Annotated in this window: 48 protein-coding genes and 2 pseudogenes (2 of these 50 only partly in view); 9 read left to right on the forward strand and 41 right to left on the reverse strand. The window is 62.6% G+C overall.

The features are described 5' to 3' along the window. The 15 genes from PVW51_RS06040 to PVW51_RS06110 all read right to left on the reverse strand — a co-directional run. Window positions 1-781, reverse strand: partial view of a serine hydrolase domain-containing protein gene (locus tag PVW51_RS06040; RefSeq protein ID WP_274573975.1) — the 5' portion only. 425 nt of this gene lie to the left of the window's left edge; 781 of the gene's 1206 nt are visible here — the first part of the coding sequence; the start codon lies at window positions 779-781; its stop codon lies beyond the left edge, outside the window. A gap of 3 nt (window positions 782-784) precedes the next feature. Beyond that, window positions 785-1489, reverse strand: a complete 705-nt coding sequence (locus PVW51_RS06045; protein ID WP_331284217.1) for an ABC transporter ATP-binding protein — start codon at window positions 1487-1489, stop codon at window positions 785-787. Beyond that, window positions 1486-2247 carry an ABC transporter ATP-binding protein gene (locus tag PVW51_RS06050; protein ID WP_114275309.1) on the reverse strand — a complete coding sequence of 254 codons (762 nt, stop codon included), beginning with the start codon at window positions 2245-2247 and terminating at the stop codon, window positions 1486-1488. The genes PVW51_RS06045 and PVW51_RS06050 overlap by 4 nt, the downstream gene beginning before the upstream one ends. After that, a complete protein-coding gene (locus PVW51_RS06055) occupies window positions 2244-3539 on the reverse strand; it encodes a branched-chain amino acid ABC transporter permease (RefSeq protein ID WP_274573976.1) in 1296 nt (431 codons plus the stop codon). The genes PVW51_RS06050 and PVW51_RS06055 overlap by 4 nt, the downstream gene beginning before the upstream one ends. Then, window positions 3536-4492 (reverse strand): branched-chain amino acid ABC transporter permease, encoded by a 957-nt coding sequence (locus PVW51_RS06060; protein WP_269361487.1) that lies wholly within the window; start codon window positions 4490-4492, stop codon window positions 3536-3538. The genes PVW51_RS06055 and PVW51_RS06060 overlap by 4 nt, the downstream gene beginning before the upstream one ends. A gap of 88 nt (window positions 4493-4580) precedes the next feature. Next, window positions 4581-5828 carry a branched-chain amino acid ABC transporter substrate-binding protein gene (locus tag PVW51_RS06065; protein ID WP_274573977.1) on the reverse strand — a complete coding sequence of 416 codons (1248 nt, stop codon included), beginning with the start codon at window positions 5826-5828 and terminating at the stop codon, window positions 4581-4583. A 454-nt stretch (window positions 5829-6282) separates the two neighbouring features. Continuing rightward, window positions 6283-7074 (reverse strand): IclR family transcriptional regulator, encoded by a 792-nt coding sequence (locus PVW51_RS06070; protein ID WP_274573978.1) that lies wholly within the window; start codon window positions 7072-7074, stop codon window positions 6283-6285. Between the two features lie 8 nt (window positions 7075-7082). Beyond that, a complete protein-coding gene (locus PVW51_RS06075; protein WP_274573979.1) occupies window positions 7083-8111 on the reverse strand; it encodes a phosphotransferase family protein in 1029 nt (342 codons plus the stop codon). 10 nt (window positions 8112-8121) lie between these two features. Further along, a complete protein-coding gene (locus PVW51_RS06080) occupies window positions 8122-8772 on the reverse strand; it encodes a histidine phosphatase family protein (protein ID WP_274573980.1) in 651 nt (216 codons plus the stop codon). Between the two features lie 72 nt (window positions 8773-8844). Next, the gene (locus PVW51_RS06085; protein WP_274573981.1) at window positions 8845-9837 is read right to left on the reverse strand and encodes an NAD(P)H-dependent flavin oxidoreductase; all 993 of its coding nucleotides are present in this window, start codon (window positions 9835-9837) and stop codon (window positions 8845-8847) included. A gap of 76 nt (window positions 9838-9913) precedes the next feature. Beyond that, complete coding sequence (locus PVW51_RS06090; protein ID WP_269361496.1) at window positions 9914-11110, reverse strand: acetyl-CoA C-acyltransferase; 1197 nt, start codon at window positions 11108-11110, stop codon at window positions 9914-9916. A gap of 15 nt (window positions 11111-11125) precedes the next feature. Further along, window positions 11126-12052 carry an SDR family NAD(P)-dependent oxidoreductase gene (locus PVW51_RS06095; protein WP_274573982.1) on the reverse strand — a complete coding sequence of 309 codons (927 nt, stop codon included), beginning with the start codon at window positions 12050-12052 and terminating at the stop codon, window positions 11126-11128. Next, entirely contained in the window at window positions 12052-12873 is an 822-nt protein-coding gene (locus PVW51_RS06100) for an SDR family NAD(P)-dependent oxidoreductase (RefSeq protein WP_274573983.1), read from the reverse strand. Before PVW51_RS06100 ends, PVW51_RS06095 begins: the two co-directional genes overlap by 1 nt. After that, a complete protein-coding gene (locus PVW51_RS06105) occupies window positions 12874-13989 on the reverse strand; it encodes an acyl-CoA dehydrogenase family protein (protein ID WP_274573985.1) in 1116 nt (371 codons plus the stop codon). Between the two features lie 4 nt (window positions 13990-13993). Then, complete coding sequence (locus PVW51_RS06110; protein WP_274573986.1) at window positions 13994-15166, reverse strand: acyl-CoA dehydrogenase family protein; 1173 nt, start codon at window positions 15164-15166, stop codon at window positions 13994-13996. A 141-nt stretch (window positions 15167-15307) separates the two neighbouring features. Between PVW51_RS06110 and PVW51_RS06115 the strand changes: the two genes are divergently transcribed. After that, the gene (locus tag PVW51_RS06115) at window positions 15308-16303 is read left to right on the forward strand and encodes an NADPH:quinone oxidoreductase family protein (RefSeq protein ID WP_274573987.1); all 996 of its coding nucleotides are present in this window, start codon (window positions 15308-15310) and stop codon (window positions 16301-16303) included. 53 nt (window positions 16304-16356) lie between these two features. Here PVW51_RS06115 and PVW51_RS06120 read toward each other — a convergent pair whose 3' ends face one another. Beyond that, window positions 16357-17010, reverse strand: coding sequence for a histidine phosphatase family protein (locus PVW51_RS06120; RefSeq protein ID WP_274573988.1), 654 nt, complete (start codon window positions 17008-17010; stop codon window positions 16357-16359). Window positions 17011-17050: 40 nt separating this feature from the next. Here PVW51_RS06120 and PVW51_RS06125 point away from each other — a divergent pair, with 40 nt between their 5' ends. Next, window positions 17051-18055 carry an NADP-dependent oxidoreductase gene (locus PVW51_RS06125; protein ID WP_269361509.1) on the forward strand — a complete coding sequence of 335 codons (1005 nt, stop codon included), beginning with the start codon at window positions 17051-17053 and terminating at the stop codon, window positions 18053-18055. 13 nt (window positions 18056-18068) lie between these two features. After that, window positions 18069-18539 (forward strand): MaoC family dehydratase, encoded by a 471-nt coding sequence (locus PVW51_RS06130; RefSeq protein ID WP_114275324.1) that lies wholly within the window; start codon window positions 18069-18071, stop codon window positions 18537-18539. A gap of 228 nt (window positions 18540-18767) precedes the next feature. Here PVW51_RS06130 and PVW51_RS06135 read toward each other — a convergent pair whose 3' ends face one another. The 7 genes from PVW51_RS06135 to PVW51_RS06165 are packed head-to-tail and all read right to left on the reverse strand — an operon-like array spanning window position 18768 to window position 26452. After that, on the reverse strand, window positions 18768-19913 hold the full coding sequence (locus PVW51_RS06135; protein ID WP_274573989.1) for an iron-containing alcohol dehydrogenase: 1146 nt from the start codon (window positions 19911-19913) through the stop codon (window positions 18768-18770). A 3-nt stretch (window positions 19914-19916) separates the two neighbouring features. After that, window positions 19917-21287: an aldehyde dehydrogenase family protein gene (locus PVW51_RS06140; protein ID WP_274573991.1), complete on the reverse strand. Its 1371-nt coding sequence runs from the start codon at window positions 21285-21287 to the stop codon at window positions 19917-19919. Between the two features lies 1 nt (window position 21288). After that, a complete protein-coding gene (locus PVW51_RS06145) occupies window positions 21289-22650 on the reverse strand; it encodes a glutamine synthetase family protein (RefSeq protein ID WP_274573992.1) in 1362 nt (453 codons plus the stop codon). Between the two features lie 59 nt (window positions 22651-22709). Beyond that, window positions 22710-23747 (reverse strand): TRAP transporter substrate-binding protein, encoded by a 1038-nt coding sequence (locus tag PVW51_RS06150; RefSeq protein ID WP_269361517.1) that lies wholly within the window; start codon window positions 23745-23747, stop codon window positions 22710-22712. 46 nt (window positions 23748-23793) lie between these two features. Further along, complete coding sequence (locus tag PVW51_RS06155; protein ID WP_114275329.1) at window positions 23794-25122, reverse strand: TRAP transporter large permease; 1329 nt, start codon at window positions 25120-25122, stop codon at window positions 23794-23796. Continuing rightward, entirely contained in the window at window positions 25122-25691 is a 570-nt protein-coding gene (locus PVW51_RS06160) for a TRAP transporter small permease subunit (RefSeq protein WP_269361518.1), read from the reverse strand. The genes PVW51_RS06155 and PVW51_RS06160 overlap by 1 nt, the downstream gene beginning before the upstream one ends. Next, window positions 25679-26452 carry an N-formylglutamate amidohydrolase gene (locus PVW51_RS06165; RefSeq protein WP_274573993.1) on the reverse strand — a complete coding sequence of 258 codons (774 nt, stop codon included), beginning with the start codon at window positions 26450-26452 and terminating at the stop codon, window positions 25679-25681. Before PVW51_RS06165 ends, PVW51_RS06160 begins: the two co-directional genes overlap by 13 nt. A gap of 117 nt (window positions 26453-26569) precedes the next feature. Here PVW51_RS06165 and PVW51_RS06170 point away from each other — a divergent pair, with 117 nt between their 5' ends. Beyond that, the gene (locus PVW51_RS06170; protein ID WP_269361521.1) at window positions 26570-27442 is read left to right on the forward strand and encodes a MurR/RpiR family transcriptional regulator; all 873 of its coding nucleotides are present in this window, start codon (window positions 26570-26572) and stop codon (window positions 27440-27442) included. A 339-nt stretch (window positions 27443-27781) separates the two neighbouring features. On the opposite strand, the gene ccoS is transcribed toward PVW51_RS06170, so the two are convergent. The 9 genes from ccoS to fnrL all read right to left on the reverse strand — a co-directional run bounded on the left by ccoS (window position 27782) and on the right by fnrL (window position 36904). After that, window positions 27782-27922 (reverse strand): cbb3-type cytochrome oxidase assembly protein CcoS, encoded by a 141-nt coding sequence (ccoS, locus tag PVW51_RS06175; RefSeq protein WP_114274894.1) that lies wholly within the window; start codon window positions 27920-27922, stop codon window positions 27782-27784. Then, the gene (locus PVW51_RS06180; RefSeq protein WP_274573999.1) at window positions 27919-30036 is read right to left on the reverse strand and encodes a heavy metal translocating P-type ATPase; all 2118 of its coding nucleotides are present in this window, start codon (window positions 30034-30036) and stop codon (window positions 27919-27921) included. Before PVW51_RS06180 ends, ccoS begins: the two co-directional genes overlap by 4 nt. Continuing rightward, window positions 30033-30485: a FixH family protein gene (locus PVW51_RS06185; RefSeq protein ID WP_274574000.1), complete on the reverse strand. Its 453-nt coding sequence runs from the start codon at window positions 30483-30485 to the stop codon at window positions 30033-30035. The genes PVW51_RS06180 and PVW51_RS06185 overlap by 4 nt, the downstream gene beginning before the upstream one ends. Continuing rightward, window positions 30482-32029 carry a cytochrome c oxidase accessory protein CcoG gene (gene ccoG / locus PVW51_RS06190; RefSeq protein WP_274574001.1) on the reverse strand — a complete coding sequence of 516 codons (1548 nt, stop codon included), beginning with the start codon at window positions 32027-32029 and terminating at the stop codon, window positions 30482-30484. The genes PVW51_RS06185 and ccoG overlap by 4 nt, the downstream gene beginning before the upstream one ends. Before the next feature lie 545 nt (window positions 32030-32574). Continuing rightward, complete coding sequence (gene ccoP / locus PVW51_RS06195; RefSeq protein ID WP_274574002.1) at window positions 32575-33438, reverse strand: cytochrome-c oxidase, cbb3-type subunit III; 864 nt, start codon at window positions 33436-33438, stop codon at window positions 32575-32577. After that, on the reverse strand, window positions 33431-33667 hold the full coding sequence (locus PVW51_RS06200) for a cbb3-type cytochrome c oxidase subunit 3 (protein ID WP_269361530.1): 237 nt from the start codon (window positions 33665-33667) through the stop codon (window positions 33431-33433). The genes ccoP and PVW51_RS06200 overlap by 8 nt, the downstream gene beginning before the upstream one ends. 11 nt (window positions 33668-33678) lie before the next feature. Next, on the reverse strand, window positions 33679-34404 hold the full coding sequence (gene ccoO, locus PVW51_RS06205; protein ID WP_269361532.1) for a cytochrome-c oxidase, cbb3-type subunit II: 726 nt from the start codon (window positions 34402-34404) through the stop codon (window positions 33679-33681). A gap of 10 nt (window positions 34405-34414) precedes the next feature. Further along, window positions 34415-36034: a cytochrome-c oxidase, cbb3-type subunit I gene (ccoN, locus tag PVW51_RS06210; protein WP_269361534.1), complete on the reverse strand. Its 1620-nt coding sequence runs from the start codon at window positions 36032-36034 to the stop codon at window positions 34415-34417. Window positions 36035-36172: 138 nt separating this feature from the next. Then, window positions 36173-36904 (reverse strand): transcriptional regulator FnrL, encoded by a 732-nt coding sequence (fnrL, locus tag PVW51_RS06215; RefSeq protein ID WP_269361535.1) that lies wholly within the window; start codon window positions 36902-36904, stop codon window positions 36173-36175. 54 nt (window positions 36905-36958) lie between these two features. Here fnrL and hemN point away from each other — a divergent pair, with 54 nt between their 5' ends. Further along, a complete protein-coding gene (gene hemN, locus PVW51_RS06220) occupies window positions 36959-38314 on the forward strand; it encodes an oxygen-independent coproporphyrinogen III oxidase (protein ID WP_274574003.1) in 1356 nt (451 codons plus the stop codon). Between the two features lie 580 nt (window positions 38315-38894). Here the strand turns inward: hemN and PVW51_RS06225 are convergent. Next, window positions 38895-39716 carry a hypothetical protein gene (locus PVW51_RS06225; protein ID WP_274574004.1) on the reverse strand — a complete coding sequence of 274 codons (822 nt, stop codon included), beginning with the start codon at window positions 39714-39716 and terminating at the stop codon, window positions 38895-38897. Window positions 39717-39738: 22 nt separating this feature from the next. Next, a pseudogene (locus PVW51_RS06230) lies at window positions 39739-40008 on the reverse strand (integrase core domain-containing protein); the annotation flags it as partial. A 252-nt stretch (window positions 40009-40260) separates the two neighbouring features. Between PVW51_RS06230 and PVW51_RS06235 the strand changes: the two are divergent. Next, window positions 40261-41238 carry a response regulator gene (locus PVW51_RS06235; RefSeq protein ID WP_274574005.1) on the forward strand — a complete coding sequence of 326 codons (978 nt, stop codon included), beginning with the start codon at window positions 40261-40263 and terminating at the stop codon, window positions 41236-41238. On the opposite strand, the gene PVW51_RS06240 is transcribed toward PVW51_RS06235, so the two are convergent. The 3 genes from PVW51_RS06240 to PVW51_RS06250 all read right to left on the reverse strand — a co-directional run bounded on the left by PVW51_RS06240 (window position 41208) and on the right by PVW51_RS06250 (window position 47799). Continuing rightward, window positions 41208-41594 carry a hypothetical protein gene (locus PVW51_RS06240; RefSeq protein WP_269361542.1) on the reverse strand — a complete coding sequence of 129 codons (387 nt, stop codon included), beginning with the start codon at window positions 41592-41594 and terminating at the stop codon, window positions 41208-41210. The two genes, PVW51_RS06235 and PVW51_RS06240, sit on opposite strands and share 31 nt — an antisense overlap. A gap of 240 nt (window positions 41595-41834) precedes the next feature. Then, window positions 41835-45119 (reverse strand): BapA/Bap/LapF family prefix-like domain-containing protein, encoded by a 3285-nt coding sequence (locus PVW51_RS06245; protein WP_274574006.1) that lies wholly within the window; start codon window positions 45117-45119, stop codon window positions 41835-41837. Window positions 45120-45402: 283 nt separating this feature from the next. Beyond that, window positions 45403-47799 (reverse strand): BapA prefix-like domain-containing protein, encoded by a 2397-nt coding sequence (locus tag PVW51_RS06250; RefSeq protein ID WP_274574007.1) that lies wholly within the window; start codon window positions 47797-47799, stop codon window positions 45403-45405. A gap of 286 nt (window positions 47800-48085) precedes the next feature. On the opposite strand from PVW51_RS06250, the gene PVW51_RS06255 reads away from it, so the two are divergent. From PVW51_RS06255 to PVW51_RS06265, 3 genes are all read left to right on the forward strand, one after another. After that, entirely contained in the window at window positions 48086-50071 is a 1986-nt protein-coding gene (locus PVW51_RS06255; protein WP_274574008.1) for an ATP-binding response regulator, read from the forward strand. Between the two features lie 157 nt (window positions 50072-50228). Continuing rightward, entirely contained in the window at window positions 50229-50870 is a 642-nt protein-coding gene (locus PVW51_RS06260) for a response regulator transcription factor (RefSeq protein ID WP_274574009.1), read from the forward strand. 126 nt (window positions 50871-50996) lie between these two features. Beyond that, complete coding sequence (locus PVW51_RS06265; protein WP_274574010.1) at window positions 50997-52277, forward strand: glycosyltransferase; 1281 nt, start codon at window positions 50997-50999, stop codon at window positions 52275-52277. Between the two features lie 202 nt (window positions 52278-52479). Here PVW51_RS06265 and PVW51_RS06270 read toward each other — a convergent pair whose 3' ends face one another. The 4 genes and pseudogenes from PVW51_RS06270 to PVW51_RS06290 all read right to left on the reverse strand — a co-directional run. Then, window positions 52480-53733 (reverse strand): BamA/TamA family outer membrane protein, encoded by a 1254-nt coding sequence (locus PVW51_RS06270; protein ID WP_274574011.1) that lies wholly within the window; start codon window positions 53731-53733, stop codon window positions 52480-52482. 153 nt (window positions 53734-53886) lie between these two features. Then, the gene (locus tag PVW51_RS06275; RefSeq protein ID WP_274574013.1) at window positions 53887-55059 is read right to left on the reverse strand and encodes an HlyD family efflux transporter periplasmic adaptor subunit; all 1173 of its coding nucleotides are present in this window, start codon (window positions 55057-55059) and stop codon (window positions 53887-53889) included. After that, a pseudogene (locus PVW51_RS06285) lies at window positions 55056-57188 on the reverse strand (type I secretion system permease/ATPase). Before PVW51_RS06285 ends, PVW51_RS06275 begins: the two are co-directional and overlap by 4 nt. 31 nt (window positions 57189-57219) lie before the next feature. Continuing rightward, window positions 57220-57671: the 3' end of a TolC family protein gene (locus PVW51_RS06290; RefSeq protein ID WP_274574018.1), read on the reverse strand. 835 nt of this gene lie beyond the right edge of the window; only the last 452 of its 1287 coding nucleotides appear in the window; the start codon falls outside the window, past its right edge — the gene reads right to left on this strand; the stop codon is at window positions 57220-57222.

Below are 57671 nucleotides of genomic sequence, written 5' to 3' on the forward strand. Positions count from 1 at the left end.
ATTTGTCCGCGCCGTCGATCAGGCGCAGGGTATCGCCGCCCTTTTCGATCTTGCCCACGGTAAAGCCCCCCTCCGCCATCGGGGTGTAGCAGGCGGCAAAGCGGTCGCGGGCGGCGGCAGGCACGGAAAACCGGGTTTCATCCATGCCGAGCGGGTCAAAGATACGCTCGACAAAAACCTCTTCCAGGGTCTGGCCGGTGACCACTTCGATCACCCTGCCGATCACGTCAATGCCCACCGAATATTCCCAGCGGCTGCCGGGCTGAAAGGCCAGGGGCAATTCCGCCAGCATGTCACACATCGGGGCAAGCCCCGACTGATTGGGTCGGAATTCCACCTTGTGCTCACCCATCAGCCCGCCCAGCACCCCCGGATTGAACGCATAGCTCAGCCCGGAGGTATGGGTCAGCAACTGGTGCAATGTCGGCGGCGCGCAGGGTTCGACCTGATCGGCAGCGGTGGCACCCGGCACGAGGCAGGTCATGTCAGAGAAAGCGGGAATGAAGTCGGACACCGGTGCGTCGAGGTGAAACAGGCCTTCTTCGACCAGTGTCATCAGGGCAAGGCTGGTGACCGGTTTGGTCATGGAATAGATGCGCGCCACGGTATCGCGTTCCCAGGGGCGCCGGGATTCGACATCGCGGTGGCCGGCCTGATGATAACATACCTCCTGCCCGCCCTGCACGATCAGGGCAGAACATCCGGCAAGGCGGCGTTGATCCACATAGGACTGCATCCAGCCCGCGATCCGGTCCAGCCGCCCGGCATCAAATCCGCCCATGTCTCAGACCTCTAGCCATTCCTTGCGCACGTCTTCGCGGGCTTTCAACTCGGCCGGTGTCCCTTCGAACACCACCTGCCCGTGCCCCATCACATAAACACGATGCGCAATGTCCATGGCAATGGACAGTTTCTGCTCCACCAGCAGGGTCGAAATGCCCTTTTCCGCAATCGCCTTGAGCACTTCAGCGACTTTTTGCACCATCTGCGGTGAAAGCCCCTCTGTCGGTTCGTCGATCATGACGAAATCCGGGTCCCCCATCAGCGTGCGGCACATGGTCAGCATCTGCTGCTCGCCCCCCGACAGCACAGAAGCCTCGACATCGGCACGGCGATCGAGGTTCTCGAACATCTCGAACATGGCCTGCATGGACCAGCGCCCGGCACCGTCCTTCTGCCCCGGCTTCAGACCCAGCGTCAGGTTCTGCCGCGTGGTCAGACCGGGGAAAATGTCGCGGTTCTCGGGCACATAGCCAATGCCCATGTTGGCGATTTCATAGGCCTTCTTGCCCGCAATCTCCTTGCCTCTGAACTTGACGGACCCCTTCGGTTCGACCTCGCCCATGATGGCCTTGCAGGTGGTGGACCGGCCCACGCCGTTGCGGCCCAGAAGGGCCACGATCTCGCCCTCCTGCACGTTCAGGGACACGCCCTGAAGGATGTGGGACTTGCCATAATAGGCATGCATGTCGGTGACTTCGATCATCAGTGTTCTGCCTCCAATGCCGCGCCAAGATAGGCTTCCTGCACCTTGGGATCGCCGCGCACCTCTTCGGGTTTGCCTGTCGCGATGATTTCGCCGTAGACCAGCACCGAAATGCGGTCCGCGAGGCCGAATACGACACCCATGTCATGTTCCACCATGATCAGGGTCTTGCCCTCGGTCACCTTCATGATCAGGTCGGTGATGTAATCGGTTTCCGAATGGCTCATCCCGGCGGTGGGTTCATCCAGCATGATCACATCCGCACCACCGGCAATGGTGATCCCGATCTCAAGCGCACGCTGTTCGGCATAGGAAAGCGTACCGGCAGGCAGGTTGCGCCGCTCTGTCAGGTTGATCTGCTCAAGGATCGCCTCTGCCCCTTCGGTCAGGTCACGGCTGCGATTCACCAGGTTCCAGAAGCTGTACTTGTACCCCTGCGACCAAAGCAGCGCACAGCGCACGTTCTCGAAAACCGTCATCTTGGGAAAGATATTGGTGATCTGGAACGACCGCGACAGCCCCTTTCGGTTGATCTGGTAGGGTTCCAGGCCGATCAGGTCCTCGCCGTGCAGTTTCACGGTGCCTGCCGTGGGCTGGAAACGCGCGGTGATCAGGTTGAACAGCGTGGATTTCCCCGCCCCGTTCGGCCCGATGACCGCATGGCGTTCCGATTTGCCGATGGACAGGTCGATGCCACGAATGATCTCTGCTTTGCCAAAGCTCTTCTTGAGGCCGCTCAGTTCAAGTGCCGGGGTGCTCATGCGCTGCCTCCTGCCGTATTTGCTTCGTTCCAGGCATCCCGCAGCGCAGGCACATTGGCGCGGGTGATGCCAAGGGCAATGGCCGTCACCCCGAGGGCAATCACCCAGGGCAGGATGTCGTGGCTGTTGAACGTGGTCCAGAACAGCGTCATCTCATCGTCCCCATAGGCCGCGTGGCGCACATGGAATACCATTTCCACCAGCGCTGACAGACCAAGTATGCCAATCAGGGCCGGCAGCAGGGTCTTGAGGTAGGGCCATATCAGCAACCTTGCCTTGCCCAGTTTGAACACCGGCACATGCATCATCATCAGCCCGGCAAGACCGCCCGGAAAGAACATCACCGTGGCGACAAAGAGCGTGCCTGCATAAAACGCCCAAAGCTCCGTTTGCAGGCTGAGCACGGTCTGCAGCAGGGTAAAGGCGATGGCCCCGATGATCGGCCCGAAGAAGAAACCGACGCCGCCCAGGAAGGTCACCAGCAGGATGACACCCGAAGACGTGGTGTTCAGGTTTTCCTCGGTCAGGATCTCATAGTTGATGGCAAAGAGCCCGCCCGCGATCCCGGCAAAGAAACCCGAGGCGACAAAGCTGTAGAACCGAACCCAGCGCGCCGAATAGCCCAGAAACTCGGCCCGTTCCGGATTGTCGCGCACAGCATTGGACATCCGCCCCACCGGGGTGCGCGACCACAGGTACATCAGTGCGGCCGCGATCAGGACCCAGGCGGAAATCAGGTAGTACACCTCGATCTGTTGCAGGAATTCGGTGCCAAAGAAGGGCCGCGCATAGGTCCGGTCGCCCGACACGCCTTCCTCGCCACCGAAGAAGGCGACGATGATCACCGAACAGGCGGCGATCAGCTCGCCCACGCCGAGCGAGATCATGGCGAATACGGTGCCCGCGCTGCGGGTGGAGAAACTGCCGACAATCATCGCCAGCCCCATGCCGAACAGCCCGCCAAAGACCGGCAGCACCGGCAAGGGCAGCGCCGCAAAGAAGTCGGAGGCATTCATGATGTGCATGCAGGCGAACCCGCCGACCCCGGCATAGACCGCATGTCCGAAAGACAGCATGCCCCCCTGTCCCAGCAGCATGTTGTAGGCCAGCGCAAAGATCACCGTGATCCACATCTGGTTCATGATGGTGATCGAGGAATTGTTGGTGAAGATGAACGGCAGCACCGCCAGCAACACTGCCGCCACGATCCAGGGGCCGAGGGTCAGGGTCATGGAACCGGCGCGCATCCGCTCGGATGGTTTGGTCGGGTCGGTGGTGATTTGATCGGTCATGAGTGACGCTTTCCGAAAAGTCCCGAAGGCCGGAAGATGAGGATCAGCACCATCAGGATATAGGGCAGAATGTCTGCGATCTGCGGGCTTGTGATGGTCCAGAAGTCGCGAAACACGCTCTCGTCCAGGTTCTCGGGTGTGCCGATGCCGATGCCGTTCAGGATATCGGCCATCTCGATGTTGTAGGATTTGGCGAAGGTGGTGATCCATCCGATCAGCAGCGACGCGACCAATGCGCCCCACAGGGATCCAAGCCCCCCGATCACGATGGTCACAAAGACGATGGACCCCAGCACAAAGGCCATGCCCGGAAAGGTGCCCAGCACCGGCCCTGCGATGACCCCGGCAACACCGGCCAGCGCGGTGCCGACACCGAATACCCCCATGAAGATCAGCGGCACGTTATGGCCCAGCGCCTCGACCGTGCGCGGATAGCTGAGCGCGGCCTGGATGATCATGCCCACCCGCGTCCGGGTCAGGATGTAAAGCAGCCCGATAAAGATCCCGATGGAGATGAAGATCATGAAAATCTTGTAGGCGGGAATGGAGTTCCCCGCGATGGCGAAGGCCGAGAAGTTCAGCGCATCAGGCACGAAATAGGGCATCTGGTTCTTGCCCCAGATGAACTGCACCAGTTCCTCGATCAGCAGGGCAAGGCCGAAGGTAAAGATCAGCTCCGGCACGTGGCCATATTGGTGCACCCGCCTGAGCCCGTATCGTTCGACCCCGGCGCCCAGGACGCCGACAATCAGCGGCGCCAGCAGCAAGCCCATCCAGAATCCCAGCGCGATGCTGATCTGATAGGCGAAATAGGCCCCCAACATATAAAAGCTGGCATGGGCAAAGTTCAGAACGCCCATCATTGAGAAAATCAGGGTCAGACCGGCAGACAGCATGAACAGCAGCAGTCCGGTTACCAGCCCGTCGATGATATTGACGAGAATGAGGTCCATTGGCCCCTCCGGCTAGGATATGGCAAGGTCGTGTGACGCGAATGAAAAGGTCCGTCCCCGGCAGGGCCGGGAACGGACCGGCAGCACCTTATTCGGGGCGCTTCATCTCGCAGGTGGTCGGGCTGTCCATGGAGGCCATCTCGATGGTTGACTCGTTGACAATGCCAAAACCGGACTGGTCGTAGTCGAAGTCGATGTTCTCATCGGTGTGGACGCCGACATGCATGTCCTGGATCAACTGGTGGTCCTGCGGACGCATGAACAGTTTACCGCCCCACATGCTGTCATACTCCATGCCTTCCAGCTTGGAAGCGACGGCCACGACATCATCCGCTGTACCCGCTTCCTCGATGGCGGTCGCCAGCATGCCGATCACGTTGAAGATCCGGCTCTGGTCGATGTTGCCATCCGGGTATTTGGCTTCGAACGCCTCATAGGTGGCACGCGCCTCCTCGGAGCCGATCGGGTTGATGCTGCCCTGCGAAATCAGGCGGATACGATCCTTGCCGCTTTCGCCAAAGGCCGCCGTCATGCCTGAACCCGCCGCATAATAGGTATAGATCGGACCTTCGAAACCGTTGTCGATGATCCCCTTGCCCAGACCCAGCATGTCAGCGCCCCAGTTGCCGGTAATCACGGCATCCGCACCGGATGCAACGATCTTACGCGCGTAGGGGGTGAAATCCTTGACTTTGCCGATGGGGTGCAGCTCGTCGCCGACAACTTCGATGTCGGCACGCTTTTCGCCCAGCATCTTGTTTGCCGCATCAGACACGGCCTTGCCGAAGGAATAGTCCTGACCAATGATATAGACCTTCTTGATGTTCTCGTCCGCGACGATCACATCGGTCAGCGCATCCATCTTGATGTCCGCGTTGGCGTCGAAACGGAAGTGCCAGAAGTTGCATTTCTCGTTGGTCAGCGCCGGATCAACAGCAGCGTAGTTCAGGAACAGAACGCGGCTGTCGGGGTTGCGCTTGTTGTGCTTCTCGATCGCTTCGGTCAGCGCGTTCGCCACGCCGGAGCTGTTGCCCTGCACGATATAGCGAATGCCCTGGTCAATCGCGACCTGCAGCTGGATCAGGGATTCCTTGGGGCTGATCTTGTTGTCGAAACCGACAACTTCAAACGTGTCGCCATCCAGAACGCCGCCCTTCTGGTTGACCATATAGTCGGCCGCGAATTCGAACTGATGCAACCCGTTTGTACCGGTGCTTGCGAAAGGTCCGCTCAGCGGGTCGATGAAGGCGATCTTGATTGTTTCGGCAAAGGACGCAGAGGCGCCCACAATAAGTGACAGGGCCGAGACCACGCCCAGCTTGGTGATATTTTTCATATATTCCTCCCTATGGCGACCTGTTTTGCGTTCGCTTGGGACGCTTCCGGTCGCAGGCTGAGCCTTGCATACCAGAGGCCAAAGTCAAGGCTGGTGATGGCATCCGACCTAGCGTCACTTCATCCGAAAATCCGGCGCTGCCCCACAATCAGGCAGTGACCTCACTTTGCACATCGGCACGAATTTCCCGATAAGGCGCTGAAATTGAATAATAAATGGAAACAGGTGCTTGGAAAGGCATGGATCCGAAGGGGCGAAATGACTGTAAAAACAGCATTTTCCCGGTTTTTTTAACCCGTGAACACTACGCGTTTTCTCTCGCGAAAACGTGAGAAATCGGATCGAAAATCACGATTTTTTCACCGTCGCGAAATATTATGACTTTTACGCATTCCGCTGTGCGAAACAAATGTCCGCTTACTTTCAGGCGATTCTCTGCGGCCTGACGGCGCTCTCAGCCGCGCAGGCTGATCAGCTCCGCCGCCTTGATCAGGCGGGGCGCATAAACGGATTCAAGCTGCTTTTTCTTGACCCCGAACGAGGGTCCGCCAACGTTCAGCCCGTAGACGCGTTTGCCATCGGTGCCCATCACCGGCACGGCGATGCCGTTCACATCGCTGCGCCAGTCACCGTAGCTGGAACAGAACCCCTTGGCCTTGTACTCGCTCAGGCCGGCCTTGTAATTCGCCCGCCCTTCATCCTCGACATCCTGCCCCTGTTGCGCTGCAACCTGGAAGATCTGTTCGCGTTCGGCATCCGACATGCCCACCAGGATCGCCCGCCCGATGGCCGATCTGAACAGCGGCAGGCGCGAACCGATCCGCATTGTCAGGGAGACCCCTTCGAATGAATTCTGGGTGGCGATGTAAATCACGTCCAGCCGGTGCTGTTCGCCCAGCGCCACGGTGATATAGCTGTTCGGCCCGTCCCGAAGGGCGCGCATCTCCGTCTCGGCCCGGGCAGAAATATCCATTGAATTCAAGGCGCTGAACCCAAGCTGAAGCACACCGGAACTCAGCCGGTAGGTTCCGACCCGCGCATCGGCCACAAGGTAGTCCAGCGCACAGAGCGTATGGGTCAGGCGCGAGATCGTGGCCTTGGGCAGGCCCGTCCGCTCCGAAAAATCCGAATTTGTCAGCGTCACCTCATTGGGTCGGAAACAGCGCAGGATATCCAGGCCGCGTGCCAGTGCGGTCACGAAATTCCGGTCTTTGCCTTCGCCGAGGTCGGTGCCAAATTCGTCCATAAGTCTCTTTACCGCTTGAGTGAATCCACCCCGTGCTGCGCAAAAACGGGAACATATTGTCCCAGTTTCATGGCCCGCTCGGGGTTTGAGGCATTGCCGTCCAGCGCGCGCTTGTGAACGCCCTGGATGATCGCCGCCATCCGGAAAAAATTGAATGCCAGATAATAGCCGAAATGGTCGATACCTTTCAGACCGCGCCGCTGGCAATAGGCCGCGATGAATTCTTCGTCCGAGGGCAGGCCCAGCGCCGCCCGGTCAAGCCCGCCCATACCGCGCCCTTCTGCGCCCGCGGGCATCTGCCATTGCATGATGACCGCTGCCAGATCGGCAAAGGGGTGGCCAATGGTGGACAGCTCCCAATCCAGCACCGCCCGGCAATCGGTGGTCTGCGCGTCATAGATCATGTTGTCGAGCCGGTAATCCCCGTGCACCAGCCTGCGCTGGCCATCGTCTTCGGGGCATTCGGCCACCAGCGCCTCCATCAGATGGTTCATCGCCGGGATATCCTCGGTCTCGGAGGCCTTGTACTGCTTGCTCCACCGCCCCACCTGGCGTTCGAAGTAATTGCCCAACGGTCCAAAGTCGCTCAGCCCCACGGCGTCGATATCGACCTCATGCAGGGCGGCCAGCACGCGGTTCATCTCGTCGATGATCCGGCCCCGGTCCTGCACCGACACGCCGTCCATCGAGGGCTGGTTGAAATTGCGCCCCGGCACATGGTCCATGATGTAAAAGGCCGAGCCGATCACCGCGTCATCCTCGCACAGCAGGTGCATCTTCGCGACCGGCACATCGGTGTCCGCCAGCGCGCGCTGCACGCGGAATTCGCGGTCGACCGCATGGGCGGATTTCAACAGGACCCCCGGGGGCTTGCGCCGCAACACGTATTTCCGGCTGGGGGTTTCCAACAGGAAGGTCGGGTTCGACTGACCGCCCTGGAATTTGGTGACAGCCGTCAGCCCGTCAAAACCCGGAAGATTGTCACGCAGATAGGCGCTGACGGCGGCTTCGTCCAATGTCTGTGTGTCTGCGCTCATGACCAGATCCTTAACTGTAACTTAGCAGTTCCGCACCCGCAGCGTGCGAAAAATGCGGTGTGGCGTTGAACTCATGCAGGGAAAAACTGCTGCCAGAGAACATGAAACGCGTGATGGAGGAATTCTTGACCTGCAGGTTCAGGTTCATCATCTGGGCGATGGGCGCGCCAAGCGATGCAGCCGTCAATTGCCCGATGACGCCCCCCGATGAGATCACCAGCACCCGCCGGGCATCCGTATCGGTGGCAAAGACGCGGGCCGCCTCGACCCGTGCCGCGAACTCACCCCAGGTCTCTGCCGCCCCGTCAAAAGCATCCTCCTGCCACTCGAAAATGGTATCCCGCAGCGCCCGGAAATGGGTCTTGCGGTCCCCCTTGACCAGATCCGGCACCTTCCCGCGATAACGCGCATGCAGCAGGTCGTGAAAATCGTATTCGTTGAAGCCGGCGTGCTCCTCCGGGGTGGCGGTGAACCCCATGGCCGACAGCGTGTCCTTCTGCCGGGTCAGCGTGCCGGTGATCAGACGGTCCGGCACCCACTCCATGTCACGCAGCACCGCCCCCACGGCAGCCGCCTGCCGCTGGCCAAGGTCGGACAGCACGTCGTAATTGTCCTGCCCGAAGGAGGCCTGCCCATGGCGGATGACGAGCAATTCAGCCATGGCGCTCCCCTGCAGGAGGCAGGAAATCCGCGGGACACCCGTTCCCGACCCCTATCGTATCAAGCATATCCTTCACGAGAACTCCGCCGCCAGTTTCCGGCCCGCAGCGAGGTATTCGCGCGCCATCCGGTCGACGATGTCACCCGCAGGGCCCACGGATTTCACCGCGCCAATGCCCTGACCGGAGCCCCATATGGTTTTCCATGCTTTCGGCTTTTCACGGTCCTGACCAAAGTTCATCGACGATGCATCCGCCGTCGGCAGATTGTCCGGATCCATCCCTGCATTGCGGACCGAATCCTTGAGGTAATTGCCCCAGACTCCTGTGAACAAAGAGGAATAAACAATATCCTCGGCCCCGCCCGAGACGATCATCTGCTTGTAGGCGTCGTCGGCGTTGGCTTCGTCCGTGGCGATGAAGGGCGAACCGGTATAGCCCAGATCGGCCCCCGCCGCGCGGGCGGCGAGCAGCGCCTCACCCGTGGCGATGGCACCCGACAGCGCCACCGGCCCGTCGAACCATTCGCGGATTTCACGCATCAGGGCAAAGGGCGATTGCTGCCCCGCATGCCCCCCGGCACCGGCAGCCACAGCCACCAGACCATCCGCGCCCTTTTCAATCGCCTTCCTTGCGAAGGTGTTGTTGATGATGTCGTGCAGCACGATGCCGCCGCAGGAATGCGCGGCCTCGTTCACCTCTGTCCGGGCGCCCAGCGAAGTGATCCAGATCGGCACCTCGTGTTTCGCACAAATCTCCAGATCCCGCTCCAGCCTGCCGTTCGACCGATGCACGATCTGGTTCACCGCATAGGGCGCTGCCGGGTGATCGGGGTTCGACTGGTTGTGACGGTCCAGTTCCTCGCGGATTTCGGTCAGCCAGGTGTCGAGCAACGGATGCTCGCCCTCCGCCTCGCGGGCATTCAGCGCGGGAAAGGCACCGACAATGCCCGCCTTGCACTGCGCAATCACCAGTTTCGGCACCGAAATGATGAACAGGGGTGAGGCGATCATGGGCAAGCGCAACCCTTGCAGTGCCTTGGGCAGATGGGAATCGTCGCGGGGCATCGTGGCTCCTGTCAGGGTCATGTTGACGGTCAGGGGGCGGGTGAACCCGCCCCTCTTGTTGGCAAAGCGCAAGGGGTTACAGAACCTCGAACAGGCCCGCAGCCCCCATGCCGCCGCCGACACACATGGTGCAGACCACATATTTGGCACCGCGGCGCTTGCCCTCGATCAGCGCATGGCCGACCATGCGGGCGCCCGACATGCCATAGGGATGCCCGATGGAGATCGCGCCGCCGTTCACGTTCAGCAGTTCATCCGGAATCCCCAGCACATCGCGCGACTGGATCACCTGCACCGCGAAGGCTTCGTTCAGCTCCCACAGGCCGATGTCATCCATCGTCAGCCCATGCGCCTTGAGCAGCGGCGGCACGGCATAGATCGGGCCGATGCCCATCTCGTCGGGCTCGCAGCCCGCCGCCATCACGCCGACATAGCGGCCCAGCGGCTGCAGGCCCATCTGCTCGGCCTTCTTCGCCTCCATCACCACAGTGGCAGAAGCGCCATCAGACAATTGCGAGGCGTTCCCGGCGGTGATGTATTTGCCTTCCGCGATGTGGATGCCGTTCTTGTGTACCGGCTGCAGCCCTGCAAGGCTTTCCGCCGTGGTGCCGGGGCGGTTGCCCTCGTCCTTTTCCAGCGTCACCTCATGTTCGGTGATCTCCTTGGTTTCCTTGTTCTGCACCATCATCTTGCTGGGCAGCGGCACGATCTCATCGTCGAACTTGCCCGCTTCCTGCGCCAGATGGGTCAGCTCCTGCGACCGCGCAGCATATTCGTCCTGCCGCTCGCGGCTGACGTTATAGCGTTCGGCCACGGTTTCCGCCGTCTCCAGCATCGACATGTAGATTTCCGGCTTGTGCTCTTTCAGCCAGCCGTCCGCCTTGACCCGCATTTCCGGGGTCTGCACCATCGAGATGCTTTCCACCCCGCCGCCGACAACCACATCCATGCCGTCCATCACCACCTGCTTGGCCGCCGTGGCAATCGCCATCATGCCGGAGGCGCATTGGCGATCCAGCGACATGCCTGCAACTGTCACCGGCAGGCCCGCCCGGATCGCCGCCTGACGCGCGATATTGCCCGCCGAATGGCCTTGCTGCAGGGCCGCACCGATGATGCAGTCCTGAATCTCGGCGGGGTCCACCCCGGCACGCTTGACCGCATGTTCGATGGCATGGGCTGCCAGCGCCTGCGGCGTGGTGTTGTTGAACGCCCCGCGATAGGCCTTGCCGATCGGGGTGCGGGCTGTAGATACGATGACTGCGTCGCGCATGGGTAATCTCCTATGTTACCAGTCGAGCTTCAGGCCACGGGCCTGCGCTGCATTGAGGGCGTATTTCTTGGTCTGGCCGAAGGCGTCGCCCAGTTGTTCTTGGTCCTTGGGATTGCGGATGTCGTCGAACCGCGCCGCCACTTCCTCGGGGGTGTTGTCTTCGCCCATCAGGGTGATGCCGCGCGTCTCATAGACCCGCGTCTCGGCAAAGCTGCCTGCACCGGCCCCCAGAATGACCTGGCTGGGGCCATCCTCGCTGACCAGATACAGCAGACCGGGCGTGATGGTTTCAGGGGCCAGCAGCTCCTGCGCCTCGGTCGGCAGCAGATCGGCGGTCATCCGGGTGGCGGCGGTGGGGGCCAGCGTGTTCACCCGGATGTTGTCGCGCGCGCCTTCCATGTGCAGCACGTTCATCAGCCCCAGCATCGCCGCCTTGGCCGCGCCATAGTTCGACTGACCGAAGTTGCCATAAAGCCCCGAGGCGGAGGAAGTCAGCACGATACGCCCGTATTTCTGTTCGCGCATATGCGGCCAGCAGGCATGGGCCACATTGGCCGACCCGATCAGATGCACATCCACCACCTTGCGGAAGGCGGACATTTCCATCTTGGCAAAGGTCTTGTCCAGCAGGATGCCCGCATTGTTCACGCAGATGTCGATGCGGCCCCAGGCGTCCATCGCCTGCGCCACCATATCCCTGACCGCAGCCTCGTCAGACACATCGGCACCATGGCTCATCGCCTCGCCGCCCATTGCCTTGATCTCGGCCACCACGGCCTTGGCCGCCTCTGACGATGTGCCGGTACCGTCGCGGGCCACGCCCAGATCGTTCACCACAACCTTCGCGCCGCGCGCGGCAAGACCCAGCGCATGAGACCGGCCCAGGCCGACGCCCGCACCGGTGACAATCGCCACCCTTCCATCAAACCGGATATCAGCCATCAGTGCAGCGCCTGTTCAAAGATGTTGGGGCCGGACATCACGTTGATGCCGCCCGACACCGGGATCACCGCGCCGGTCACATAGGCCCCGCCCCGTCCGCAGAGGAACAGCATGCAGCCCGCGATATCCTCGTCCCGGCCCACGCGCTTCAACGGCACGTCGTCGCCGACCCTGCTGCGCATGTCCTCGTCATGGGTGGCAAAGGCGGTCATGCGGCTGACAAAAGGTCCGGGGGCCAGCGCATTCACGGTGATCGCCTCGCCCGCAAGCTCCTTGGCGAGGATCTTGCTCAGGTGGATCACGGCGGCCTTGGAGGCAGAATAGCTGTAGGCGCCATCGCCCATCTCGCGCTCGCCCATGACAGAGCCGACATTGACCACCCGCGCGGGGTCATCCACGCTGCCCGAGGCGCGCAGCATCGGCAGCAGTTTCTGCGTCAGGTCGAACAGCCCCGCCACGTTCACGTTCATCACCTTTTCCCAGGCCTTGAACGGGAAATCGCCCAAGGGCGCGCCCCAGGTGATGCCGGCATTGTTCATCAGGATGTCCAGCCGGTCGGTGTATTGCTGCACCGTCTTGACCAGCGCATCGACACCCGCTTCGGTGCCGACGTCCCCGGCAAAACCAACCGCCTTGCCGGATGCGCCCATGGCGTTCAGCTCTTTCGCGACAGCTTCGCAGGCCTCACCCTTGCGACTGGCCAGCAGCACCGTGGCCCCGGCGCGCACCAGCCCCTCCGCGGCCATCCGGCCGATGCCGGTGGCCCCGCCGGTGACCAGCGCCACTTTGCCCTCAAGACCGAATAACGTGTTGATATCCATTTAAAACCCCCTTGCCGCTGCGACCTGTTCGGCGTGATAGCTGTAGTCGCCCAGCCATTCCGCACCCACCCGCGCGCGTTTCATGTAGAACCCCATATCATAGGCATCCGTCATGCCGATGCCACCGTGCATCTGCACCCCTTCCTGCACCGCCAGCGTCGCCGTCTGGGTCGCGCGGGCCTTGGCCAGCGATACCGCCAGCGCCGCATTCTCCGGGTCCGCATCCATCATGCGGCCCGCGTTCAGGATCGCCGATGCCGTCACCTCAATCTCGCACCACAGATGCGCCGCCCGATGCTGGAGCGCCTGGAAGCGGGCGATTTCCACGCCGAACTGCTTGCGCTCCTTGATGTAGCCCACGGTCATGTCGAAGGCCCCGGCAGCCAGCCCCGTCATCTCGGCGGCAAGCGCGCCCTGGCCTGCCATCAGCGCCGGTTTCAGCACGTTCATTGCCTGATCGACCTGGCCCAGCACATCCTCGCCCGTGGCCTCCACGTCATCAAAGGTGATCCGCGCCGCATCGCGGGCGTCGATCATGTTGCTGCGGTGGCGGGTGACCCCCGCCCGGTCCGCCGGGATGTCGAACAGGGTCAGCCCGTTCTCCGTCCGCGCCAGGACCAGCAGCCGGGCGGCCATCGCGCCATCGACGACAAATTGCTTCTTTCCGCTCAGCCGGAAACCATTCCCATCCGCGCGCGCTGTCATCTGCGTGGCCTCGGGATCGAACTTGATCCCCTCATCCACCGCCAGAGCATAGGTCGCCTCACCCGCCGCGATGCGCGCCAGTGCTGCCTCCGCACGGGCATCGGCTACCTGCCGCAGGGCCGTGGCCGCGATCACGGCGCTGGAGATGAAGGGGCTGACCGTCAGCGTCTTGCCCATTTCGCGCGCCAGCACATTGGCGGCGGCGTACCCCATGTCAGAGCCACCCTGCGCCTCCGGCACCAGCACCCCGGCCCAGCCCATCTCGGCCATTTCCTTCCAGAGCGCCGCATCATGGGTCTCGTTCGCATCACGCATCTTGCGCAGCTTGGCGACCGGTGCCGCGCCATCCAGATACCCGCGCGCCATATCGGCAAGCATGGTTTCTTCTTCCGTCAGTACAAGTTTTTCCATGATCCTACCCCGGCAATCCAAGAACGCGGCGCGAGACAATCGACAGCATCACCTCGCTGGTGCCGCCCTCGATCGAATTCGCCTTGGTGCGCAGCCAGTCGCCCGCGCGGTTGCCCAGCGGGCCATCCCATTCCAGCGCATCCGATCCACCTGCCGTCATCATCAGCTCGTGCCGCCGCTTGTTCAGCTCGGTGCCCATGTATTTCAGCATGGCCGAGGCATCGCCCGCGCCCTGCCCGGCCTCTGCCTGATCCTTGTAGCGTTCCAGCGTCAGGCCGATGGCCAGCGAATCAATCTCGCAGCGCATCGCGTCGGCGCGCAGGGTCGCGTCGCTGATCCCCTCCATGGTGTCATTGATCACCGCACCCAGCGCGCGACCGCCACCCGACAGGCCCGCGCCACCACCGGAAATCATCTCGCGCTCATGGGTCAGCAGGTATTTCGCCACGTCCCAGCCGCGATTCTCTTCGCCCACGATCTGATCCTTGGGCACCTTCACATCGGTAAAGAAGGTCTCGCAAAAGGGTGAAATGCCGCTGATCATCTGGATCGGGCGCGTCTCGACTCCCGCGTCTTCCATGTTCATCAGCAGGAATGAAATGCCCTTGTGCTTGGGCGCCTCGCGGTCGGTGCGCACCAGCGCGAAAATCCAGTCGGCCTTGTCCGCGTAGGAGGTCCAGATCTTCTGCCCGTTGACCAGCCAGTGATCGCCCCTGTCCTCGCCTTTGGTCTGCACATTGGCCAGATCGGACCCGGCACCGGGTTCGGAATACCCCTGGCACCAGCGGATTTCACCGCGTGCGATTGGCGGCAGATAATGCAGCTTTTGTTCATGAGAGCCAAAGTGCAGCAGCGCCGGGCCCAGCATCCAGATGCCGAAACTCTGCAACGGCTTGCGCGCATTGATACGGTCCATCTCCTGATGGAATATCTTTTCCTGCGCCCGGTTCAGCCCTGCCCCGCCATAGTCCTTCGGCCAGGTCGGCACGGTGTATCCCCTGGCGGCGCAGCGTTCGAGCCACTGCTTTTGCGCATCTGACGTGAACTGCCAGTTCTTGCCGCCCCAGCAGATGCCGTTTTCGGTCATCTTGCCATCCCGCATTTCCTGCGGACAGTTTTCCTCAAGCCATGCGCGCAACTCTTCGCGGAACGCATCGGGCGTCGTTTCGGCACTCATATATGTCTCCCTCCCAAGGGAACGCTGCGTCACTTCCCGCCGCATCATTCCGCAGAGCAGAATGCCCTTTCGAAATTGGATTGACAAGAAGAGACGCTGCGTCCCCTACTGAGGCGCAACCGAATTCGGGAGGAATTACAGATGAAAGCGATGCTGAGCGAAGCACCGGGCGGACCGGAAACACTGGTCCTGAAAGAGATCGACACACCCGAGCCCGGCAAGGGCCAGGTGCGGCTGCGGGTGCATGCCGCCGGGCTGAACTTTCCCGACACGCTGATCATTCGTGACATGTATCAGATGAAACCGCCACGCCCCTTTGCACCGGGCGGCGAAGTCGCGGGAGAGATCGAGGCCGTCGGTGACGGCGTGGCGGACTTTGCCCTCGGCGACCGGGTGCTGGCGATGACCGGCTTTGGCGGCTTTGCCACCCATGTGGTGGCGGATGTGACCAAGGTCATCAAGATCCCCGATGACATGCCCTACGAGGAAGCCTCCTGCCTGGTGCTGACCTATGGCACATCGCATCACGCGCTCAAGGACCGCGCGGCAATCCAGCCGGGGGAAACCCTGCTGATCCTCGGTGCCGCAGGCGGCGTCGGCGCGGCGGCAATCGAGTTGGGCAAGGCGGCGGGCGCACGGGTGATCGCCGCCGTCTCCTCCGAGGAAAAGGCGCTGTTCTGCCGCGACCTCGGCGCGGACGAAACACTGATCTATCCGCGCGAGCTGGACCGCGATGCGCAAAAGGAGTTTTCCAGCCAGATCAAGAAACTGGCAGGCGGTGACGGTGTCGATGTCGTCTATGACGCCGTGGGCGGCAATTATGCCGAACCTGCCGTGCGGGCGCTGGCCTGGAAGGGGCGGTTTCTGGTGGTGGGTTTCCCGGCGGGCATTCCCAAGCTGCCGCTGAACCTGACCCTGCTCAAGGGCTGTCAGATTGTCGGCGTCTTCTGGGGCGCGCATACCGCCCGTGAACCCATGGCCCATGCGGAGAACATGCAGGACCTGTTCCGGATGTATGCGGATGGTCAGATCAAGCCGCGCATTTCCGCGCGTTTCCCGCTCGAAAAGGCGGCAGAGGCGCTGGAAATGATGCAGGACCGCAAGGTGCTGGGCAAGGTCGTGGTGACGGTGGCGTGAGAAAGATCCGGCGGGCGCTGCCGCCCCCCGGGCATCTTGTCACTCAGCGCCGTTCAGAGATGCGACACATCGTTGAAACCCCGCAGGATCATCTGGTCCCCCTGCACCACGAGGCGGCTGATCGAGCCGTTGTCGGCCCCGGTGAAGCCGAAGGGCCGGGACTCAGTGGCGAGGGCCAGCGCCGCGCCGATCACACCGCCGTGCACGACGACCGCCACCAGTTCGTCAGGATGCGCCGCCGCAATCCGCGTCAGCCCGCGCCGCACGCGGCCGAAGAAGGCATCGCGCGGCTCCGCCCCCGGAAGCGCGCCCCAGTCCTGCAATTCGCGCATGCGCAGGATGACCGGATCATTTTCGGCGGCGCGGAACCGGTATTCGCCGCCGTCCCAATCGCCCAGATGCACTTCGCGCAGGTCCGGCTCGACCCTTGGCGTCAGACCCAGCGCCCCGGCCAGCGGGGCCGCCGTCTGATGGGTGCGCTGCATGGTGGTCACATAGATCGCGCGGATCGGCTGATCCTTCAGCCGCGCCGCGACGGCCTGCGCCTGCGCCTCGCCCTCGGGGCGCAGCGCCGGGTCGCCCTGCCCGTCCACCATCGGGAAATCCTGCCCCCGGATCGCCGCCTGCGTCTCCCCATGCCGGATCAGCAACAGGTCAGCGGCCCCCGACGGGGGCTGGAACCTGTGCTGGCGCGCTTCATTGCTCATACCTCACTCCTTCTCAATTCAACCCAATAGGACATATCCCATGACAAATCGCCAGATCGTGATTGCCGAACTGCCCAGCGATGCGCTGACCCCCGACCATTTCAGGATGACGGAAACCGCCATGCCCGAACCCGGCGCGGGCGAGGTGCTGCTGCGAGTGATCCTGATGTCCATCGACGCGGCAAACCGGTCCTGGATGAAGGGCGCGACCTACCGCGCTGCCGTGCAGGCGGGCGATGCCATGCCGACCTATGCCATCTGCGAGGTCATGGCCTCCAACAGCCCCAAACTCTCCGTCGGTGATCTTGTGGCGGCGGAGGCGACATGGTCCGACTATGTCACCCTGCCCGCGCACAAGGCCCAGAAACTGCCGAAGGTGCCGCAGCTTTCGCACCTGATGTCGGTCTATGGCATTGCGGGAAAGACCGCCTATCACGGGCTCATCTCCATCGGTCAGCCGGTGGCGGGCGAAACCGTGCTGGTCTCTGCCGCTGCCGGATCGGTGGGGGCCTATGTGGGCCAGATCGCCAAGGCGCTGGGATGCCGCGTGGTCGGCATCGCCGGCGGCGCGGAGAAATGCAAATGGGTGCAGGAGGAACTGGGCTTTGACGCCTGCGTCGACTACCGCGAGGGCGGATTGTCGCGGGCACTGGCCGAGGCCTGCCCGGACGGGGCGGATGTCTATTTCGACAATGTGGGTGGCAAGGTCCTGGAATCCGCGCTGAATGTCATGAACGAAAAGGGCCGTATTGTCTGCTGCGGCGCGATCAGCCAGTATGATACCGACGCCCCCTCCGGCCCGCGCAACCTGCCCGGCGCGATTGTGGTGAAACGGCTCCGGATGGAAGGGTTCATCGTGATGGATTTCGCCCGCAACGACGCCAAATGCCTGCGCGCCCTGCAGCATTGGGTGGCCAGCGGACAGATCAAGGTCACCGAGGATATCGTCGAGGGGCTGGAAAACGCACCGGCGGCGCTGATCGGCCTGCTGGCCGGTGACAACAAGGGCAAGCGCATGGTGCGCGTTGCCGCCGACCCAAGCTGAAGGAGCAAGGACGATGTCCGCCATGCAAGAGGCCCTCGCGGCCAGCGAGAAACTGATCGGCACCGAAGTTGGTGTGTCGAACTGGATTCTGGTCGATCAGGCGATGATCGATCAATTCGCCGAAACCACCCATGACATGCAGTGGATTCACGTGGACCCGGAACGCGCCGCCGCCGAGACGCCCTTTGGCGGCGCCATCGCGCATGGGTTCCTGACCCTGTCGCTGGCCAGCCGCTTTGCCTATGATTGCTTTTCGATGCTGCCGGGGCAGGTCATGGGCGTGAACTATGGCATGAACAAGCTGCGGTTTCTCAAACCCGTGCTGGCCGGATCGCGGCTGCGGGGGCGCTTTACGCTCCAGGCCGTGCGCGCGCGGGGCAAGGAAAAGATGATGCGCGAGAACCTTCTGACGGTCGAGATCGAGGGCGAGGAAACCCCCGCCCTGATCGCGGAATGGCTGGGGCTGGCGGTGTTCAAGGATTGAGGCAGCGCCCTCCTGCAGTGCCGCACCCTGCAAGCAAAGCGACGCAGGCTCCCCACGGCTGCATCCCGCGGCACCTTGCGCCAAGTCCCCCGCAAAAGATGACATGTCATATTTGACAGGTCTTATATGACATGTCTTCGCGAGAGGCATTGCGGCCCCCGCGCGCGGCGCACCCGGGTCCCGAGGTGCCATGCGCACCCCGGCCACATACGCCCCGCTATCACCCTGTCAGAGCAGCTTTTCCAACAATGCCCGGGTATTCTCTGCGGTCATTTTCACCGGATTGCCCCCCGTGCTGGGGTCGGCCAGCGCCCCCTTGACGACACGGTCCATGTCCAGGTTTTCGATCCCCATCTCGCTCAGCGACTTCGGGATACCCATCGAGGCATTCAACGCGTCGACGAAGGCCGCGAACCCGTCAAAGCCCCCGTCGATGCCCAGATAGCGCGCCGCGCGTTCGATCACGCCCTCGATCTCGGGCCGGTTGAACTGCAGCACCGCGGGCATGCAGACCGCATTCGTGGTGCCATGATGCGTGTGGTAGATCGCCCCGATCGGATGCGACAGCGCATGGATCGCCCCCAACCCCTTCTGAAAGGCCGTTGCCCCCATCGCCGCCGCCGCCATCATCTGCGCCCGCGCCTCGATATCGCTGCCATCCGCATAGGCACGCGGCAGATAGTCCTTGACCAGCCGCATCCCTTCCAGCGCCATGCCCTGCGACATCGGATGATAATGCGGCGAGGAAAACGCCTCGACACAATGGGCAAAGGCATCCAGCCCGGTCCCGGCGGTGATGAAGGGCGGCATGCCCACCGTCAGCTCCGGGTCGCAGATCACGACACGCGGCAGCATCCTGGGGTGAAAGATGATCTTTTTCTCCGCCGTGTCGGATTTGGTGATAACGCTGGCGCGGCCCACTTCCGATCCGGTCCCGGCGGTGGTGGGCACCGCCACGATGGGCGCAATCGCCTCCGCGTCGGCCCGTGTCCACCAGTCGCCGATGTCCTCGAAATCCATCAGCGGACGCGTTTGCCCCGCCATGAAGGCGATGACCTTGCCCAGGTCCAGCCCCGAGCCGCCGCCAAAGGCGACCACCCCGTCATGCCCGCCCTCGCGGTAGACGCGGACACCTTCTTCGGCGTTCCTGTCGGTGGGATTCGGGTCCACCTCGGCAAAGATCGCGCGGCCCAGACCCGCCGCTTCCAGCAGGTCCAGCGTGCGCGTGGTGATCTCCATCGAGGCAAGCCCCCGGTCGGTGACCAGCAGCGGCTTCCGGATGCCCGCGGCAGCGCAGGCCTCCGCAATTTCCGAGATACGTCCGGCACCAAAGCGGACAGCGGTGGGATAGGACCAGTTGGCGGTAAGCGTCATGGGTCAGGCTTTCTTGAGATGGTATGATTTGGGACGTGTAAGATTGTGATAGCCGATCACCGACAGGCCCCCGCCGCGTCCGGTGTCCTTGCAGCCGGTCCAGCACAGCGCCGGGTCCAGGTAATCGGCACGGTTCAGGAAAACGGTGCCGGTTTCGATCCGGTCGCCCAGCGCCTCGGCAGCCGCCGCGTCGCCGGTCCAGATCGAGGCGGTCAGCCCATAGTCGCTGTCATTCATCAGCGCCACCGCCGCATCGTCGTCGGAAACCCGCATGATCCCCACCACGGGGCCAAAACTTTCCTCGCGCATGACCCGCATGTCATGGGTCACATCGGTCAGGATCTGCGGCATCAGATAGGCCCCGCCATCCTGGGGGAAGAGCGCAGGGTCGATCAGCGCCTTGGCACCCATTTCCACCGCCTCTGCGGTCTGGGCGCGCACAAGGTCGGCAAACCGCGGCTGCGCCATCGGGCCCAGCGTGGTCTCCGGGTCCAGCGGATTGCCCAGCTTGTAGCCCTCGACGATGGACACCGCCGTGGCGACAAAGGCGTCATAGACATCCTCGTGCACATAGATCCGCTCGATCCCGCAGCAGCATTGCCCGGCGTTGAACATGGCCCCGTCGATCAGGGTTTCCGCCGCCGCCCCGACATTGGCATCCGCCCGGACATAGCCGGGGTCCTTGCCGCCCAGTTCCAGCCCCAGACCGGTAAAGGTCCCGGCCGCCGCGCGTTCAATCGCCTGGCCGCCACTGACCGAGCCGGTGAAATTCACAAAGCCGAATGATTTCGCCGCAATCAGGTCAGAGGTGGTCTGGTGGTCCAGGAACACATTCTGAAACACCGCCTCCGGCACCCCTGCCGCGTGGAAGGCTTCGGCCAGTCGCTCGCCCACCAGCGGGGTCTGGCTGGCGTGTTTCAGCATCACCGCATTGCCCGCGATCAGCGCAGGCGCGACCGTGTTGATCGCGGTCATATAAGGATAATTCCAGGGTGCGATCACCAGCACCAGACCATGCGGCACCCGTTTGATCACCCGGCGGAAACTGTCGCTGTCCTCGATCCCGATATCCGCCAGCGCCTCCGAGGCGATACCGGCCATGTAGGTGGCGCGCTCGTTGAAGCCGCCGAATTCGCCGCCATAGCGCACCGGCCGGCCCATCTGATGTGCCAGCTCCGGCACGATGGCATCGTTCATCGCGCCCACATTGGCGACACCCGCCTGCACCCGCGCGATCCGGTCTTCCAGCGGCAGCGCCGCCCAGGTGGCCTGGGCCGCCCGCGCCTGGGCCACGGCGCCTTTCGCCTCGGCCAGCGTCAGGGTGGGCCGCTCGGCATAGACCGACCCGTCGATGGGAGAAATACAAGTGATCATGTCAGGCCCTTTCAAATCCGCGTGCGATTTCCCAATCCGTCACCGCGCGGTCAAATTCCTCCTGCTCCCATTCGGCGCAGCGGGTGTAATGGTCAATCACGTCATCGCCCATCACCTCGCGCAGGAAGGCCGAATTGCGCAGGGTTTCCGTCGCCGCCCGCAGGGTCTGCGGAATATCCGCCGCCTTGGAATCCTCATAGACATCACCCCTGGTGGGCGGGGCAAGCGCCATCTTCTCCTCGATCCCCTTGATCCCGGCGGCCAGCATCGCGGCCTGTGCCAGATAGGGGTTGAGGTCGGACCCGCCCACGCGGCATTCCACGCGCACCCCCTTTGTCCCCTCGCCACACAGGCGGAACCCGGCGGTGCGGTTGTCCACGGACCAGACGGTTTTTGTCGGCGCGAAGGTGCCCTTGGCAAAGCGTTTGTAGCTGTTCACATAAGGCGCGAGGAAGAACGTATACTCCGGCGCATAGGCAATCAGCCCCGCCATATAGTGGCGCATCAGATCGGACATGCCCAGATCGGCCTCCGGGTCAAAGAACACGGGCTTGCCGTCTTTCCACAGCGACTGGTGCACATGGCTGGAGGAGCCCACCCGGTCCGGGTGCCATTTCGGCAGGAAACTCGCCGCATGGCCCTGCTGCCAGGCAATCTCCTTGACCGCGTGTTTCGCAATGGTGTGGTGATCGGCACAATCGAGCGCCGGGGCATAGCGGATGTTCAGCTCCTCCTGCCCTGCCTCGGCCTCGCCCTTGGTGTTTTCAATCGGCAGACCGGCGGCAAAGAGGTGATTGCGCACCGGGCGCATCACATGTTCCTCCTTGGAGGTCTGGAAGATGTGGTAATCCTCGTTATAGCCGCTGATCGGGGTCAGATCCGTGAACCCGCCCTTGCGGATTTCATCCAGGGTTTTCTCGAACAGGAAGAACTCCAGCTCGGTGGCCATCTGCGCCTCGAACCCCAGGTCCGCCAGCCGCGCAATCTGCTTTTTCAACATGCCGCGCGGGTCATGGGGCACCGGTTTGTGGTGGTGATCCAGAATATCGCAAAGCACCATTGCCGTGCCTTCCAGCCAGGGCAGCGGGCGGATCGTACTCAGGTCCGGCGCCATCACGTAATCGCCATAGCCCTTTTCCCAGGAGGTCGAGGCATAGCCGGCCGGTGTCGCCATCTCAAGATCCGTGGCCAGCAGGTAATTGCAGCAATGGGTCTCCTTGAAAGAGGTCTCGACGAAATTCACCGCATGGAAGCGCTTGCCCATCAGGCGGCCCTGCATGTCCACCGCGCAGACCAGCACGGTGTCGATGGTGCCCGCCGCAACGCGGGATTTCAGATCGTCAAAACTCAGGTTGCCCGGCATCTCGTTCTCCATTCGCAAAAGGCAGGCAGGGGCGCCACAACGCCCCCGCCGATCGTGGTTCAACCGTTGGTATAGGGCGGTCCGGCCTGGTTGATGACGCTGTTGTACTCCTTGAAGATGTTGACGATCTTCTGGTGCACTTCGCCTTCCTGGGCCACTTCTTCCCAGAACGCCTTGGCCGCGTCTTCGACCTCGTTCCATTCCGCTGCCGGCACCGTGCGCAGTTCCAGCTTTTCCCCCTTGGCGCGCAGGGCCGCTTCACCACCCCAGTACCATTGGTTGCGATAGGTGTGGCCCGCTTCGGTCCCGGCCATGACGATGGCCTTGAGGTGTTCCGGCAGATCGGCCCAGCGCTGTTCGTTCACGAACCACGACCCGATCCAGGCACCGGAAATGTTGTTGGTCAGGAAGTAATCGGTCACATCCGCCCAGCCGACAGTATAATCCTCGGTGATCCCCGACCATGCCATGCCGTCCAGTTCACCGGTCTGCACCGCGACTTCGGCATCCTCGTAAGGAATGTTGACCGGCACAACACCGAACTTCGACAGGAAGCGGCCCGCCGTCGGGAAGGTATAAAGCTTCAGCCCGTCAAGATCGGCAACCGATTTGATTTCCTTCTTGGTGTTGAAGTTGCAGGGGTCCTGCCCTGCCGCCGACAACCACTTGACGCCGACCTTGGCGTATTCCTCTTCCCAGATCTCTTTCAGACCGTATTGGTTGAACAGCACCGGCACGTCGAGGATATGCTTGGTGGCAAAGGGAAAGTAGCCGCCGAACTGCTGCAGCGGCGTGGGCGAGGCCATGGAATCGTCGTCCGAATGCACCCCGTCGATGGTCCCGCGCTGCAGCGCCTGGAACAGCTCGCCCGTCGGCACGATCTGATCCGCATAGAACAATTCGATCTCAAGCTCGCCGTTTGCGGCGGTGTTGATATAGTCGATGACCGGTTTGGTCACATGTTCACCCAGCGCCGAACCGGCATAGGTCTGGAAGCGCCACTTGATCGCTTCCTGGGCACGGGCGATGGAGGGCGCAGCCAGCGTGGCGGCGCCGGCAAGGCCAGCGTGTTTGATGAAATTACGTCTCGTGGTCATGTCTTTCTCCTTGTTGAATGAGGCTCCGTTGGCGGAGTTCTTGGGGTTATTTTCCGTAAACGAGGTCGGGCAGCCACAGCGCCAGTTGCGGGAAGATCATCACCAGCGCCAGCGCCCCGGCCATCACCAGCACGAAAGGCGTGATCGAGGCATAGATGTCGCGCAGCGAAATCTCCGGCGGGGCCATGGCGCGCATCAGGAACAGGTTATAGCCGAAGGGCGGCGTCATATAGGCGATCTGGCAGGTGATCGTGTAAAGGATACCGTACCACACCAGATCAAAACCCAGCGCGCCCACCAGCGGCACATAAAGCGGGGCGACGATCACCAGCATCGCGGTATCGTCCAGAAACGTCCCCATCAGGATAAAGCTCAGCTGCATCAGGATCAGGATCACCCAGGGTGACAGGCCCAGCTTCTCGGTGAACAGGTTCTCGATCGCCTTGACCGCGCCCAGCCCGTCGAACACCGCGCCAAAGGCCAGCGCCGCAAGGATGATCCACATGAACATGCAGGTGATGCCCAGCGTGTTGCGCACCGAGTTCTCAAAGACCTGTCGCGTCATCCGCCCCTTGAGCACGGCAGCCAGAAAGGCCGCAATCGCCCCGATGGCCGAACTTTCCACCAATGAGGTCCAGCCGCGCACGAAGGGCACCATCATGACGGCAAAGATCACCAGCGGCAGGATGCCCGCCCCCAGCAGCCGCAGCTTTTCACTGCGCGGGATCGCGGCGCGTTCCTCGGCGTCAAGGACCGGACCAAGCACGGGATTGAACCGGCAGCGAATCGCGATATAGGCGATGAAAAGCCCCGCCATCATCAGCCCCGGCACCACACCCGCCAGCCAAAGCTGCCCCACCGGCTGCCGCGCGATCATCGCGTAGAGCACCAGCACCACCGAGGGCGGCACCAGGATGCCAAGGCTCGATCCCGCCTGGATCACCCCGGTCACCATGCGTTTGTCATAGCCCCGCTTGAGCAGTTCCGGCAGCGCGATGGTGGCGCCAATGGCCATGCCCGCCACGCTCAGCCCGTTCATCGCGGAAATCAGCACCATCAGCCCGATGGTGCCGATGGCCAACCCGCCGCGCAGCCCGCCCATCCAGACATGGAACATCTTGTACAGATCATCGGCGATTTTCGATTCCGACAGCACATAGCCCATGAAGATGAACATCGGCAGGGTCAGCAGCGGATACCATTTCATCAGCTTCATCGCAGCGGAGAACCCGATGTCGAACCCGCCCTGGTCGCCCCAAAGCAGCAGCGCGGCCACCACGGCGACAAAACCGATGGCCCCGAACACCCGCTGCCCGGTCAGGAGCATCAGCATCATGGTGGAAAACATCAGGGTGGCGATCAACTCATATGACATCAGATCGTTTCACCCTTCAGACGCAGCACGTCTTTGCAGAATTCAGAGAGGCATTGCACGATCATCAGGCAGAACCCCACGATCATCACCACCTTGATCGGCCACATGTAGGGCCGCCAGGCGGAGGATGATTGCTCAAGCCGCCCGATCTCTTCGCTGCCGGTCAGGACGCCGAAAAGATAAGAGATCGGCGCGTCCTGCCAATAGCCCAGCGAATAGGCGGTGGAGCTGATCGCCCCGTAAAGCAGCACGCAAAGATAGAAGATCAGCAGCACAACCGTGAACAGGTCGAACCAGGCCTTGCGGCGGACCGACCAGTTTCCATAAAGCAGGTCCATCCGCACGTTGGAGCCGAGCTGCAGCGCATAGGGCCCGCCCAGAATATAATAGCCCACCATGACGAACTGGGCCATTTCCAGCGTCCACAGGGTCGGCACAAAGAAGGTCTTGCTGATCGAGGACCACAAAAGCACCCCCATCAGCGCAAAGATCCCGTACATCGCGATGCGGCCCAGACGGTAGTTCACCGCATCGGCCACCCGAATATATCCGCGCATCACGCCACGCATGAAACACGTCCTCCCCTGCCCAGCCGCGTACAGGCATCCGCCAGCCAGCCCGCGATCATCTCGGCCGTCCGGCGCTGTGCCTCTGCCGTCGCAATCAGGTCGTTGCGCACCTCCAGCATCACGTTCAGATGGCCCTGACCGTGCAACTGCAAGGTATGGGTCACGCCGTCTTGCGGCCCATAGGGCGCATTGCGCGCCACCCGCGCCCCGGTATGCGCCCCGGCACATGCCAGCAGCGCATCGGCCAGACGGCTGTCCTCGTCATGCAAGACGCCGATTTCGACACTGCGCCGCTGGCCATGGAAAACCGGGGTGAAACTGTGGATCGTGATCAGGATCGGCTCGGCAATCCGCGCCATCTTCCGGCTGATGCAATCGTGAAACGGCCTGTAATAGCGCGCCACCCGCTCCGCACGCGCGGCATCGGACAGATCCCGGTTGCCCGGCACCACGATCAGCTCGCTCTGCGCGGGCATTGCGCCCGGCGCTTCCGGCGGGCGGTTCAGATCATAGACCAGCCGCGACACGGTGCCGGCGATCAGGACGGCATCCAGCCGGGTCGACAGATGCTCCGCCACCGCCAATGCACCCGGGTCCCAGGCCGCATGGCTGGTCCGGTCGCGCTCAGCCATCCCTAGCTCGTCAAATTCATCGGGGATCAGGTGGCTGGCATGTTCGCAGACCAGTACAATACAGGATGTGCCAGAGGGGTTCACCTCCGCCACGCTTTCTTCCGCTGCATGATCTGTCGTCTGAGCCATGGCACCCCCGTCTCGGGATAAAGTGCTTGCCAAGCGGCGCGGATGTCAACAGAATTGTGAAAAATTTATCACAAGCACGAAGGCTTTGATAATTTTCCGATCAAATCCGGAGCGACGATGGCCGAAGCGCCCCTGACCATATCCGACCGCATCCAGCAAAAGCTGGAGGGGCTGACCCGCGCCGAACGCCAGCTGGCCCATTCGATTCTCGAAAACTACCCGGCCTCCGGGCTGGGCCCGCTGACCGCGCTGGCCAAGGATGCCGAGGTTTCCGTGCCGACAGTGGCCCGGATGGTGCAGAAGCTGGGTTTCCGCGGATACCCCGAATTCCAGGCCGAACTGCGCGAGGAACTGCGCGCCAAGGTCAAGGGGCCGATTGCCAAACACGACACCTGGGCCGACGGCGCGCCCGAGGGGCATATGCTGAACCGTTTCACCGACGCGGTGATCGACAACATCCGCCACACGCTGGGCCAGATCGACCCGAAGGCCTTTGACGCCGCCTGCGCGCTGGTGGGCGACACCAAACGTCACCTTTACATCGTGGGCGGGCGTGTCACCCATACGCTGGCCGAATATCTGTTCCTGCACATGCAGGTCATCCGCCCGCGGATCACCCATATCCAGTCCACCTCCAACACCTGGCCGCATTACCTGCTGGATGTGGCGCCGGGTGATGTATTCGTGATCTATGACGTGCGCCGCTACGAGAATAACACTTTGAAACTGGCCGAGATGGCCCATGCGCAGGGGGCCAGGGTGATCCTCTTCACCGACCAGTGGCGCTCTCCCGTGCATGAGCTGGCCGACATCAGCTTCAGCAGCCGGATCGTCGTGCCTTCGGCCTGGGATTCCGCCGCCACCACCCTGCTCTTGACCGAAACGATGATTTCCGCCGTTCAGAACCTCGACTGGGACAAGACCAAGACCCGGATGGAAGCGCTGGAGGACATGTTCGACCAGACCAAGCTGTTTCGGAAATTTACCTAGGGCCTGTGGACAGTCGTGAAAATTGCAACGGCGGTCCGGAACGAGACCTTTCCGCTTTCCCAAGCGCGGAATCAAGGCCGCAGGCCGCCGCGCATCGCCGGGCCGTCCCCTGGCACGGCGATTTGGCTGCTGTCGTGTGCCACGGATAACTTGGAAGTGCTTGGCTGCCATAAAGTGCCAGTCACGACGGTCGCATCGCCGCACCACGGCCCGTCAATGCGCGGCTTGGGCTTTCGTTGCGAACGACAGAAAGGTCCCGCTCACCTGACCTTGCCCCATACCACGCCAGGAGCCTCAGTTGCGCGACATGCGACACCCGGCGTTCGGGACCCGTTCATTCTATTCGTCGTCCAGCAGGATACGCGCGGCATTGCCCTTGTCGTCGTCATACTGGTCCGACCGCACGGTCCACAGAAACGCCGCAAGGCCCACCCCGCCAAGGATCAGGGACACCGGGATCAGCACCACCAGAACATTCATTTCAGGCTCCTCATCCTTTGCGAATTCAACAGGACCGTGATGGAAGACAGCGACATCGCCAACGCCGCGGCAAGCGGCGTGGCAAACCCCGCCAGCGCCACCGGGACCGCGATGAAATTATAGGCCGCCGCGATGGCAAAGTTCTGGCGGGACAGCCGGCCCGTCGCCCGCGCCACCCGCAGCACCATGGGCAGATCGGCAAAACTGTCCCGCAGCACCACGACATCCGCCGCACTGCGCGAGGCGTCCAGCGCCTTTGCCGGCGCGATGGAGGCATGGGCAGAGGCAAGCGCCGCCGTATCGTTCAGCCCGTCGCCCACCATCAGCACCTTCTCGCCACGCGCGGCCAGCGTGTTCAGGCGGCGCAGCTTGTCTTTCGGCCGGGCATTGGCGGTCACCGGCAGGTTGATCCTTGCCGCCAGCTGCGCTGCGGGACCTTCGGCGTCACCGGTCAGCACCTCGCAGGGCAGATCGATCCCCGCCAGCGCCGCGCGCACGCCCGGACGCAACCCATCCGTCACCTCCAGCGGAATCGCCTGCGCCGTGCCGATGCGCAGGCCCAGACCGGGAAAATCAGCGCCCAGCCAGGGACCGCGCCCAAGGCGGATCATCTCGCCACCCTGGCGCAGCTCCACCCCCTGGGCCGCGACCTCGCTGATCTCTTCTGCCGCCGCCACCCCGGTGTCGCCCAGGGCGGCAACCAATGCCCGCGACAAGGGGTGATGCGAGGCTTCGGCCAGCGCCTTTGCCACGGCGCGGTCGGCGGGGCCCAGCGCTTCCGGCACCGCGACGCCCGGCATGGTCAGCGTGCCGGTCTTGTCGAATACCACATGGGTCACTTCCGCCAGACGCTCCAGCGCGGTGGCGCTGCGCACCAGAAACCCGGCAGAGAACAGGCGGCTGACAGCGGCGGTGGAAACGGCGGGCACCGCAAGGCCCAGCGCGCAGGGGCAGGTGATGATCAGTACCGCAATCGCCACATTCAGCGCATGGCGCATGTCGCCGGTCGCAATGGCCCAGCCCAGAAAGGCCGCCAGCGCCAGCAGATGCACGGCAGGCGCATAGACCTGCGCGGCGCGGTCGGCCAGCGCGGTATAGCTGTTGCGCGCATTCTCTGCCGTCTCGACCAGCGCTGCCATGCGGCGCAGCGAGGTATCTTCCCCCACCGCCGTGGCCCGCAGGCGCAGGGGCGCGGCAAGGTTGATTTCACCCGCCTGCAGGGCCTGCCCCGCCGTCACCGCCACCGCAGCGCTTTCGCCGGTCAGAAACGACCGGTCCATCAGCGCCGCATCACTTATCAGCACCCCGTCCACCGGCACCCGCGCCCCGCAGGGCACGGCGATCACATCATCCACTGCCAGCGCCGTCAGCGGCACCGTTTGCAGGCCGCGCGCGGTCACGCGGTCGGCGGTATGCACCTCCAGCGCGGTCAGTTCCCGCGCGGCGGATCGCGCGGCGCTGCGCGTGCGGTGATCCATGTAGCGCCCGATCAGCAGGAAAAAGGTCAGCGACAGCGCCGCATCGAAATAGGCATGCACCCCGCCATGCAGGGTCTCGAACAGGGACATGCCCGCCGCCAGCAGGATCGCCAGTGAAATCGGCACATCCATGTTCAGCCGCCACACCCGCAGCGCCGCCCAGGCATTGATAAAGAACGGCTGGCCGGAATAGGCCACCACCGGAAGGGCGATCAGCGCGGAGATCAGGTGAAACAGGTCGCGGGTGGCATCGCTGGCCCCGGACCAGACCGCCACCGACAGCAGCATGACATTCATCATCGCAAAACCCGCAACCGCCATGCGCGTCAGCAGGGCGCGCCCTTCGGTGTCGCGCGCGCGGTCCAATGCGGCCAGATCCAGCGGATAGGCCTCGTAGCCCAGATCCTCCAGCACCGACAGCACCCGGTCGGGGTTCACCTGCCCCGACACGGAAAGCCGCTTCAGCGAGAGGTTCACCCGCACGTCCTGCACCCCCAGAACACCCGCCAGCCCCCGTTCGATCTTGCCGATACAGGCGGCGCAATGGACGCCGGGCAGCGAGAATTGCAGCGCCGGGCCGCTGGCCACATCCTGCGCCAGCGGCGCAGCCGCACAGGCGGGACAGGCCATGGTCATGACGGATGCCTCACAATGATGCGCTGCTGGAACAGCGTGCCATCCTCGGCCCGCGCCTTCAGCCGCAGGTTCCAGTTGCCGCGCCCGCCCTGCACGCTGGCGCGCAGGGCCGCGCCGTCAAAGGTGAACTCCGGTGTCTGATCCTGCGCAACGCTGGTGGCCCGCCCGAAGGTGGCGCTTTCGATCTGCGGGACGATGGCCCTGCCCCCCTCCAGGATCACCAGCTCAAGCTCATTGCCCCGCAAGGTGGCAGAGACCTCCCAGCCCAGCCCCAGCTGTGCGGCCTTGTCCCGGTCGAAGGACTGGCTGGCGACATAGGAATTCTTCACTTCCAGCCCCGGAAAGGTCCGCACGGCCTTGAAGGCCAGCGTCAGGTTGACCGCAATGATCACGCCAAAGGCCATCGAAAAGCCTGCAAAGACATGCCATCCCTTGATTTCACGTATCATTGTACTCTCCCGTTGAAACTGGTGGCGCGGCTGGCGCGGTCCCCGCTGGCGATGTCCTCGACCCAGATGCGCAGATCGGTGGTATGGGCGCTGGCCGCAGGGTCCTGCGGGCGCGCGGTGACATAGACCCTTTGCAGCACGGTGGTGTCGGCGGGAACGGTCACGTTCAGCCGGTTGGCCATGCCCTCCAGCTCGATCCGCAGGATCTCGGCGCTGGTCAGGCTCAGGTGAAACACGCGGTCCTCGCCCAGCTTGTTGCGCAGCCGCACGTCATAGATGTTGCGGATCGACCCGTCCGATTGCACCACATAGGTCGGGTTGCGCACCGGGCTGACTGTCAGTTCGATGTCCGACCGGATGAACAGCGCATAGACCAGCCCGGCGCCGATCAGCAGCCAGATCGCCGTGTAAAGCAGGGTACGAAGCCGCAGCACATGGCGCCAGATCGGTTTCGGCGCGGCACCCGCGCGCTCCTCCGCCTCGTCCGACAGCGCCATGTAGTCGATCAGCCCGCGCGGCTTGCCGATGCGCGCCATCACGTCGTCGCAGGCGTCGATGCAAAGCGCGCAGGTGATGCATTCCATCTGCTGACCGTTGCGGATGTCGATCCCCATCGGGCAGACGTTCACGCAGGCCATGCAGTCGATGCAATCGCCATGCACCTGCTCCGGCGCGGTGGCTGTGGGTTGTCCGCCCGCCTGCAGCGCCCGGTTGGGATAGGGTGTCGCGGGATAGCGCGCCGCCCCCGGGCCCGCGGCCCGCACCTCGCGCTCTGCCTTTTCGGCGGCGGCGCGGTCGCGCTTGCGCAGGTTGCCCTTGCCGCGCGGCTCGCCCCGCCAGTCGCGATAGGCGACGGTGATCGTATCCGGGTCCATCATCGCGGCCTGGATGCGCGGCCAGGGGCACATGTAGATGCAGACCTGCTCGCGCATGAAACCGCCAAAGACAAAGGTGGTCGCGGTCAGCACAGCGATGGTGCCATAGGCCACGGGATGGGCCTGAAACTGCACCAGGTCGCGCAGCAGTGTCGGCGCATCGGTGAAATAGAACACCCAGGCCCCGCCGGTCGCCACCGCGATCATCAGCCAGACCGCCCATTTGGTCAGCCGCAACCGCGATTTGCGCAGGTCCCATTTCGCCTTGTGCAGGCGCAGCCGCGCGTTGCGGTCGCCTTCGATCCAGCGTTCGACAGCCAGGAACAGATCGGTCCAGACCGTCTGCGGGCAGGCATAGCCGCACCAGACCCGCCCCAGCGCCGAGGTGAACAGGAACAGCCCCAGCCCCGCCATGATCAGCAGACCCGCGACAAAGTAGAACTCATGCGGCCAGATCTCGATCCAGAAGAAATAGAAGCGCCGGTGCGCCATATCCACCAGCACCGCCTGATCCGGCAGGTTCGGCCCCCGGTCCCAGCGGATCCAGGGCGTCAGGTAATAGATGCCCAGGGTGATGAACATGATCCACCATTTGAAACGGCGGAAGGCCCCGGTGACACGCCGGGGAAAGATCGGCTCGCGGGCCGCATAGAGACTGGGAGTGGTCATTTCAAGATTCCTGTTCGCAAGACCTGTCTAGGGCCAGGTGCATCAGGCCGCCTTGATCTGGATCAAGACAGCACCTGTCGAATGCCGCGTATTTCCGATTCTTTCCGGACCCTTGACACGGCGTGCGCAGGTGTCTGCTCAGCGGGACGAAGCTGCCGTCCACCAAAGCCCGGAGTCAAGGTGCGCAGCACCGCCGGGCAGCGCCCGACCGCCCCATGGGCGGGCGCTTTCTCACCGTATTGCGGTTCATCATCCCCACGCCAAAGATTAGAAATAAAGTGGCACCCACGGACGTTCCGCTGCCCACCCGCGGCCAGGCGCTGCCCTGTGTGGTTAAGTCACTTTGGGCTCGTTCCCGACCTTCGCTGCATTTTTCACGAATGACCGCGGATCTACTGCACGTCCTTCGGACGCAGCGCCGCGATCCGGGTCGGCGACGTGACGCAAAAGTCGGTTTTGCATTGCAACTGACAGCACCCGAAGCGGCGACGGTTTGCGAACAGGGCCGCTTCGGGGCGGGCTGCCCTTGGGCAGCCGGGGTCTGTCTACTCGCCCCCTCCAAGGCTGTGAACGTAGACAGAAACGGCGCGGACATCCGCATCGGACAGGCGCTGGCCCCAGGCGGGCATCACCCCGAAACGCGCATCGCGCACCGTGGCGGTCAGCGTGTCGCGGTCACCGCCATAAAGCCAGATCGCATCCGTCAGGTCAGGCGCCCCCATCTCGCGGTTGCCCTCTGCCCCGTCGCCGTGACAGGCGGCGCAATTGTCCGCAAAGACGGTGCTGCCGCTCTCGGCCAGCGCGCGGTCATAGTCATCCGACGACAGGCTGACCACATGTTCCACCACCGCCGCGATCTCTGCCTTGGGCAATATGTCGCCAAAGGCCGGCATCTGCGAATAACGCGCATCCGGGTCGGTTTCGTTGCGGATGCCGTGGTTCACCGTGGTCGCGATGTTTTCGATATCCCCACCCCAGAGCCAGTCGTCATCCAGCAGGTTGGGATAGCCCTTGGCCCCCGCTGCCCCAGCCCCGTGGCACTGGCTGCACTGGGCGCGGAACACGGAACCGCCCCGCGCGGTGGCATAGCGCCGCAGCCCCTCGGCATCGTCAAGCGCGGTCAGATCCGCCGCCTCAAGCGCCGCCGCCAGCTCGGAGTTCTTCGCCTCATGCGCCGCGATGTCGGCGGCAACCTCGGCGCGCGTGGAATAGCCCAGCAGCCCCGAGGTCGCGCCCGAGATCATCGGCCAGGCGGGATAGGCGATGGTATAGCCCACCCCCCAGATGATCGTGGCATAGAGCGTCCAGAGCCACCAGCGCGGCAGCGGGTTGTTCAGCTCCTCGATGCCGTCCCAGCTGTGGCCCGTGGTTTCCACCCCGGTGGTATCGTCGATCTTGCGGTCAGACATTGTGCTTGTCCTCGAAAGTGTAACGGGACGGCGCGCAGGCGCAGGTGGCGCAGGTGCCCTTGCAGGGCGCCTTGGCGTCGTCGTCGCGGAAGGGGATCATCGCGGCATCCTGCCGGGCGCGGCTCTGGCTTGGCAAAAAGGCCCAGATGGCGGTGCCCATGAAGAAGCCGAACATGGCCAGCAGGACCCAGCTGTCGGCGATCTGGCGAAGAAGGGAATAGGTATCCATGTCGGTGCCTCCTAGCGGGTTTCATCCGGGGTGAAGGTCGAGAAATCGACCATGGTGCCCATGACCTGCAGATAGGCGATCAGCGCGTCCATCTCGGTCAGCCCGGGCTGGCCGTCGAAATTGCCCACCGCCGCGCCGGGATAGCGTTCCACCAGCCCGTCCCAGTCGCCTTCGGGATCGGCCTGCACCCGGAAATCCGCCCGGGCCGAGGTGATCTGCGCGTCGGTATAGGGCACACCCACCATGCGGTGCGTGGACAGCAGATCTTCGATATGGTCGGCCTCGATCCGCTTGTCGGCAAGAAAGGCGTATTTCGGCATGATGCTTTCGGGCACCACGGATTGCGGGTCCATCAGGTGATCCACATGCCAGGCATCGGAATACCGCCCGCCAACCCGCGCCAGATCAGGCCCGGTGCGTTTGGACCCCCATTGGAACGGGTGGTCATACATCGATTCCGCCGCCAGCGAATAATGCCCATAGCGCTCCACCTCGTCGCGCATCGGGCGGATCATCTGGCTGTGGCAGACATAGCAGCCCTCGCGCACATAGATGTCGCGCCCGGTCAGTTCCAGCGGGCTGTAGGGGCGCACGCCCTCGACCTTTTCGATCGTGTTCTCCAGCCAGAACAGCGGTGCGATTTCCACGATCCCGCCGACGGTGACCACCAGCAGCGAAAAGGTCAAAAGCAGCGTCGGGCTTTTCTCAAGGATGGCGTGTTTGTCAAGAATGGCCATGGTTTGCTCCTTATTCGGCGGGTGTTGCGGTGGCGGATGTGCCGGGCAGCGCGGCGGTGGCGGGTTGTGCCCCGCGGATCGTCATCCACATGTTCCAGACCATGATCAACGCCCCGGAGAGGAACATGACGCCGCCCAATCCGCGCACCACATACATCGGGAACTTGGCGCTGACGGTGTCGGCAAAGGAGTTGACGAGGAACCCCTGGTCATCGACCTCGCGCCACATCAGCCCTTCCATGATGCCGGTGACCCACATCGACGCGGCGTAAAGAACGATGCCAAGCGTCGCGAGCCAGAAATGCCAGCTGATCGCGGACATGGAATACATCTGCTTGCGGCCCCAGAGTTTCGGCGTGAGGAAGTAGAGGCAGGCAAAGGTGATCATCCCGTTCCAGCCCAGCGCGCCGGAATGCACATGCCCGATGGTCCAGTCGGTGTAATGCGACAGCGAATTGACCGCGCGGATCGACATCATCGGCCCTTCGAAGGTGGACATGCCGTAGAACCCCAGGCTCAGCACGAACATCCGCAGGATCGGATCGGTGCGCAGCTTGTCCCAGGCGCCCTGCAGGGTCATCAGACCGTTGATCATGCCGCCCCAGCTGGGCATCCACAGGATGATCGAGAACACCATCCCCAGGGTCGAGGCCCAGTCCGGCAGCGCGGTGTAATGCAGGTGGTGCGGTCCGGCCCAGATATAAAGAAAAATAAGCGCCCAGAAGTGAATGATACTCAGCTTATAGCTGTAAACCGGGCGCCCCGCCTGTTTCGGAACGAAGTAATACATCATCCCCAGGAAACCGGCGGTCAAAAAGAAGCCGACCGCGTTGTGGCCATACCACCACTGGGTCATTGCATCCTGCACGCCCGAGAATACCTGCACAGACTTGCTGCCCCAGATGCTGACCGGGACCGACAGGTTGTTGACCACATGCAGCATCGCCACGGTGATGATGAACGCCAGGTAGAACCAGTTGGCGACATAGATGTGCTTTTCCCGGCGCTTGATGATCGTGCCCAGGAAAACCGCAAGGTAAGCCAGCCAGACAACTGTCAGCCAGAGGTCCACGTACCATTCGGGTTCCGCATATTCCTTGGATTGGGTGGACCCCAGCAGATAGCCGGTGGCGGCCAGCACGATGAACAGCTGGTAGCCCCAGAACACGAACCACCCGGTCCGCCCGCCCCAGAGCCGCACGCCGCTGGTGCGCTGCACCACATAGAACGACGTGGCGATCAGCGCATTGCCGCCAAAGGCAAAGATCACCGCCGATGTGTGCAGCGGCCGGAGCCGTCCGAAGTTGGTAAAGGGCTGGCCCCAGTCAAAGTTGAGCGCCGGAAAGGCCAGCTGAAAGGCGATGAAAGTGCCGACCAGAAATCCCGCGATGCCCCAAAAGGCCGTGGCGATCACCCCGGCCCGGATCACCCCGTCGGCATAGATGCCGTCCTGGGCCGGCCCGGCCTGTCGCGGCTCGTCGGTGTTGCGCAACACCCAGATGAACATCGCAAAGGCGATCACCATGATCAGGAACGCATGTACCTGATAGGCAAGGTCATGCCCCCAGCTGGCCGCGATGGCGGCGATCAGCGTGACAAGACCCAAAAGGATGAGTTTCACATAGTCCATATTCATGCCCTCAAATCAGTAAGAGCATCGCGGGACGCTCCTGTTCGCAGGACATCTCTAGGAATATGGGCGCGCGCCCACTTTGATCTGAATCAACTTCCGCAGAAAATGATGCGGGAAACCGTCAGCTCCGCCTTGTCAGGAAAGGATACCACCGTCGGAATCATCGCCGGTGGCTTCCTGAAGCGCGACGATATCCAGAATCTCGAACTGGCGACGGTCGGTGAAATCGACCACGCCTTCCTTTTTCAGCGCGCTGAACTGACGGCTTACGGTCTCAAGCGTCAGCCCGAGGTAATTGGCGATCTGGTCGCGGGTCATCGGCAGCTGGATCGTGGTGTTTGCCAGCGGCTCGGTCCCCTGCGACCGGCGCACCAGCATGTCGATGAAGGTGGCGATCTTCTCCCGCGCGGACTTGCGGCCCAAAAGCAGCATCCAGTCCCGCGCGGCATCCAGCTCGTCCAGCGCCAGTTCCATCAGCCGCTGCGCCACATGGGGGGTTTCATCGACCAGCTTTTCAAAGGGTTTGCGGTCGAAACAGCACAGGGTCACATCGGTTGTGGCGGTCACGTCGAATTCGATCAGCTTCCGGCCCGGCCTGCCGATGAAATCCGAAGGCAGCAAAAGACCCACCATCTGGGTCCGCCCGTCCTCCATCGTCTTGGAGAGGGAAGCGACACCGGCAACCAGAGAGGCCACGAAGTTCAGCGGCTCCCCCCGCCACAGGATAACCTCCCCCGCCGCATAGCTGCGGTAGGATTTCATCCCCTCCAGCACTTCCAGCTCATCCGTATCGCAACGCGCACAGACGGCGCGATGCCGGATCGGACATTCGCTGCATTTGACTCGGGTCAGTGAAGGTATCGCCATGGTGTCTTGATCTAAATCAAAGAAGGACTCTCCCATGCAACCCTAGAAACACTTATGCACAGCTTCAACACACTTCGCCGCCACGGGCTTTTTGACGCACGTGTGCCCCGCTACACCAGCTATCCGCCGGCCAATCATTTTCAAAATGATTTCGGCCAGCGCCATCAGGTGGACTGGCTGCGGGCGGTGCCGCAGGACAGGGATATTTCCGTCTATGTCCACATCCCCTTTTGCAAGCGGCTGTGCTGGTTCTGCGCCTGCCGGACCCAGGGCACCAGAACCTTGCGCCCGGTCGACGCCTATGTCGAGGTCCTGCTGAAAGAGATCGAAACAATCCGCCAGACCCTGCCGCCGGGCATCCGCATGGCGCGTCTGCATCTGGGCGGCGGCACACCGACCATTCTGCCCTGCGGCACCATGTCGGCCTTGCTGAACGCGCTCTTCGCCGCTTTCGAGCGCAGCGCGGATTTCGAGTTTTCCCTCGAAATCGACCCGACGGAAGCCTCCGACGATCTGCTGCAACTGCTGATCGACGCGGGCATGAACCGGGCCAGTGTCGGGGTGCAGGATTTTGCCCGGCCCGTGCAACAGGCCATCGGACGCAGCCAGTCCCTGTCACAGACCCGCCATGTCATCGACCTGATGCGCAGCCAGGGCGTGGCCAGCCTGAACCTCGACCTGCTATACGGGCTGCCGCACCAGACCTCGCTGAGCTTTGGCCAGACCCTGCGCCATGTGGCCCGGATGCGCCCCGACCGGCTGGCGATCTATGGCTATGCCCATGTGCCCTGGATGTCGAAACGCCAGATCATGATCAAGGCTGCCGACCTGCCCGACAACGAGACCCGCTTTGCCCTGGCCGAACAGGCACGCGCGGCCTTTCTTGCCGAAGGCTATGACAGCATCGGCATCGACCATTTCGCCCTGCCCTCCGACAGCCTTTCCCGGGCCGCCGTCACGGGCAGGCTGCGGCGCAACTTTCAGGGTTATACCGACGATCAGGGCGAAACCCTGATTGGTCTGGGGGCCTCGGCGATATCGCGCTTTCCCGGCGGATACATGCAGAACGCCACCGCCACCTCCGCCTATCAGGACCGGGTCACAAGCAGCGGCCTGGCTGCGCACAAGGGCTATGGCATGACAGCGCAGGACCAGCTGATCGCCCGCATCATCGAAGACCTGATGTGCCGCTTTGTCTATGACGAGGCCGCGCTGCGTGACAGCTTCCCCGAACAGGCCGCGCTGATCCGCCAGACCGGCATTTCGCTGATGACCCGCTTCACCGATGTCTTCTACATCAGCGAAGCCGGCCTGAAGATGCGCAGCGACACCCGCCCGCTGGTGCGTGTCATCGCCAGCCATGTGGATGCCTTCGCCTCGGAGGCAACCGCACATTCGGCAGCGATATGATCGCGACCCGCGTGGTTCGGACCTGCCCCAAGTGCAACTCATAGGGTTCAAAGTTTTCAAGGATCGGCATGGAAGGATGCGATGCTATCATCGCGCGACAAGCCACAAGATCGACATTGAGAAGTCCCAAATCGGTTCTGGGGCGTGCGCGGCAATACTAGCGAAGAGGTCGCTAATCCTATCAGCCCGACTTTGAAGACAATGCTCTTCCAGATATATTTCCAAGTTTGCCAAATCGGCATTGGAATCCTGTCGGTCGTTGGGTTCTCTATGATTGATGCGTTTGAATAGATTGAGTTCGACCGCGCACCGGCTTTGGTTTTCGTCAACAGTAAAGAAAGCGTCGATTTCGGCGTTGTTGCGCCCCGTCTTGGGAAAAATGCCTCTACTGGCGCGCTGAATTCACCTCTCCATGATAATTGAGAAAGGCAAACCTTACTCTCTCACCAAAAGGTGCAGGCAAAGGGCCAAATGGTGCAGTAAGTTCGACTCGTTTGTCTATCCCATTCCCCCGATTTACCTGACCGGATACCTCTTAAAAGGCGCGCAAAAAAAGTCTTCCGCCGCCTCGATAGTCACGCTACGCCCAGCCTTTCGACGCGGGGTATCTCGTGCCCAGCATGTAGAGGCCCGAGTGAACGTCGATCATGCTCCAACCCGATCTGCCTTGGAGAAGTTCAGCCATCAGGGCGTTGTTCTCGTAGATCGAGCCGGGTTCGAAGGCTTCGTCGTCCAGTTCGTTCCCGGACGGCGGCTTTTTCAAAATCTTGGCTTTGTGCAGGATTTTGAGACCGTTGAAGATCGGGCCACCCGGAGGCAACAGCACTTCAGGATTGACCAAAGTCGCGGCCAGCGCAGGCTTGGAGAACAGCGCCACCATGAACATCGCGGTCGCATTCCAGCTGCCGATATATTTGGGACGCTCAATTGATGGGGACAAGATAGGCGAAAGCCAGCGTTGTTGCGCACGGCCAATCATCTGCAAGTCGTCGGGCAGGGTCGCGGGCAGCTTCACCCGTTGAAACATCAGGTATCCACCCCGAAGCGACTGTTCGATGGGGGTAGGGCCACGTTCCAGGTGGAAGGTTCTCGCAACGCTTAGGGCGGCGGGGTCCAGGTCGGTCAGAACCTCGATAGCGGCGGCGGTGAAGTCTTCGTCGATCTTCGCCAGATGCCCCCAACCCAAACCCACGGCAAAGCATACCTGCCACGGATTTGCGGTCGGGAAGGTCTTCAGATGATGCGAGATTTCGTCGAAGGCCATCGTGTTCAGTGTCTTGCTACCATTGTGCAGCAACTCCTGAACCTTGGTTCGCGCTGGGCCTCCACCCGCGCCGCCGCCCTTGGCGCAGAGTTCGTTGAAATAGACTTGAACCGGGTTCAGTGGGTTTGCGATTTTCATTTCGTTTTCCTGCCCGAGTAGTTCACGCCTGTTCGTCTAGTGGTAGCAGCCCCACCGGGGCTGTCCAGTTTGATTGTTTGTGCGTGATCGGCCTTTGGACCGTCCGGAGGATGGTTTCCGGGACCTGTTGGCGGTAGCCCAATTCGATTTGTGGACGTTTCGTGTTGTAGTGCTTCCTCCATTCTTCAGTCAGGATTTGCACTTCAGGGAGGCCGTAGAAGACTTCGCCGGTCCGCACATCATCTCGGAACCGAGCATTGTAGCTTTCGCAATATCCGTTTGCCCAAATTGAAGTTATGGTCTCGGATTTCTTGCCCAACGGTACAAAATTGAGCGCAAAAAAGCCCTAAAAATGACATGGTTGGCGATATAGTCATTAGTATGTACAATACTAAGGTATGTATCTTAAGCGCGTAGAAAGGTTACTGACTGCCGTGACTCCCCTCGTCACCCCGACGCCGATCCGGCAGGAAGTACGTCATCGAAACTTGAATTCTCCGGCTCTGATCTGTGCCTGCCAAACCACGGTTAAAGGAAACCACCCATGAAAATACTCGCCGTAGATGACGATTCCTTCATGCTCGACTTCTTGCCGGCGATCCTGAAGGAAGCGGATTTTCCGGATGTGACCGTCGCATCCTCTGGACAGGAAGCGCTGCGCATCCTGGAAAATGCGACAGAGCCCTTCGATTGCCTGCTGCTCGACATTGTCATGCCCGACATGGACGGGATCACGCTCTGCCGGAAAGTGCGCGAGATGCGTACCTACCGGACAACGCCGATCACGATGCTCACCCTCAAGAGCGACATGGTTTCGATCGAAAAGGCCTTTGCCGCAGGGGCCAATGATTACATTTTCAAACCCTTCGAAGTCCGCGAGATTGCGCGCCGCCTCCGGGTCACTCAGCGGATGCTGGACACGACGGAAGTCGCAATGCGGGTCGATCCCCAGATGATGCTGCCGGACGGAGAACGCGGCCAGCATGTTTTCTCACTCGAAGATCCGGTTTACGTTCTGGGGATCCATCAGCTTGTCCCCCCCTTCACCCTTGGCAACTACCTGTCACAGCTCTCGCGCAAGAATCTCAATTCCTGCCATGTCTTCTGCGCACAGGTCGAGGATATCACAACCCTCTACGCCCATTGCACCAGCCGGGAATATGTCATGGCCATTGCCGCCGGCGCGCGGGCCATTGGCCGGGTTGTGGACAGGCCGCAACTTCTCATGGCGCATATCGGAAGCGGCACGCTCCTGGGCATTCTCACCGGCGACAGCCTGCCGGAATGGCCACATATCGAGGAAGATGTGCAAAGAGAACTTAAGACCCTGACCCCCTGGGATCAGGACTCGCTCGATATCCCGATCAGCATCTCGCTGGGCCGCCCGATCCAGCCGAACGCCCACCGGACACAGCGGGTCAAGAACACCTTTGACCGGGCGATTGGCCGGCTGGTCGAGCGCCAGAAAACCATGCACAAGGCACTGCTTGGTCACACGCCCGCGGTATCATCCGCACGCTGATCGCCTGACCGCGACAGACGCAGATCTTCAGACGCGGCCCGACACGGTTCTTCCGGTCGGGCCGTTTTCTTTTGTTCAGGCAGGGTGTCCGATGCGATGCCGGCAACATGGAACTGGCGCAGGATATCGGCACGGATCACGGCGGCCACCTTCATCGCGCTGGCCCCGCCCAGCAGGAACGCGATCACCACGGTCCAGGCGACACCGCCCATAAGATAGACGACGGTGGCGGCGACGATCGCATAGATCAGACCGATCAGCGCCACGCTTGCGGGGGGAACAAAGGAAAGCCAATCGGATGCAAAAGCCTGGCTTTCGCGCTTTCCGGCCCCGTCCTTGGTTTTTGTGCTGTGCAATTTCAGCCCCTGATCTTGTCGGCATTGTCGAGATCGGCAAGTGGTCGACCCCGGTCTGCAAATCCTTGGAAGGTCACGCTGTCGTCCGCTCGGGCTAAGAGAAATGATGATCGTTAAAAAGGAACGGCTGCCTGCGCAGCCCTGTACTCCCGAATGGTCCTTGAACTGGCTTGGCCCCCCGCAGTCTTGCGACTTGAGCGAGGGGCCAATCCGTTGGCTTTTATGGTTCAGCTCAGGCGATCAGATGTCGCCCAGGCCGTCGTTGCCCAGAAGCCCGCCCAGCAGGTCGCTGGCATCGGAGAGCGTTTCACCAAGCGGGTTGCTGCCGCCCAGCAATCCGCCGCCGAGCACGTCACCCAGGGGGCCGTCTTCGCCAGTCAGGCCGCCAAGCACGTCACCCACCAGGTCACCCTCTCCGGTCAGATCACCAAGCAGATCACCCACCAGGTCGTCCTCTCCGGTCAGGCCACCGAGCAGACCGCCTACCAGGCCGTCATCTCCGGTCAGGCCACCAAGTACGTCACCCAGAGGACCGTCTTCACCGGTCAGACCACCGAGCACATCACCCAGCGGACCGTCTTCACCGACAACCCCGCCAAGTACGTCACCCAGAGGGCCATCCTCACCGAGCAGACCACCCACAAGGCCGTCATCTCCGGTCAGACCACCGAGTACGTCGCCCAGCGGACCGTCTTCACCGGTCAGACCACCGAGCACATCACCCAGAGGACCGTCTTCTCCGACAACCCCGCCAAGCACGTCACCCAGAGGGCCATCCTCGCCGGTCAGGCCACCCAGCAGACCACCCACCAGATCGTCTTCACCGGTCAGGCCACCGAGCAGACCGCCCACAAGGCCGTCGTCTCCGGTCAGGCCACCGAGTACATCGCCCAGCGGACCGTCTTCGCCGATAACCCCGCCAAGCACATCACCCAGAGGACCGTCTTCGCCGATAACACCGCCGAGCACGTCACCCAGAGGGCCATCCTCACCGAGAAGACCACCCACAAGGCCGTCATCTCCGGTGAGGCCACCGAGTACGTCGCCCAGCGGACCGTCTTCGCCGATAACACCGCCAAGCACGTCACCCAGAGGACCGTCTTCGCCGATAACACCGCCAAGCACGTCACCTAGAGGACCGTCTTCGCCGATAACACCGCCGAGCACATCACCCAGAGGGCCATCTTCGCCGAGGACACCGCCGAGCACGTCACCCAGAGGACCGTCTTCGCCGAGGACACCGCCGAGCACGTCACCCAGGGGGCCATCCTCGCCGAGGACACCGCCGAGCACGTCACCCAGGGGGCCGTCTTCGCCGACAACACCACCGAGCACATCACCCAGAGGGCCATCTTCGCCGAGGACACCGCCAAGCAGGTCGCCCACCGGGCCATCCTCGCCGAGGACACCGCCCAGTATGCCGTCCACCAGGCCATCTTCGCCGACAACATCGTCGAGCAGGTCACCCAGCGGGGCATCCTCGCCGATCAGATCGCCGACAACATCGCCCAGCGGGCCGTCTTCGCCGACAACATCACCAAGCAGATCACCCAGCGGGCCATCCTCTCCGATAACATCGTCCAGGATGTCGTTGTCGCCCAGCAGGCCACCGAGGAGGCCATCGTCGCCCAGGACACCATCCAGAAGACCGCCGGCAATGCCGTCACCTCCCGGCGTGCCGTCACCAAGCGTGCCGGTGCCGGTCAGGTCCCCGACAAGTCCGTCGGAGCCGGTGGCGTCGGACAATTGCCCGTCGTTGCCGATAAGGTCGCCCAGCAGACCATCGGAACCCGTCAGGTCGCCAAGCAGGCCGGAGTTACCGGTGATGTCGCCCAGAAGGCCGCCATCCCCGATGAGCCCATCGGCGATACCGACGTCCCCTGTCACGCCGTCGCCCAGCAGGGGCTGACCCAGAAGGTCATCACCCAGGTTGCCAAGCAGCGTTCCATCTCCGATCAGATCGCCGAGCAGGCCGTCCGAGCCGGTGATGTCACCAAGCGCCCCGGAGTTGCCAGTCAGGTCACCGAGCAGCCCGTCATCAGAGATGATCGGATCAAGGAAGCCCTGGTCACCAGCATCCGTAGGATCGGTCGGATCGGTCGGGTCCGTGGGATCGGTCGGGTCCGTAGGATCGGTCGGATCTGTCGGGTCCGTGGGATCAGTTGGATCAGTCGGGTCCGTGGGATCGGTCGGATCTGTCGGGTCCGTAGGATCGGTCGGATCAGTCGGGTCCGTAGGATCGGTCGGATCGGTCGGGTCCGTGGGATCGGTCGGATCAGTCGGGTCCGTGGGATCAGTCGGATCGGTCGGGTCCGTGGGATCGGTCGGATCGGTCGGGTCCGTGGGATCGGTCGGATCAGTCGGGTCCGTGGGATCGGTCGGGTCCGTAGGATCAGTTGGATCGGTCGGGTCCGTAGGATCGGTAGGATCGGTCGGGTCCGTAGGATCGGTCGGATCTGTCGGGTCCGTAGGATCGGTCGGATCTGTCGGGTCCGTAGGATCGGTCGGATCTGTCGGGTCCGTGGGATCGGTCGGATCTGTCGGGTCCGTGGGATCGGTCGGATCAGTCGGGTCCGTGGGATCGGTAGGATCTGTCGGGTCCGTAGGATCGGTCGGATCGGTCGGGTCCGTGGGATCGGTCGGATCGGTCGGGTCCGTGGGATCAGTCGGATCTGTCGGGTCCGTAGGATCAGTCGGGTCCGTAGGATCAGTCGGGTCCGTAGGATCAGTTGGATCTGTCGGGTCCGTAGGATCAGTCGGATCTGTCGGGTCCGTAGGATCGGTAGGATCGGTCGGGTCCGTGGGATCGGTCGGATCGGTCGGGTCCGTGGGATCGGTCGGATCGGTCGGGTCCGTAGGATCGGTCGGATCTGTCGGGTCCGTGGGATCGGTAGGATCGGTAGGATCGGTCGGATCCGTGGGATCGGTCGGATCTGTCGGGTCCGTGGGATCAGTCGGATCGGTCGGGTCCGTGGGATCAGTCGGATCTGTCGGGTCCGTGGGATCGGTCGGATCGGTCGGGTCCGTAGGATCGGTCGGATCTGTCGGGTCCGTAGGATCGGTCGGATCAGTCGGGTCCGTAGGATCGGTCGGATCGGTCGGGTCCGTGGGATCAGTCGGATCTGTCGGGTCCGTAGGATCAGTCGGATCGGTCGGGTCCGTAGGATCAGTCGGATCGGTCGGGTCCGTGGGATCAACGGGTCCACCGCCACCGCCACCGGATGCGGCGGCAAGCAGGCCCAAACCACCAACGGCAGCTGCGATAATGCCCTCATCGGTCATTTCGCCACTGCCGCCGGCTTCGGGATCACCCTCGATACCGCTTTCGTCACCATCGGCCAGGATCAGGCTGTGCAAAGAGCCGTCCATCGCTGGCTTGTAAAAGTCGACAACGGTGATCACGTCACCGTTTTTGAGGGTAATGAACAGGTCACTCCCCTTTCTTGCGTAATTGGCGATGTCAGACCGCTCTACGTCGATCTTGATGCCAATTTCAGGGCCAGCCTGGATGCTTCTGTTTGCCATGTTTGAACTCCTCATGGGTGCGCTTGCGGGCAAGGCGAACTAAAGTATGTAATGCAATCTTAAGTATATGAAAACCAGCCATCGGTATCTATGTCAATGCCGAATGGGTAGTTCTCACCCCTCTTGTCCCAGAAAGCACAACTTTTACGTGAAAGCACTGAAACTGCTGTTTTCAAATGAAAAAGCCCCGTCATTTGGCGGGGCTTTTCCGGATTCTCTTAAGATGGAAACAGTTTGTTTACATCCCGGTTACCGTGGCGGGCGGATTTGAACCCGCACCACCTCAGTTCAGGCCGTCAAGCAGATCGCCGCCCAGGTTGCCCAGAAGGCCGCCATCGCCGCCGTCGCCCAGCAGGCCGACACCGATCAGATCACCAAGCAAGCCGTTCTGCCCGGTCACGTCACCCAGCAGGCCCATGTCGCAGACAATATCGCCCGCCAGGCCCTCTGACCCGGTCACCTCGCCCAGCACGCCTTCATTCCCCGTGAGATCGCCAAGCAGACCACCGTCCGCGATCACCGGGTCAAGCAGGCCATCTTCGGCACCAATGCCGGCCAGCAGATCCCCGACAGTGCCCGAGAGGACACCACCAGCACCGTCACCGCCAAGCAGGCCGCCAACGACACCCTCGTCACCGAGGACACCATCCAGCAGACCACCGTCACCGCCAAGCAAGCCGCCAACGAGACCCTCGTCACCGATCACGCCGTCCAGCAGACCACCGTCACCGCCAAGCAAGCCGCCAACGACACCCTCATCGCCGAGCACACCGTCGAGCAGACCGCCGTCGCCGCCGAGCAGGCCACCAACGAGGCCCTCGTCACCGAGCACGCCGTCGAGTAGACCGGCGTCGCCGCCGAGCAGGCCACCAACGACACCCTCGTCACCGATCACGCCGTCGAGCAGACCACCGTCGCCACCAAGCAGGCCACCAACGAGGCCTCCGTCACCGATAACGCCGTCGAGCAGACCGCCGTCACCGCCAAGCAACCCGCCAACGATGCCTTCGTCACCGAGCACACCGTCCAGCAGGCCGCCACCGAGAAGGCCGCCGTCACCGCCAAGCAATCCGCCGACGAGACCCTCGTCACCTAGGACGCCATCCAGCAGGCCACCGTCGAGAAGGCCGCCATCACTGCCGTCGCCCAGCAGGCCGACACCGGTCAGGTCACCGACCAGCCCGTTCTCCCCGGTCACGTCACCCAGCAGGCCCATGTCACCGACAAGATCACCCGCCAGGCCGTCGGACCCGGTCACATCGCCGAGCAGGCCTTCGTTCCCGGTCACGTCACCGAGCAGACCACCGTCGGCGATCACCGGGTCGAGCAGGCCATCTTCGGCACCAATACCGGCCAGCAGGCCACCAACGATGCCCTCGTCGCCGATCACACCGTCCAGCAGACCGCCGTCGCCACCAAGCAACCCGCCAACGAGGCCCTCGTCGCCAATCACGCCATCGAGCAGGCCACCGTCACCGCCAAGCAGACCGCCAACGATACCTTCGTCGCCGATCACGCCATCGAGCAGACCACCGTCGCCGCCAAGCAACCCGCCAACGAGGCCTTCGTCGCCGATCACGCCATCGAGCAGACCACCGTCGCCGCCAAGCAACCCGCCAACGAGGCCTTCGTCGCCAATCACGCCGTCCAGCAGACCGCCGTCACCGCCAAGCAGACCGCCAACGATGCCTTCATCGCCGATCACGCCGTCCAGCAGACCGCCGTCGCCACCGAGAAGACCACCAACGATGCCTTCGTCGCCGATCACGCCGTCAAGGACCTCTTCCACGGTTTCAACGATTTCATCCACCGTGCCGCCTTCGCCAAGCAGACCATCGGTCAGACCGATGCCACCAAGCACATCGCCCAGCAGCGAATCTTCCGACAGAAGTCCGCCGGTCAGACTGCCCGATCCATCACTGTTCCCCAGAAGCCCGCCGCCGGTCAGGGTGCCGAGCAGGCCATCCTCTCCGGTGACGGGGCTGAGCAGACCATCGTTGCCGACCAGGTCGCCCAGCAAACCGTCGGAACCGGTCAGGTCGCCGAGCAGGCCGTCGTTGCCCGTGAGGTCGCCCAGCACGCCTTCGTCCGCGAGAATCGGGTCAAGAATACCCGCGTCCGCCGCATCAGTCGGTTCGGTCGGGTCCGTGGGATCAGTCGGATCGGTCGGATCTGTCGGGTCTGTAGGATCAGTCGGGTCCGTAGGATCAGTAGGATCTGTCGGGTCCGTGGGATCAGTAGGATCTGTCGGATCTGTCGGATCCGTGGGATCAGTCGGATCGGTAGGATCAGTCGGGTCCGTGGGATCAGTCGGGTCTGTAGGATCAGTGGGATCTGTGGGATCCGTGGGATCTTCGCTGTCACTGGCCGTGGCAAGAAGCCCGGTTGCCAGCGCACCCAGGCCGGCACCGATCTGCTCCATGTTGGCACCCAGTCCGGCGGCCTCTTCATCCTCGTTCCAGATGCCCTCGACACCGCTGTAGCTGCCGTCCGCCAGCATCAGCCGGTGGGGTACGCCTCCCTGCGCGGGATCGTAGAAATCGGAGACAACGATCTTGTTGCCATCCGCCAGCTCGACGACAAGGTCGTCACCTCTTTTCACATATTTGGAAATATCTGCTTTTGTTGCATTTATTTTCACCTCGACCATATTTCCGGCCCGGTATGAAGTCGTCGTCATATCACTTCCCTCTGTCTATCTATCGCTCACACGGAGCGTGTTCAGGCCCCCACCCAATCCTTCTCACTCACATCACATACTAAAGTTACGGTCAATAGATTGATCTAACATACTTTCGGCTAATATTTCACCGTTGTTGCCTCATTGCCTTCCCTGCTCCCTGATTCCACCGCAATGGCCCGCGCAGTTGACGGCATGGAACCGAAACAGCAGACTCACCGCGACGACCTGGTTCGGGTTGACGTTGTTCCTGCGCGAGAGAAGATGCAGCATCATGGAGAATGGGATGCCCAACGAAAGCGAACCGGGGTTCAATGCAGCGCGGGTCAGACCCACCCTGCAGGCCATTGCGCGGCTCATCTCCACTGATCGACGCATCGTCGTCCTGGCGACGGAAAAGGCGGAAATCCTGCTGTCGAACAAGCCTGCCACCCAGCTGGAACTGGACGTTTCCGCCCTGCAGACGGCGTTCAACTGGCATACGCTTTGCACCCGTGCGCGGCGCAGCGGCAGTGTCGCGGTATCGGTGACCTTCCGCGAGAAACACCTTGAGGGAGAGCTGGTCCACCTCCCGCTGGGGAATGCCGCTGCTTTCCTGCTCCGCCTGGTGGAAACCGATCAGGAAGCGGTGCTCTTGCAGAACCGGGCGCGCGCGGCAACGCTGCTTCGGGTGTCGCATGATCTCAAGACGCCGATCCAGTCCGTGCTTGCTTCCGCAGAAGCGCTTTTTGACAGCAGGGAAGACCGCGCGGGAAAAACCAATCCCGATACCGCCAGGGTGGAGAAATCAGCCCGGATGGCGCTGACCCATATCGAAAAGGTGATCCGGGTCATCCGCGGCGAGATGACAAGCGCCGATCTGCAGGCCGACGAGGACTTCGATCTGGCCGAAGAATCCCGCAATGTCCTCGACATGATCGAACCGATCGTGCTGGCCCGCCGCGCGACCGTGACGATGAAGATCGAGCCGGAAACCGCGATCGGCCTGCACGGACCGGTGCATATCGTCCGTGCGCTGCTGCAGAACATGTTCGACAACGCCAGCAAGCATGGCGGCGAGACCATCGACATCCGCGTCGCCTGTGCCCCCGAACTGACCGCTTCGAAAGACGGCCGCAAGGAGCGGCTGATCACCGTCGAGGTCGCGGATCAGGGCGGCGGCCTGCCCGCCACGCAAAAGGCGCGCCTGCTGGGCACCGGCATCGACGGCACCCGCGACGAGCGTACCACAGGCGCCAACGCGGACCGGACGACGGCAGGGCTGAGCGTGCTGGCCCATGCCATCGGCCACCTTGGCGGCCATATCGAGGTCTTCGACCGCCTCGGCGGGGGCGCGCCGCTGAAGAACGGGACGCAGCCTGTCATCGGCACCATCCTGCGGGCGATCTTCTCGCTCCCGCCGACCGAAACCGATGCGCTGCCCGAGACCAGGGAAACCCAGCCGCCCGGCGTCGCTGCCGGGCTGCTGCAGGGCATCGGCGTGCTGGTGGTGGAGGACAGCCCGTCAAGCCGCGACTGGCTGGTTCAATGCCTGCGCAACGCCGGGGCGCGGGTCGATGGGGTCGAAAACGGCTTCAAGGCGCTTGAGGTTCTGAATCAGCCCGAGGCGGTGCATCAGATAGATGTCCTGCTGACCGACATCACCCTGCCAAACATGAGCGGTGTCGAACTCATGCGGCGCATCAAGACCGAAAGATCGAAGAAGACGATGGCTTGGAACGGCCAGATCCTGGGTCTGACCGCCCATACCGATGCCGGGCTGGAAAAGACCTGTCTGGCGCTCGGCATGTCCCGGCTGCTGGAAAAGCCGATCCGCACCGCCGCACTCTGCCGCGCCGTGCAGAATGCAGCCCGGGGCAAAGCCGACACCCGGCAGACTGCGGCAGTCAGGCTGAAACACCGCCCGGCCAGGACAGCCGCAACGCCGGATCAACCGCTGGCCCGGAAAGTGGTTGCCGAACTGATCGGTCAGCTCGGCGAGAAAGCGGCCCTGGGCTTCATGATCCGTGCCCATGCAGAGGCCAAAGCGGTCATGGACAAGATCACCAGCGACGGCCAATGCCCGGACACCAAACGCCTGCTCCATTCCGCAACCGGCTCCTCCGGGCTGACCGGTCTGGCCCTGCTGCAAAGCAGCCTGCGTCAGGTCGAACTCGCGCTGGACGGCCCCGTGGCAAAGCTGAACGCCCTGGTTGCAGAGGCGAATCAGGCGCTCAGCGCGACGGAAAGGGCGATCAGCCTGATCGGGTCAGAGGCAGGCGGTGGGAGATGATCGCTTGCCACGCTTCACTTTCGTGATACATTACAGAGCACTCTGGCAATCGGGCGGGCAAATCCTGTTCGATCTCCACCGGCGGAATTCCGTCTTACAGCGCCGTTCTTGACGAGTAGGTTTTACCATTGGGTTTCGTAAATCTAAGATGAGCATGATGACACCCTCTGAAGCCAAACCGATCCGAGTGCTGATTGCAGATGACCATGCCATGGTCCTGGAGATGTTTAAGCAGTTCCTGTCCAACCTCCCGGATTTCGAGGCGCAGACCGCGCCCGACCTCGACACCGCGCTCGAAAGGATGGACGCCGAAGGGCCCTTCGATCTGGTTCTGGTGGATCTCGACATGCCGGGCATGAACGGGGTCGGCGGGCTGTCCAAGGCGATAGAGCGCAATGGCGGAAATCCGGTCGGCATCCTGACCAGCAACCCGACGGCCCATGTGGTTTCAGAATCCCTGTCACTCGGCGGCGCGGGCATTATCCTCAAGACGGAATCGCTGAAGAATCTGACCAACGAAATTCGCTTCATGGCCAATGGCGGGCGGTATGTTCCGGTCGAACTGATCAACCGCCCCCGCGCCAAGGCGCGCGACAGCTCAGGCAATTCATCGCTGTCAGAGCGTGAGATGACCGTCCTGGCGCTGCTGGCCCAGGGAAAACCCAACCGGGAGATCGGCGCCGAGCTTGGCCTCGCGGAGGCCACGGTGAAGATGCACGTAAAGTCGATCTGCGCGAAACTGGGGGCCAGCAACCGCACCCAGGCGGTGATCGTGGCCCGGGACATCGGGATTTTCTAGGCGCTGGGCCGGTCCCGCAAACCGGCCCGTCGGGGCCTCTTCTTTGGTTGCGTCCTTAAGTTTATGTGCGTTACGCTCCGGGGTGCCCCGGTCACCCGGGCTGCCTGAGAACGGAGAGCATGCACCGTGAGCAAACCAGTGATCGTCTTTGTCGGTGCGGTATACCCGGGCCAGTTCGGCCATCTGTGCGATTACCTGCGCGAAACCGGCCAGGCGCAAAGCTTTTTCCTGACCACCCCCGGACACATGGAACGCAACCGCGCGCGGGGCAACCACATTCTGGGTTTTCAGCCCGACGGGCCGATCATCTCCGATGACCGCTATTATTATTCGGCCAAGGTCGAACGCTCTGCCCGCATCGGCCGGGGGGTGCTCAACGCCCTCACCGCGATGCGCAAACACACCCGCATCGACGCGGTTGTGGCGCATTCGCTCTGGGGGGCACCGCATTTCCTGTACGACGAGATAGACGCGGCAATCATCAGCTACATCGAATTCCCGAGCTTTCGGGCGCATGGCTGGGATCCGGCCTATCCCCCCGATCTGGCGCAGCGGATCACCGACAGGAACACCGAAATGCTGAACTTTCATCAGGCGTTGAACAGCGATCTGGTGATCTGCCCCAGCCAGCATGCCAAGAACATGTTTCCTGCCGCTCTGCGGTCCCGCATCGAGGTGCAGCTTGAGGGGTTCGATTTTGCCGCGATGGCCGAGCCCGACCCCCCTGCCAGCGACAAGGGAAGCAAGGGCGGCAAACGTGGCAAGGGCAGCAAGCCGGTGATCGGTTTTGCCGCCCGCGATCTATCCTCTGCCAAGGGGTTCGAGACCTACGTGCGGCTGGTCGACACCCTGGTGGAGCGGGGCGTCGATGCCCAATTCGTTGCCTTCGGCGGCGCCGAGGAAGTGACCTATGGCTACGAGCAGCAGGCCGTCAAGCGCCAGCATGGCGGCAAGGTGACGACCTTCCGCGACCACCTGATGCTTGCCTATCCGCGCGCGGCAAAGGTGATCGAATTTCCCGGCAAGCTGCCCTACGACGCATTCGCCAGTCGCATCGCCTGGGTCGATATCTTTCTCTACCCGCTGAAGTTCGGTGTCGCCAATTGGGGATTGGTGGAGATTCTGGGCCGCGGTGGCTGTGTCCTGGCCCCTGATCGCGGCTATGCCGCCGAGCTGATCCAGGACGACATCAACGGCCGGCTTCTGCCCGATGACAACGAAGCCTGGATTGCCGAGATTCTCGCCCTGATGGACGATCCGGCGCGGCGCTATCGCTATGGCCAAAAGGCCCGGTCCATGGCCCGCGCGCAATACGACCTCTCCGTCGTCGCGCCGCGCTACATGGCCCTGTTCCGGCAGGCCATGTCCAACCGCGCCGCAAGAACAGGCCGCCCTGCCCGGCGCTAAAGCACTTCTCGGAAAACATGGGACGCAGCGCATCACTTAACGCGTTGAAATCTATGATTTCAGGCAGCGTTAAGTGATCCAGGTTTTTCCGAAAGTGCTATAGGCTCTGGACCTTAAATCTGAATCATCCTGTGACATGAATGCCCCGAGAGCGCCGCAGGCGCGGCAGGGAATCGGCGATTCAAGGTTAAGGCGGGGCGCTTTAGAACTGCGTGCTCAGGCTGATGCCAAAGGTCTGCCGCTCGTCGCCCGGCTCATGTTCGATCGGCGTGGCAAGATAAAGCGAAACCGGGGTCTTGCCGATGTCGAATACAACCGACAGCCCGACGCTGCTGCGCCGGCGCCAGCCGTCATCAATGGCCCCGCCCAGCGTATCGTCCAGATCCCAGCTGCCGCCGGATTCCAGAAAAATACCGCCAAGAACCGGCGCCTTGAACACTTCGCCAAAATCGCGCTGCAGCTCGATGGAGGCCCGGACAAAGGTGTTGCCCCCCAGGGCATCCCCGCCATCCCGCGGGCCGATGCCACGGGGCGCAAAGCCGCGGAAGCCGTCAGCACCCGGATAGAACCGGTCGATGGCCCGCGTCGCATTGCCGTTCAGCCCGGTGACCGCGCCCGCATCGAAGCCGAACAACAGACGGGTCCTGTCCGCGATCGGAAACTGCATCAGCGCCTCGAACCTGGTATCGGACAGCGGGTCCGATGTGCCGATGTTCCAGAAATACTGGTCCAGCCTGACACTGTAGCCAAAGTTCTGCCAGCGGTCGTCGCCCTCTTCGGCGTCCGGCAGGCTCTTGTGTTTCAGCCCCAGACGGACATAGGGCGCAGAAATGCCGTTGGTCTGTTCGCGCACCAGCAACGGGCTGGCGGCAGGGTCCAGATCATAAAGCCGGTGGTCACGAAAACCGATGCCCCCCTCGAAGCGGGTCGTGGGTGACACTGGCCAGGCCAGATAGGTTTCGGCGCGGATGGTTTCATGGGTGAAACTGCGGTCGTCGAAATCGTCACGCCCGCCGACAAGCTCAAACCCCAGATCCAGACCGCTCTCAAAGACTTCGGTGCGGTACAGGTTCGCGCTGTAGCGCTGAATCTCCTTGCTGTATTCAAGGCTGAACGCGCCATAGGTCCGGTCGAAAAGGTTGTAGCGCTCATAGGCCAGGCTCGCCGTCAGCCCATCCTGCGAGACATAGGCGATGCTTGCATCAATCCGCCCCGGCCGCGTGTCCAGCTCCTGAACGTCGATCACCAGCGTGTCGCCCTCACGGGACAGGGCCACCGTTTCAAACACCCCGGTGGACATCAGGCAATCCTCGATGGCCAGCAGTTCCCACCGCGAATATTCCACTCCCGATTCGGCACCGCAGGTCCTGCGGATGTCGTCTTCGGGAATGAACTGCGCCCCGCGCACCTCGACGTTGCGCACAACCTGCGCATCGGCCACCGACCCTGGTATCATCGCCAATACCATCGCCACAGCCGGTGACAATCCCGCAAGAACATTGGAAAAAGAGGCGCGCGAGGCACCTGACGGCAGCAGAGAGGGCAAGGGCAGCACTTTCCTGTTTTACTTGGCGTGGAGACCGGCCAGCAGCGGCTCCGCCCCACGGATTTACTGAAGACGCGCCTTGAGGATCGGGCGTGTCAAATAACTTAGAATGGACCGCTCGCCACTTTCAATATCGACCTGCGCAATCATGCCGGGCCGGATGCTGTAGCGCTGACCGAAACGTTCGAGATAGCTGCGCTCGGTGCGCACCATGACCCGATAGAAATCAGCCGGCCCCTGGGGCGTGTCCTCTTCCACCGTGTCCTCCGAAATCTGCGTGACGGTGCCGCGCAGATCGCCGTAGGTGGCAAAATCATAGGCCGTGATCTTGACGCTGGCGGGCATGCCCGGCGCGATCAGCGCAACGTCCCGCGGCTTGATCTTGGTCTCGATGATCAGCTGGTCGTCGGTCGGGGTGATCTCCATGATCGATTCACCCGGCTGCACCACCCCGCCCAGCGTGGTGATGTCGATGTTGTTGACCCGGCCCGACACCGGAGACCGGATCTCCGTCCTGCGAAACTCGTCCTGTTTCTGGACCAGTTGCTGCTGCATCATCTGCAGCTTGGCGCGCCGTTGCGCCAGGTCCTTGTAGGCGTCCTGCACATAGGCATTGCGGGTCTCGCTGATCTTGCCGTCCAGTTCGGCCTTCTTCTGCTCCAGCTGAAGCAGGTTGATGCGGCTGACCGATCCGCTGGCCGTCAGCGGGCGGGTGATGTCGATCTGTTGCTGGATCGCCTTCAATTCCGCTTCGAGGGCCACCAGGGACGCCTCAAGCTTGGTCCGCCGCGCGGTGAACAGCTTCAGCTCGGTCACTTCGGACGAATTCGGCGTTGCGCCGAAATCCAGCTTGGGCTGCTCCAGAACTTCCGCCTCAAGGCGGGCAACCTCGGCCACCAGCGCCGTGATCTCGGATTCCGCCGAAAGGAACGCAGCCTCCGAACGGGTCGGATCAAGCCGGGCCAGCACCTGCCCCTCCTTGACGATATCGCCTTCCCGTACCATCAGTTCCGCCAGAATGCCCCCTTCGAGGCTCTGGATCGTCTGCATTCTGCGCAGGGGAATGACGCGCCCGTCGCCGCGCTTGATCTCGTTGATCTGGGCAATCGAGGCCCAGACGATGGCGATGATCAGCGAGATGACGACCGTGCGGATCGTCCACCGCGCGACCTTCAGGGTCTGCCGTCGGTAACTGCCATCCAGATGGCTGGTCAGCATGTCCTCGGCGACGGTCATGTGACGGCCTGAACCGGTTTTTTCTGAACCGCATTGGCGCGCGCCGTGTTCAGGATGTTGAGCAGATCGCCGTCGCGCGCGACGCGGCCATCTTTCAGCACGACCGCCCTGTCGGTCAGGGCCAGCAACTCCCGCTTGTGGGTCGAAATGATCGTGGTCCGGCTCTTCAGCCAGTCCTTCATATGGGCGATGACCTTGTTTTCCGTCACATGGTCGAAAGCCGAAGTGGGTTCATCCAACAGCACGATCCGGGGGTCCTGCAACAGCACCCGCGCCAGACCAATCGACTGGCGCTGCCCGCCCGACACATTTGCATTGCCCTGCAGCATCAGGTCGAGCCCGCGCACATGGCGGCGCACGAAGGTGCCCAGACCCACCGCGTCAAGCGCCTCAAGCAGTTCATCGTCGCTGTGCAGCCCATGATCCAGCAGCAGGTTGTCCCGCAATGTCCCCTGGAACAGCGCAACGCTCTGCGGCAGGTAGCCGATCTGCCGCCGCCGGTCGATGGGGTCAATCTGGCTCAGCGACAGGCTGTCCACCAGCACGCTGCCGGACTGCGGATCAATCAGACCCGCCATCATGCGCAACAGGGTCGATTTGCCCGCGCCGTTGCCGCCCAGCAGCGCAATGCGTTCGCCCGGCTAGATCGCAAGCTCGGGGATCGACAGCACCGGCGGCGCCTGCGGATCGTGGCGAAACACCACGCCGTCCAGCGTGAAACCACCGCTCAGCGAAGGCGCGCGCACGAAATGGCGGTCTTCGGGCCGTTCCACGGAGAGGCCCATGATCTGGTCCAGCCCCTCCATCGCCGCGCGCACATGCTGCCAGCGCGCCAGCAGCCCGGCCACCTGCCCCATGGGAGCCATGGTCCGGCCGGACAGCAGCGTGCAGGCAATCAGGCTGCCCACGGTCAGCTCACCCGCGCTGATCAGGTAGACACCGGTGACAATCACCCCGGCATAGGCCAGCTTCTGCACCGTGCTGACCAGCTGGGTCAGAAAGTTGGTGATGCTGCGGGTGTTGATTGCCGTGGTGGCCATCGTCGCCGTCAGATGGGCATGGGCCCGCTGCAGCCGCCCTTCCGCGCGGGAGGCCTTGACGGTCTCCAGGTTCGAAATCGTTTCCAGCAACAGACCGTTCAGCGCCGCCGCCTCGCGGGTGTTCTCCTTTGACGCCCGCGCAAGTTTTTTCTGCATGACCAGGCCGGGCACCACCGTCAGGATCACCCCTGCCAGCACCACCAGCGCCACCGGGCCGCCGATAAAATAGATCACCCCGACAAAGATCAGCACAAAGGGCAGGTCACAGATGGCTGTCACCGTGCTGGAGGTGAAGAAATCCCGCACCACCGCAAAGTCGCGGACCTGGTTGGCAAACACCCCGGTCGAGGGAGGCTGGTGTTTCAGCCGCATGTTCGCGACCTTGTCGAAAAGCTGCGCCGACAGCCGCAGGTCGATATCCCGCCCCGAGACATCGACAAGCGTCGCACGCATCAGCCGCAGCACCAGCTCCAGCACGATGGCGATCCCGACACCGCTGGCCAGGATCCACAGGGTATCGAATGCATTGCTGGGCACCACCCGGTCATAGACCTGCATCGAGAACAGCGCCGTGGCAACCGCCAGCAGGTTGGCCGCAAAAGAGGCCCAGATCACGTCGCGATAGATGCCCCAGTTGCCCAGCACCGGGCCCAGGATCCAGTGCTGGCCGGTTTTGGAATCGTCCAGCCGACGGGTCACGATATCAATCGGTTTCGAAATCAGCACCCGCCCGTCGTGCAGCGCGTTGAGATCCTCAAGCGGCCAGTCCCCGCGACCGCCGCCGGATTCCGGCAGGATGACCCAGGCCTGGGTCTTGGTCAGGGATTCGACCACCACGGTCCGGCCGTCTTTCAGGAACAACATCGCAGGAAGGCAGTGCTCTGGCAGCGTGGCAAGCGGCTCCCGGCTCACCCGGCAGCTCATGTTCACCCGGCGCAGCGCAAGACCGGCAAGGCTCTCGCCCTTTTCGGCCCAGTGCGTTTTCGGCAGGCCGTCGGTCAATTGCTCTGCCGAGGTCGTCACACCTTGAATCCGGCAAAGCTCGACGAGACCGGCAATCAGGGGATCCGGGGCACCGTGGTTAGTCATTTCTACACCCGTTCAGCACATTGCCACCTGTCTACTGGGTTGCCGATGCGGCAATGATCAGGGTCCCCAGGACACCCAGATCATGCGCCGCCTGGTATTCCGCCCGCTTGCGTTCCTCGTAGGTGGAGATCTTTTCGATTTCCGAGTCGTACAGATCGCGACCCGTCGTCAGCAGGTCCAGCAACTCGCGCTGCCCGCCAATGAACTGTTGTTCGTAATTGTCCAGCACGCGCTTCGATTCGATCAGCTGCTGCGACCGCGCGCTTTCGGTCCGGCGCAGGATTTCGATCTGCTGCAACGCGCTGGCGGCCGTATTGGTGAGCTCGCGCTCGGTGAAAACCAGCGTCGATTCCGCCGCCTGCAGGTCCAGCTGCGCCGCCTGGATCTGACGCCGCCCCAGCCCGCTTGAGCTCAGGTCCACCCCCGTGGACAGGCCGATCGCGGCCCGGCTTTTGCCGCCGTTCAGGTCGGCACGCCCCTGTG

The organism is Sulfitobacter sp. PR48, assembly GCF_028807335.1.
Taxonomy (GTDB): Bacteria; Pseudomonadota; Alphaproteobacteria; order Rhodobacterales; family Rhodobacteraceae; genus Sulfitobacter.

What these genes read in the sequence shown, in the direction of transcription:
- PVW51_RS06050 (WP_114275309.1), bottom strand. Translation starts at nt 2,247, where the DNA reads ATGAGCACCCCGGCACTTGAACTGAGCGGCCTCAAGAAGAGCTTTGGC.
- PVW51_RS06055 (WP_274573976.1), bottom strand. Translation starts at nt 3,539, where the DNA reads ATGACCGATCAAATCACCACCGACCCGACCAAACCATCCGAGCGGATG.
- PVW51_RS06060 (WP_269361487.1), bottom strand. Translation starts at nt 4,492, where the DNA reads ATGGACCTCATTCTCGTCAATATCATCGACGGGCTGGTAACCGGACTG.
- PVW51_RS06065 (WP_274573977.1), bottom strand. Translation starts at nt 5,828, where the DNA reads ATGAAAAATATCACCAAGCTGGGCGTGGTCTCGGCCCTGTCACTTATT.
- PVW51_RS06070 (WP_274573978.1), bottom strand. Translation starts at nt 7,074, where the DNA reads ATGGACGAATTTGGCACCGACCTCGGCGAAGGCAAAGACCGGAATTTC.
- PVW51_RS06075 (WP_274573979.1), bottom strand. Translation starts at nt 8,111, where the DNA reads ATGAGCGCAGACACACAGACATTGGACGAAGCCGCCGTCAGCGCCTAT.
- PVW51_RS06080 (WP_274573980.1), bottom strand. Translation starts at nt 8,772, where the DNA reads ATGGCTGAATTGCTCGTCATCCGCCATGGGCAGGCCTCCTTCGGGCAG.
- PVW51_RS06085 (WP_274573981.1), bottom strand. Translation starts at nt 9,837, where the DNA reads ATGCCCCGCGACGATTCCCATCTGCCCAAGGCACTGCAAGGGTTGCGC.
- PVW51_RS06090 (WP_269361496.1), bottom strand. Translation starts at nt 11,110, where the DNA reads ATGCGCGACGCAGTCATCGTATCTACAGCCCGCACCCCGATCGGCAAG.
- PVW51_RS06095 (WP_274573982.1), bottom strand. Translation starts at nt 12,052, where the DNA reads ATGGCTGATATCCGGTTTGATGGAAGGGTGGCGATTGTCACCGGTGCG.
- PVW51_RS06100 (WP_274573983.1), bottom strand. Translation starts at nt 12,873, where the DNA reads ATGGATATCAACACGTTATTCGGTCTTGAGGGCAAAGTGGCGCTGGTC.
- PVW51_RS06105 (WP_274573985.1), bottom strand. Translation starts at nt 13,989, where the DNA reads ATGGAAAAACTTGTACTGACGGAAGAAGAAACCATGCTTGCCGATATG.
- PVW51_RS06110 (WP_274573986.1), bottom strand. Translation starts at nt 15,166, where the DNA reads ATGAGTGCCGAAACGACGCCCGATGCGTTCCGCGAAGAGTTGCGCGCA.
- PVW51_RS06115 (WP_274573987.1), top strand. Translation starts at nt 15,308, where the DNA reads ATGAAAGCGATGCTGAGCGAAGCACCGGGCGGACCGGAAACACTGGTC.
- PVW51_RS06120 (WP_274573988.1), bottom strand. Translation starts at nt 17,010, where the DNA reads ATGAGCAATGAAGCGCGCCAGCACAGGTTCCAGCCCCCGTCGGGGGCC.
- PVW51_RS06125 (WP_269361509.1), top strand. Translation starts at nt 17,051, where the DNA reads ATGACAAATCGCCAGATCGTGATTGCCGAACTGCCCAGCGATGCGCTG.
- PVW51_RS06130 (WP_114275324.1), top strand. Translation starts at nt 18,069, where the DNA reads ATGTCCGCCATGCAAGAGGCCCTCGCGGCCAGCGAGAAACTGATCGGC.
- PVW51_RS06135 (WP_274573989.1), bottom strand. Translation starts at nt 19,913, where the DNA reads ATGACGCTTACCGCCAACTGGTCCTATCCCACCGCTGTCCGCTTTGGT.
- PVW51_RS06140 (WP_274573991.1), bottom strand. Translation starts at nt 21,287, where the DNA reads ATGATCACTTGTATTTCTCCCATCGACGGGTCGGTCTATGCCGAGCGG.
- PVW51_RS06145 (WP_274573992.1), bottom strand. Translation starts at nt 22,650, where the DNA reads ATGCCGGGCAACCTGAGTTTTGACGATCTGAAATCCCGCGTTGCGGCG.
- PVW51_RS06150 (WP_269361517.1), bottom strand. Translation starts at nt 23,747, where the DNA reads ATGACCACGAGACGTAATTTCATCAAACACGCTGGCCTTGCCGGCGCC.
- PVW51_RS06155 (WP_114275329.1), bottom strand. Translation starts at nt 25,122, where the DNA reads ATGTCATATGAGTTGATCGCCACCCTGATGTTTTCCACCATGATGCTG.
- PVW51_RS06160 (WP_269361518.1), bottom strand. Translation starts at nt 25,691, where the DNA reads ATGCGTGGCGTGATGCGCGGATATATTCGGGTGGCCGATGCGGTGAAC.
- PVW51_RS06165 (WP_274573993.1), bottom strand. Translation starts at nt 26,452, where the DNA reads ATGGCTCAGACGACAGATCATGCAGCGGAAGAAAGCGTGGCGGAGGTG.
- PVW51_RS06170 (WP_269361521.1), top strand. Translation starts at nt 26,570, where the DNA reads ATGGCCGAAGCGCCCCTGACCATATCCGACCGCATCCAGCAAAAGCTG.
- ccoS (WP_114274894.1), bottom strand. Translation starts at nt 27,922, where the DNA reads ATGAATGTTCTGGTGGTGCTGATCCCGGTGTCCCTGATCCTTGGCGGG.
- PVW51_RS06180 (WP_274573999.1), bottom strand. Translation starts at nt 30,036, where the DNA reads ATGACCATGGCCTGTCCCGCCTGTGCGGCTGCGCCGCTGGCGCAGGAT.
- PVW51_RS06185 (WP_274574000.1), bottom strand. Translation starts at nt 30,485, where the DNA reads ATGATACGTGAAATCAAGGGATGGCATGTCTTTGCAGGCTTTTCGATG.
- ccoG (WP_274574001.1), bottom strand. Translation starts at nt 32,029, where the DNA reads ATGACCACTCCCAGTCTCTATGCGGCCCGCGAGCCGATCTTTCCCCGG.
- ccoP (WP_274574002.1), bottom strand. Translation starts at nt 33,438, where the DNA reads ATGTCTGACCGCAAGATCGACGATACCACCGGGGTGGAAACCACGGGC.
- PVW51_RS06200 (WP_269361530.1), bottom strand. Translation starts at nt 33,667, where the DNA reads ATGGATACCTATTCCCTTCTTCGCCAGATCGCCGACAGCTGGGTCCTG.
- ccoO (WP_269361532.1), bottom strand. Translation starts at nt 34,404, where the DNA reads ATGGCCATTCTTGACAAACACGCCATCCTTGAGAAAAGCCCGACGCTG.
- ccoN (WP_269361534.1), bottom strand. Translation starts at nt 36,034, where the DNA reads ATGGACTATGTGAAACTCATCCTTTTGGGTCTTGTCACGCTGATCGCC.
- fnrL (WP_269361535.1), bottom strand. Translation starts at nt 36,904, where the DNA reads ATGGCGATACCTTCACTGACCCGAGTCAAATGCAGCGAATGTCCGATC.
- hemN (WP_274574003.1), top strand. Translation starts at nt 36,959, where the DNA reads ATGCACAGCTTCAACACACTTCGCCGCCACGGGCTTTTTGACGCACGT.
- PVW51_RS06225 (WP_274574004.1), bottom strand. Translation starts at nt 39,716, where the DNA reads ATGAAAATCGCAAACCCACTGAACCCGGTTCAAGTCTATTTCAACGAA.
- PVW51_RS06235 (WP_274574005.1), top strand. Translation starts at nt 40,261, where the DNA reads ATGAAAATACTCGCCGTAGATGACGATTCCTTCATGCTCGACTTCTTG.
- PVW51_RS06245 (WP_274574006.1), bottom strand. Translation starts at nt 45,119, where the DNA reads ATGGCAAACAGAAGCATCCAGGCTGGCCCTGAAATTGGCATCAAGATC.
- PVW51_RS06250 (WP_274574007.1), bottom strand. Translation starts at nt 47,799, where the DNA reads ATGACGACGACTTCATACCGGGCCGGAAATATGGTCGAGGTGAAAATA.
- PVW51_RS06255 (WP_274574008.1), top strand. Translation starts at nt 48,086, where the DNA reads ATGCCCAACGAAAGCGAACCGGGGTTCAATGCAGCGCGGGTCAGACCC.
- PVW51_RS06260 (WP_274574009.1), top strand. Translation starts at nt 50,229, where the DNA reads ATGACACCCTCTGAAGCCAAACCGATCCGAGTGCTGATTGCAGATGAC.
- PVW51_RS06270 (WP_274574011.1), bottom strand. Translation starts at nt 53,733, where the DNA reads ATGATACCAGGGTCGGTGGCCGATGCGCAGGTTGTGCGCAACGTCGAG.
- PVW51_RS06275 (WP_274574013.1), bottom strand. Translation starts at nt 55,059, where the DNA reads ATGACCGTCGCCGAGGACATGCTGACCAGCCATCTGGATGGCAGTTAC.